Origin of the sequence: Streptomyces sp. NPDC047880, assembly GCF_040706515.1 — a bacterium.
GTDB lineage: Bacteria > Actinomycetota > Actinomycetes > Streptomycetales > Streptomycetaceae > Streptomyces.
This window is the reverse complement of sequence record NZ_JBEZOK010000017.1, coordinates 87,381-145,051: the sequence shown is the minus strand read 5'-3', so window position 1 is coordinate 145,051 and position 57,671 is coordinate 87,381. Positions and strand designations below refer to the sequence as shown.

Below are 57,671 nucleotides of genomic sequence, written 5' to 3'. Positions count from 1 at the left end.
CCCCAAGAAGGTCGTCCAGGAGCGCTACGAGCGGCTCGTCGCCCTCCAGGAGGAGATCTCCTGGGAGGAGAACAAGAAGCAGGTCGGCCGCACGCTGGAGCTGATGGTCGCCGAGGGCGAGGGCCGCAAGGACGAGACCACCCACCGCCTGTCCGGCCGCGCCCCCGACAACCGTCTCGTGCACTTCACCAAGCCGGACCAGGAGGTCCGCCCCGGCGACGTCGTCACGGTCGAGATCACCTACGCCGCCCCGCACCACCTCCTCGCCGAGGGGCCCGTGCTGGACGTGCGCCGCACGCGTGCGGGCGACGCCTGGGAGAAGCGGAACGCGGCCGAGAAGGCCAAGCCCGCCGGCGTGATGCTGGGCCTGCCGAAGGTCGGTGCACCGGAGCCCTTGCCGGCCGTGGCGAGCGGGTGCGGCTGCGACTGAGCCGTGCCCCCGCCGCCCCGCGCCGTGGCGCGGCGGGTGTGGCCGTGAGCGTGCCGGGCGGTCGCCGTCCCGTGCGGTTGTGATTGTTCGGGTACCGCCGCCCGTGCGGTTGTGACTGTTCGGGTCCCTGCCGCCCCGTGCGGCTGTGACCGTGCCGGGCGGCCGCCGCCCCGTGCGGTGACGCCGGCCGCTGAGCGTTACCCTGCCGATCATGCTTGTCGCCGCCGCTGTCTGCCCCTGCCCGCCCCTGCTGGTCCCCGACGTCGCCGCGGGCGCCGCGCCGGAACTGGATGCCGCGCGGGTCGCCTGCACGGACGCGCTGGGCGTGCTCGCCGCCGCCCGGCCGGGACGGCTCGTGGTCGTCGGACCGAAGGACGGTGCCGGGCTCGAGACCTACCCGGAGGGCACCGCGGGGTCCTTCCGGGGCTTCGGCGTCGACCTCGACGTGCGGCTGGGAGCGGCCGAGAACGCGGACACGGAACAGCGCCTGCCGTACTCGCTGGCTGTGGCCGCCTGGCTGCTGGAGCGGGCCGGCTGGTCCGACGCCCCGGTCGAGGGACTCGGGGTGGCGGAGTCCTCCCCGTCAGAGCTGTGCGCGCGGTACGGCAGGGACATCGCCGCCCGGGCCGAGCGGGTGGCCCTGCTGGTGATGGGGGACGCCAGCGCGTGCCGGACGCTCAAGGCGCCGGGCTACCTGGACGAACGCGCCGCGCCCTTCGACGCGGAGGTCGCGCGGGCGCTCGGCGCGGCCGACCTGGCCGCACTGACCGCGCTGGACACCGGTTTGGCCCAGGAGCTGAAGGTGTCCGGCCGGGCCCCCTGGCAGGTCCTGGCGGGCGCGGCCGAGGGCGCGAACCTCGGCGGTTCACTGCTGTACGAGGACGCGCCCTACGGAGTGGGCTACGTCGTCGCCGCCTGGTCGTAGCGCGGGGTGTGAGCAGGGTTCGGGCCCGGGCCGCAGGGGCGGGAACACGGCGGACGGCCGGGAGCCCTCGTGCTCCGCGGCCGTCCGCCGATGTGTCCTTCCGTGCCCGTCAACGTGCGGGTGCGCGCACGTGATCCTCGGCGCCGACGCGACCTCAGGAAGTGGGCGGCGGCGCCCCGGGAGGCGGAGTGCCGCCCGCGTCCGTCGGAGGAGCCGTCTTCGGTGGGGGAGCCGTGTCCCGCGGTGGTGCCGTCCGGCCGGTGCCGGGAGGCGTCGTCGTGCCGTCCGGGCCGGGCGTGGTCGTGCCCCCCGGTGCGTGGTCACCATGGTGCGTGAGTCGGACCATGGCACCCTTGGCCCGGCCCGTGCCCGACTGGATCCTGTCGCTGTACTTGCCCTTGGTCCTCTTGTCGACGGCCTGCGCGGCCTTGTCGAGACCGTGGTGGATCTTGCCCTCATGCCGCTGTGCGAGGTCGGAGACCTTGTCCTTGGCCGGGCCCAGCTTGGCTTTCACGTTGTCCATGAGACCCATGGCTCACCTTCCCTCACGCGGGGCGGTCACGTGCGGGCGCCCTCGCCGGCCTCGTTGTCGGCCGCCTTCTCGGTGGACTGCTGCTTGGGGATGTCGACGCCCTCGGACTCGGTGACCTCGGCGGCGGCCTCGGCGGCCGGCACCGCCGCTTCCGTGGCTCCGTCGGTGCCCTTCGCCTTCGCAGCCTCGGCCGCTTCGGCCGTCTGCGCCTGGGCGGTCTCCGTCTCCGTCTCGGTCCCTGCCTTAGCGGTGTCGGCCTGAGCCTCGGCTGCAGGCGTCTCCGCCGTGGCCTTCGACCGCCGGAGAAGTCGTGCAAAAACGCCCATATCTACTCCATACGTTACTCGTGCGGGCGAAATCCCGCGTTGCCCGGTGCGTCAATTTGCGCGGCCCGGGCCACCGCCTCTGCGGTCCGGCGGCAGGAACCTCGCAACGGGCAACGACCCCGCGTCCGCCGCGTCACGTAACTCGTTCGAGACCAGGTGGTGAGGTTTGCGAGACTGGTGCGGTGAGCAGCGCACCCCCCGCCCCCCGCGTCATCGCCGTCGTCGGGCCGACTGCGGCCGGAAAGTCCGATCTGGGCGTTTTCCTGGCCCAGCGGCTCGGCGGCGAGGTCGTCAACGCCGACTCCATGCAGCTCTACCGAGGGATGGACATCGGTACCGCCAAGCTGACGCCCGAAGAACGCGACGGAGTCCCCCACCACCTGCTGGACATCTGGGACGTGACCGTCACGGCGTCCGTCGCCGAGTACCAGCGTCTGGCCCGCGAGCGGATCGACGCGCTGCTCGCCGAGGGCCGCTGGCCGATCCTGGTCGGCGGCTCCGGCCTGTACGTGCGCGGGGCCGTCGACAACCTGGAGTTCCCCGGCACCGACCCCGAGGTCCGCGCCCGCCTGGAGGAGGAGCTCGCGCTGCACGGTTCCGGCGCCCTGCACACCCGCCTGGCCGCCGCCGACCCCGAGGCGGCCCGCGCGATCCTGCCGAGCAACGGCCGCCGGATCGTCCGCGCGCTCGAGGTGATCGAGATCACCGGCAGGCCGTTCACGGCCAACCTCCCCGGCCACGACTCGGTGTACGACACCCTCCAGATCGGCGTCGACGTGGCCCGCCCCGAGCTCGACGAGCGCATCGCGCGCCGGGTCGACCGGATGTGGGACGCCGGTCTCGTGGACGAGGTGCGCGCACTCGAGGCGCACGGGTTGCGCGAAGGGCGTACGGCCTCGCGCGCGCTCGGCTACCAGCAGGTGCTCGCGGCGCTCTCCGGGGAGTACACGCTCGGCGAAGCGCGGGCCGAGACCGTGCGTGCCACCAAGCGCTTCGCGCGCCGCCAGGATTCGTGGTTCAGGCGCGATCCGCGGGTGCACTGGTTGAGTGGGGCCGCGGCCGACCTCACGGAACTTCCGCAGCTCGCACTGTCCTTGGTCGAACGACCGGTTACAGCCTGATCACGTCATGGCATCGGGACGCCCAGGCCGTCATCCGGCCCCTCGGCGGCGTGCCATCATCGAGCTTCGATCGACCGAGTTGAGTCCTAGTTGGGAGGGCGCGTGGCGATGGAGGCCGGCCCTCGCGACACCGCACGAAGCACCGATCACATCACCGCCGAGCGGGATGAGCCGGGGCTCGGGGACGTCTCGGAGCAGGAGACGGACCACCTCAGCTCCGACGGGCCCGACGAGACGCCGGGCGTGACGGACGACGGTCCCGAGCCCGGCGAGATGTTCGCCGACGAGGTCGAGGTCGAGCTGCGCCCGCAGCGCCGGCTCGGCATCTGGCAACTGGCTCCCATCGTGGCCCTCGCGGCAGTCGGCTCCCTGATGTTCGCGTTCCCGCTCGCCTTCGACTTCGGCGACAGCGGGGCCGTCATCGCCATGCTGGGCCTGCTGATCTGCTCCTGCGCGGCCGGCTGGGGCATGATGGCCGCCCGCCGCGTCGGCTACACCTGGCCGGGCCTGCCGGCTCGTGGCTCCGGCCGCAGACCCGACTGGCGGGTCGTCGTCGCGTACGCCCTGGTCGTGGCCGTCGTGGTGGTCCTCGCCGTGTGGCGTGTGGCGCGACTGCGCTGATCGCCTTACGGCCGCGGGGGCGCCGTGCAGGCGCGCCGGGCGCTGTCGCAGGTACTCCGGGGTGCTGCCGTCAGTCACCCCAGGGCGCTGTCCCGGGCGCGGCGGGGCGATGTCGGAGGCACCCCTTACGATCGAGGCATGAGCACGCGGATCGCCTTCCTCAAGGGCCACGGCACCGAGAACGACTTCGTGATCGTCCCGGACCCGGAGAACGCCGTCGACCTGCCTCCTGCCGCCGTCGCCGCCTTGTGCGACCGGCGCGCGGGCATCGGCGGTGACGGGCTTCTGCACGTGGTGCGGTCCGCCGCGCACCCCGAGGCGAGGGACATGGCCGCCGAGGCGGAGTGGTTCATGGACTACCGCAACAGCGACGGCTCGATCGCGGAGATGTGCGGCAACGGCGTGCGGGTGTTCGCGCGCTACCTCCAGCGCGCCGGTCACGTGACCGAGGGGGACCTCGCGGTCGCCACGCGCGGGGGCGTGAAGACGGTGCACATCGCCAAGGACGGTGACGTGACCGTCGGCATGGGCCGGGCGGTGCTCCCCGAGGGTGACGTCACGGTGAGCGTCGGCGAACGCAGCTGGCCCGCCCGGAACGTCAACATGGGCAACCCGCACGCGGTCGCCTTCGTGGACGACCTGGCGCACGCCGGTGACCTGCTCTCCCCGCCGCCCTTCAGCCCGGCGGCCGCCTACCCGGACGGTGTGAACGTCGAGTTCGTGGTCGACCGGGGCCCCGGGCACGTCGCGCTGCGCGTGCACGAGCGCGGCTCCGGCGAGACCCGCTCGTGCGGCACGGGCGCGTGCGCGGTCGCCGTGGCCGCCGCCCGCCGCGACGGCGCCGACCCGACGGCAACGGGCACCCCGGCCACCTACACCGTGGACGTCCCCGGCGGCACTCTGGTGATCACCGAGCGGCCCGACGGCGAGATCGAGATGACCGGCCCGGCCGTGATCGTGGCCGAGGGCGAGATCGACGCGGACTGGCTGGAAACGGCGACCTCCGAGTGAGCCGGAGCCGGGTGTCCTGAAACACCCGCGCACCTTCGGCCGCAGACCCGAAACGGCAGTTGAATCCGGCCACTTGGCGGAATCCGCATCACCGGCCTCGCTCTGTCCAGGGGTACAAAACCTCACATTCATCCCTCGAATGGGTGATCAGTTTCACGCTGGGCGAGAGGCGGCCGGTCCGGCGTGGTGGGCTCGGTAGCATCAAGCACCGGCCCGGACGGGGGACCGAAGCCGCCCCCTGAGTCGTGTCCGCTCTGGGGCACCCGTCCGCCGGTTGACGCAGCCGGAGGTGCCCATGAGTGCGGAGGCCACGAATTCCGTGACCCCAGGCCAGATGCCGGGCGCGGTGTCAGCAGCGGTGACGCCGACAGCCCCCCGCAGAAAGGCCCGCCCCCGGATCGACCTGCGTCGCCTCGGCCGCGCGGCCCTGCTCGGCCCCGCCGCCCGAGGCCGGCTGCCCGACGCCATCAGCCACGTCGTCGACGCCCACCGCGCCCACCACCCCGACGCGGACCTCGAACCCCTGCGCCACGCCTACGTCCTGGCCGAGTCCTCGCACCGCGGCCAGATGCGCAAGAGCGGCGAGCCGTACATCACGCACCCCCTCGCCGTGACCCTGATCCTCGCCGAACTCGGCGCCGAGACCACGACGTTGACCGCGTCCCTGCTGCACGACACCGTCGAGGACACGGACGTGACGCTGGACCAGGTCCGTGACCAGTTCGGTGAGGAGGTCCGCTACCTCGTCGACGGCGTCACCAAACTGGAGAAGGTCGACTACGGCGCCGCCGCCGAACCCGAGACCTTCCGCAAGATGCTCGTCGCCACCGGCAACGACGTCCGCGTCATGTCGATCAAGCTCGCCGACCGGCTGCACAACATGCGCACCCTCGGCGTCATGCGCCCCGAGAAACAGGAGCGCATCGCCAAAGTGACACGTGACGTGCTCATCCCGCTCGCCGAACGGCTCGGCGTCCAAGCGCTCAAGACCGAACTGGAAGACCTCGTCTTCGCGATCCTGCACCCCGAGGAGTACGCGCACACCAGGGAGTTGATCGTCCGCAACGCGGCCCGCGCGGACGACCCGCTCGCCGAGGTCGCCGACGAGGTGCGCGGTGTGTTGCGCGAGGCGGACATCCCGGTGGAAGTCCTCATCCGCCCCCGCCACTTCGTCTCGGTGCACCGCGTCTCCCGCAAACGCGGCCGGCTCCGCGGCTCCGACTTCGGCCGCGTCCTGGTCCTGGTGAACGAGGACGCCGACTGCTATGCCGTCCTGGGTGAACTGCACACCTGTATGAAACCGGTGGTCTCGGAGTTCAAGGACTTCATCGCCGTACCGAAGTTCAACCTGTACCAGTCGCTGCACACGGCCGTGGCGCGTCAGGACGGCCAGGTCGTCGAGGTCCTCATCCGCACCCACCAGATGCACAAGGTCGCAGAGGCCGGCGTCGTCGCCCTCGGCAACCCGTACGCACCGGCCCCCGAGGACCCGGCCGACGGCGAGCGCGTCGACCCCACCCGCCCCGGCTGGCTCTCCCGGCTCCTCGACTGGCAGGAGGCGGCACCCGACCCCGACCACTTCTGGTCGACCCTGCGCGAGGACCTCGCCCAGGACCGTGAGATCACCGTCTTCCGCCCCGACGGCGGCACCCTCGGCCTGCCCGAGGGGGCGACCTGCGTGGACGCGGCCTACGCGCAGTACGGCGAGGACGCGCACGCCTGCATCGGCGCCCGGGTGAACGGCCGACTGGCGACGCTGAGCACCGTGCTGAGGGACGGCGACACCGTCCAGCTCCTCATGGGCCAGGACGCGGCGTCGGAGCCTTCCCGGGAGTGGCTGGAGCACGCGCACACTCCCGCCGCACGGATCGCCATCCAGCGGTGGCTGGCCGCCCATCCGGCACAGACGGAGTCCCAGCAGAGCGAGGGGGCGCGGATCGCGGAGAACCGGACAGGCGTCCGGCCCCCGGACGGCAGGACAGGTGTCCGGCCCGCGGACGGCGCAACAAGGGTTCGGCCCACCGGCGGCCGGTCAGGGGCCCGGCCCACCGGCGTACCCGAGCCGGACGCGGTGCCCGAACAGCCCGCCGACCGCTCCGCCACCGGCACCGTCCTCGCCGACCTGCCCGGCGCGTCCGTCCGGCTCGCCCGCTGCTGCACCCCCGTACCGCCCGACGAGATCACCGGCTTCGCCGTACGCGGGGGAGCGGTCACCGTGCACCGCGTGGAGTGCGCCGCGGTGGCGCGCATGAAGGCCGGGGGGCGTGCGGAGGTCGGCGTGCACTGGGGGGAGGCCGCCGAGTGCCGGGTCACGCTGGTCGCGGAATCGTTCGTCCGCCCCCATCTGCTGGCCGACCTCACCGAGGCCATGGCGTCGGAGGGTGCCGAGATCGTCTCTGCGACCGTCGAGCCGCCGACCCAGCAGCAGGTGCGGCACACCTACACCGTGCAGCTCCCCGACGCGGGCCACCTGCCGGGCCTGATGCGCGCGATGCGCGACGTGGCCGGGGTGTACGACGTCAGCAGGTCACAGCCGCAGCCACAGGGCAACTGACACGGCACGGCCGTCTCACGGATTCACCATCTGTGCGCTGAGCCGGCCCGGACCTGCCGGGCGGCGGGACTGCACGCGGAGCGGATGCCATCGGCCCACCGCACCTTCCGGGCGGTCTCGACCGGGGGCGGGAGCGGCACCCGGCGCAGGCCCCGGTCCCCGGTTCGGGTGGGGCGGAAGCGCGCCGCCCGCAGCGCTCAGTCGTGCGCTGATAGCCGTGGGACATGCTCCTGACCCCCCACAGACAGGCCACCGCCCCCACCCGGCGGCGCCGGACCGCAGCCGCTCTGCTCACATCGGCCGTCTCCGTCTGCCTCATCGCCGCGAGCACCCCCGCCGTGCCGCTCGGCGTCGGCGACCGGCTCTTCCCGTACCTCGGCAACCCCGGCTACGACGTGGCGTCGTACGACCTCTCCTTCACCTACCCGGGCGGCAACAGCAAGCCGCTGCGGGCCGTCACGACCATCGACGCCTGGACCACCGCCGACCTGGACCGGGTCAACCTGGACTTCGCCCACGGCAAGGTCGAGTCGGTCGAGGTCGACGGCCACCTCGCTCAGTTCCACACCGCCGGCGAGGACCTGGTGATCACGCCCGAGGACTCGGTGCCGGACGGCACCTGGATGCGGATCACCGTGCGGCACACCAGCGACCCCGTGCGCGCCGGGGGTGGCTGGGTGCGCACCGCGGACGGCCTCGCCATGGCCAACCAGGCCGACGCCGCCCACCTGGTGTTCCCCTGCAACGACCACCCCTCCGACAAGGCGATGTTCACCATCCGGGTGACCGCGCCCGACGGGAACACGGTCGTCGCCAACGGCCTGCCCGCCGGAGTCGAGAAGTCGGGCGGGGCGACGACGTGGACCTACCGCAACCAGCACCCCATGGCCACCGAGCTCGCCCAGGTCTCCATCGGCCGCTCCACGGTGCTGCACCGCACCGGCCCGCACGGGCTCCCCGTACGGGACGTCGTCCCGACCGAGCACCGCAAGGCGCTCGAACCCTGGCTGGGGAAGACCCCCGGACAGATCACCTGGATGGAGAGCAAGGTCGGCCGCTATCCCTTCGAGACGTACGGCCTGCTCGTGGCCGACGCCTCCATCGGCTTCCAACTGGAGACCCAGACGCTGTCGCTCTTCGAGCGCGAGCTCTTCACCGACCGGATCTACCCGTCGTGGTACGCCGAGTCGATCATGGTCCATGAGCTGGCCCACCAGTGGTTCGGCAACAGCGTCAGCCCCCGCACCTGGTCCGACCTGTGGCTCAACGAGGGACACGCCACCTGGTACGAGGCGCTGTACGCCGAGGAACAGGCGGACAAGCCGATGCGGGACCGGATGAAGGCCGCCTACGGCGCCTCCGACCGCTGGCGCGCCGCCGGAGGACCACCCGCAGCCCCCAAGGCTCCCGACGCCGGCCGCAAGACCAGCATCTTCCGGCCCAACGTGTACGACGGCGCGGCGCTCGTCCTGTACGCCCTGCGCCAGGAGATCGGCCGCCCGGCCTTCGAACGCCTGGAACGCGCCTGGGTCGAGCGGTACCGGGACGACACGGCCACGACGGCGGACTTCGTGCGGCTGGCCACCGAGATCTCCGGACGCGACCTGGACGGCTTCTTCCAGGGCTGGCTGTACGGCGAGAAGACCCCGCCGATGCCCGGGCACCCGGACTGGAAGCCGCAGGCACACGCGAAGGCGTCGCAGACCCCCGCGCAGCCGCGGGCTCTGGTCGGGCCGCAGGTGCCCGCGCAGCAGGTCCGGCCGGCGCATGCGGCGGCGCGATAACACGGTGACGAGACGCCCCGTGCCGTGCGACCATCTTCAGGTCGGCGCGGCACGAAGCGCCGGGAATCTCCCGGACCGCCCGTGCGTTGCAGGCATGGAACGGTTTCCCACCAACGTAAGGATCCAATGACCTCCTCTTCTTCCTTTTCCCAGGACTCCAAGCGCTTCGCGCACAGCCACCCCGAGGGTCTTCGGGCCGATGCCCTGATGGAAGAGGACGTCGCCTGGAGCCACGAGATCGACGGAGAGCGGGACGGCGACCAGTTCGACCGCTCCGACCGCGCGGCCCTGCGCCGTGTGGCGGGCCTCTCCACCGAGCTCGAGGACGTCACCGAGGTCGAGTACCGCCAGCTCCGCCTGGAGCGGGTCGTCCTCGTCGGCGTCTGGACCTCGGGAACCGTGCAGGACGCGGAGAACTCCCTCGCGGAGCTCGCCGCCCTCGCCGAGACGGCCGGTGCGCTGGTGCTCGACGGAGTCACCCAGCGCCGCGACAAGCCCGACGCGGCCACGTACATCGGCTCCGGCAAGGCCGAGGAACTGCGCGACATCGTCATCGAGACGGGCGCGGACACCGTCATCTGCGACGGTGAGCTCAGCCCGGGCCAGCTGATCCACCTCGAGGACGTCGTCAAGGTCAAGGTCATCGACCGGACGGCCCTGATCCTGGACATCTTCGCCCAGCACGCCAAGTCCCGAGAGGGCAAGGCGCAGGTCGCCCTCGCGCAGATGCAGTACATGCTGCCCCGACTGCGCGGCTGGGGTCAGTCGCTGTCCCGGCAGATGGGCGGCGGCAAGGGCGGCGGCCTCGCCACCCGTGGTCCCGGTGAGACCAAGATCGAGACGGACCGGCGCCGGATCCGCGAGAAGATGGCGAAGATGCGCCGGGAGATCGCGGAGATGAAGACCGGCCGCGAGATCAAGCGTCAGGAGCGCAAGCGTCACAAGGTGCCGTCCGTGGCCATCGCGGGTTACACCAACGCCGGCAAGTCCTCGCTGCTCAACCGCCTCACGGGCGCGGGCGTGCTGGTCGAGAACGCCCTGTTCGCGACCCTCGACCCGACCGTGCGCCGGGCCGAGACGCCGAGCGGACGGCTGTACACGCTGGCCGACACCGTCGGCTTCGTCCGCCACCTGCCCCACCACCTGGTCGAGGCGTTCCGCTCCACGATGGAGGAGGTCGGCGAGTCCGACCTGATCCTGCACGTGGTCGACGGTTCGCACCCGTTCCCGGAGGAGCAGCTGGCGGCCGTGCGCGAGGTGGTCCGGGACGTCGGCGCCACCGACGTGCCCGAGATCGTCGTGATCAACAAGGCCGACGCGGCCGACCCGCTGACGCTCCAGCGGCTGCTGCGCGTCGAGAAGCGGTCCATCGCCGTCTCGGCCCGCACCGGCCTGGGCATCGAGGAGCTGCTCGCGCTCATCGACAACGAGCTGCCGCGTCCGTCGGTCGAGATCGAGGCGCTCGTGCCGTACACGCACGGCAAGCTGGTCGCCCGCGCGCATGACGAGGGCGAAGTGATCTCCGAGGAGCACACCCCGGAGGGCACCCTGCTCAAGGTGCGGGTGCACGAGGAGCTGGCGGCGGAGCTTACGCCGTACGCTCCCGCGCCCGCTCTCTGAGTCCGGCTGCGCGCGCGTCTCGCCCGGGCGGGGCGGCGCGTCTCGCCTGAGCCTGCGTCTCGCTCGAACGCGAGAAGGCCCGCCCCCCGTCGCCGGGGGGCGGGCCTTCGGTATGTGCGCATTGTGCGGTCACTGACCGCCGTAGGTCTTGCTCATGTTCTGGTAGAGCGCTTCGGCGTCACGGCCGAGCTGCGGCCCCGCCAGCCAGGTGTTGTCGGCCGGGCCGATCGAGGTGTTGGAGACCAGCACGGACTTGCCGTTAAGGACCCGGAACCAGCCACCGCCGGAGGAACCGCCGGTCATGTCGCAGCCGATGCGGTACATCGTGGGCAGGGACGGGCTGAGCGAGAACCGGCCGGGGGCGTCGATGCACTTGAACATCTTCTCGCCGTTGTAGGGCGGCGCGGCCGGGTAGCCCCAGGCGCCCATCTTGGCGGCCTCGGCCGCGGACGGAGCGGAGAAGTCCACGTCCAGCGCGGCGCCGACCGTCTCCTCCAGGGACTTGGCGCCCTGCTCGGGCTTCACGTGCAGCACGGCGTAGTCGTACGCGGCGCCGTCACCGCCGCTCTCCGAACCGCCCTGGATCCACTGGTTGGAGGTGGAGGCCCAGTTCGCCCACCAGTTGCCGTACGGGGCGATCTCCGCCGGGTTCGCGTTGTTCAGCTCCGCCTCGGACTTGCCGAGGTCGTTGTACGCCGGGACGAACACGATGTTGCGGTACCAGCCGCCGTCGCCCCCGGCGTGCACACAGTGGCCCGCCGTCCACACCAGGTTGGACTTGCCCGGGTGGTTGACGTCCTTGACGACCGTGCCGGAGCAGACGGCCGGGCCGTCGGGGGAGTCGAAGAAGACCTTGCCGACCGGTGCCGCGTTGCGGTGGTACGGCGTCTTCTCGGCCTGTGCCCTGACGGGCGCGGGATCCGGGTCGCTGACGCCCTGGCCGGCCGACGCGTCCTTCGTCGTGATCCTCTTGTCCGCCTCTTCGGCGGACTGCATCCGCTCCGGCTTCCAGAGGCCCTCGATCACCGGATTGACGAAGTCCTTGGCGTCACTGAGCCACTTGTCCCTGTCCCAGTCCTTCCAGCCGCCGTTCTTCCACTGGTCGACGTCGATCCCGTGCTCCTTGAGCTTGCCCGCGAGATCGGCCGGGATCCGGACCTTGCCGCCGCCGTCCGCGGCGGCCTGGGAGCCGGTGGCGCCGGGCTTGTCGCTCGCCGCATCCCCGGAACCGCCACAGGCGGTCGCGGTGAGCGCCAGGGCGGCGACGAGCCCGGCGGCGGCGAGGACGGTGCCCCGTCCACGCCCTGGTGCGGGCGTACGTGTGGAACGCATGGTGCGATGACCCCCGTTGGTGCGTACGAATGCGGTGCTGGTGAGAGTGGTGATGGGTGCCGGTGCCGCGTGTGCAGGGCACGGGTGGGGAGCTGCTGGCTCCGCGCGACACCCCACTATGCCCGTGGAGTTGAGGGCGTACCGGGGTGGGGCGGTGAAGGTTTGCGAGAGCCCCCGGGGCGGATGTCATGAGCCCGGAGGCTCCGGCGCGCCGCCCCACCCGGGGCGCCCCTGAGGAGCGGGTGCGCCGCCGGGATCCTTCTTCCTCCGGCGGCGAGGTTCAGCCGGCCGTCACCGACCCGCGAACTTCTTGCTGACCGAGTCGTACACGCCCTTGGCCACCCCACCCAGGCGCGGTCCGGCCAGCCATCCGGATGTCACCGGCCCGATCGAGGTGTTGGAAACCAACGCCGGCTTGCCGTCCGAGCCGGTCGCGACCCAGCCACCGCCGGACGAACCGCCGGTCATGGTGCAACCGATGCGGTACATCGTCGGATCCGACGCCGTGACCGACAGCCGCCCGGGCCGGTCCTGGCACCGGTACAGCTTCTGCCCGTCATAGGGCTTCGCGGCCGGGTAGCCGATCGCTGTGACGCTCTTCACCTGCGGCACCGCGGGCGCCTTGAAGTCGACCGGCAGCGCCGAACCGACCACTTCCTCCAGCGACTTGCCGCCGCTGCCCTTCTCCGGCGTGACATGGATGACCGCGAAGTCGTACGGCGCGCCGTCACCGCCCGTCGAGCCGCCCTGCTCGATCCACTGGTCCGAGGTCTGCGCCCAGTCGCCCCACCAGACCCCGTAGGGAGCGACGTCCTCACGGGTGGCGTTCTCCAGCTCCGCCACCGGCTTTCCGTCGTCGTTGTACGACGGCACGAACGCGATGTTGCGGTACCAGCCGCCCTTCTTGCCCGCGTGCACGCAGTGGCCCGCTGTCCACACCAGGTTGGACTTGCCCGGGTGCGCCGGGTCCTTCACCACCGTCGCCGAGCAGACGGCCGACCCCTCGGGGGAGTCGAAGAACACCTTCCCTGCCGTGGGCACGTTCGCGTGGTACGACGGCGGCACGGCCTGCGCCTCCACCGGCTGGGGCGTCGGATCGGTCACGCCCTGGTCACCGGAGAGGTCGCTGTCGTCGACGCCCTGGTCGGGCTCCTCGGCCTCCCGCATCCGGTCCGGGTTCCAGAGCCCCTCGATGATCGGGTTGACGTACTCGTTCGCCTCGCGCAGCCAGTCGTCCCGGTCCCAGTTCTTCCAGGCGCCGTTCTTCCATTTGTCGATGTCGATCCCGTGCTCGCGGAGCCGGTCCCTGATGTCGTCCGGGATCCTGAACTTGCCGTCATCGGTGCCGGAGCCGGAGGCCGTGGCGGACGCGGAGGCCTCCCCGTCCGCCGTCGCATCGCCCGACTCACAGGCGGTGGCGGTCAGGGCGAGTGCCGAGACGAGGGCCAAGGCAGCCAGGGCGGGGGAGTTCCTGCGGCGCACCCTCCACCCTCGGGCGGCATCGGACGACGGACGTCGTGTGGGTCGCATGATCTGACTCTCCCCCTGGAACGGAACGAACATGGACGAACCGGCGGTTTCCGCCCCGACTCCCGTTGCTCAGTGGGAAGTTCAGGGTGGCTTCGCGGTGTCCGGGAACGGCATCACACACTATGCGGTGCCTGTGGGGGCGATCCGACGGATCCGCAACAGTTCCGTCACGGAAAGGATCTTGAGGCAACCCGTAACCCGGTGAGTGATCCGGGGTTGGTAGCGGTGGGGGGCCTGCTGTCCGTGCTCGGTCCTCTGTGCCCGTGCCCGGTGGGAGGTCAGGGAAGTCGTGGCGGAAACCACCCATGGGGGTTGTGCGTCGGAGGAGGCCGCTGTGGGGCGTACGCAGGCGACACCCCTCCCCGGCGGAGCTCTTGCAGACGCCACCCGCGCCCAGCGCCATGCGCACGAGGGAATCCTGCGCCGCCAGGCCGCACGCGAACCCGCAGCCCGGACCTACGCGCGTGCCCTGCCGATCGTTCCGGTGCGGGCCCGGGGACTCACCATCGAGGGCGCGGACGGCCGCCGCTACCTGGACTGCCTCTCCGGAGCCGGCACTCTGGCCCTCGGCCACAACCATCCGGTCGTCCTGGAGTCCATCCGCAAGGTCCTCGACTCCGGGGCACCGTTGAGCACCCTCGACCTGGCGACACCCGTCAAGGACGCCTTCCTCACCGAACTGCTCCGCACGCTGCCGCCGGGCCTCGCCGAACGGGCGCACGTGCGGTTCTGCGGGCCGGCCGGCAGCAACGCCGTCGAGACGGCCTGCGCCCTGGTCCGCGCGGCGACCGGCCGGAACGGTCTGCTGGCGTTCACCGGAGCCGGCTGGGTGAGAAGCGCCGGGGCACTCGACGACCCGCTCGAGGACGCCCATGGCGTGCGGATCCCCTGCTTGCCCTCTCCGCAGGACCACCGCTGTCACTTCGGTGCCGTGGGCGATGGCGGGTCCGATCTCGCCGCCCGCTGGACCGAGTCTCTCCCCGACCACCTGAGGGAGGGGGCGCCGGCCGGGATGATCGTCGAGCCTGTCCGGAGCGAGGGCGGGGTCCTCCCCGCTCCGGACAGCTGGCTGCGTCGCGTCCGACAGTTCACCGCCGACCGGTCCATCCCGCTGATCGCCGACGAGAGCAGGACCGGTGTGGGCCGGACCGGCGCCTTCTGGGCGGTCGAGCACAGCGGCGTGACCCCCGACGTGATGGTCCTCTCCAACGCCATCGGCGGCAGCCTGCCCCTGGCCGTCGTGGTCTACCGCGACGACCTCGACACCGGGCACCCCGGTACCCCAGCCGAAACCTTCCCCGGCAACCAGCTCGCCATGGCCGCCGGCATGGCAACCCTCGCCCACGTCCGGGAGAACGCCCTCGCCGAGCGTGCGGCGACCCTCGGGGCGCGGATGCTGGATCAACTCCGCCCACTCGCTGCCGAGTTCGCCTGCGTCGGGGATGTGCGGGGGAGAGGGCTGATGATCGGGGTCGAGCTGGTGGACCCGGGAGGGGCCGGCCCCCAAGGAGAAAGAGGCCCCATCCTTCCCGGCGCCCCAGGACCTGCGGAAGGCGGTGCAGGGGCGCCGGTTACGCCGGGCAGCGGGCCGCACAGAACCAGACCGCACCCCGCCGCCCCCGAACTCGCGGCCGTAGTCCAGCAGGAGTGCCTGCGACGCGGCCTCATCGTCGGACTCGCCGGCAGGACCGCGAGCGTCGTAGAGCTGCTGCCTCCCCTGACCATCACCGACGAACAAGCGGCCGCCGTACTGGACCGCTTGGCCGACGCGGTCCGGGTAGCGGCCCGGTGCCGTGGGGGTGGCACGGCAGCCGCACCGTGACCGCGGTGCACGCAGACGGCGGGCGTAGCGGTCCGCGACATACCTGCGCGTCACGGTGCCCCCTGGCCGACGGCCCTCGTCCGCCATGAGCCCCGCAACATGCCGCACACCATCGCCGTGAGCCCGAGCGTCAGGAGCCCCGCACGCCCTCAGGTCCGCACGCCCTCAGGCCCACACGCTCTCAGGGCCGTAGGCCCGCGGGCTGTGGGACCTCACGTCCCGCATGTCGCGCCGAGTGAAGCCGCTCGGCACGCCGCCCCACCCGCACGATCCCGGAACCACTCCACGAGGTACCTGCCGTGAACGCCACTCCGCACCACGACGACCACGCCCCGGCCCCGGCCCCGGGCCCGGCCCCGGCCCCGGCTTCGGCTCCGGTCCATGGACAGCATTCCGCCGAAGCCAGGCCGACGGCGACATCGCCGGACCGGAGGGTCCCTCACCAACGGCACGCGGCTGACTCCGACCAGGGGTTGAGCGAGAGCCATGCCACTGACCAACTGCCGCATCCCGACCCGCACACCGTCGCCCAGGCTTCCGCCGTGGAGACCTTGCTCCGCTGCTGGGCGCGCGAGACCAATCAACTCGCTCCGGCCGACGGCGTACTGCGCATCCCCCTCCCCGCGAGCGGCACGGCCCTCCTCGCCCCGGTGTGCTACTGGTCCCCGACGGGCTGGCATCGCTTCGCCCCTCCTCGTCTCGCCGACGCTCCTGCAACCAGCCCACCGGCCGACGCCGTCACGATCGCCGCCCTGCTGACCAGAGAGAAGTCCACAGAGGTATCTGGCAGCAACCGCGCCAACGACGCCGTCCCCACGCCCGCCGCCCACTCCGCCGGATCCGGCCCGATCAAGTGCGACCCCGACACCCCCGTTTCCGTCGACTCCGTTTCCATCGACGGCGTCGCGCTCGTCGCCGGGGTCGCCGATTCCCTCCGACGCGCCGCCACCTTCATCACCTATCGCCGGGAACACCCCGCCGACGGCCCCGACCGCTTCCTGTCCGCGGAACAGGCACTCGTCCTCGGACATCCCCTGCACCCCACCCCGAAGAGCCGCGAGGGTCTCACGGAGTCCGAAGCCCTCCTCTACTCTCCTGAGTTGCGCGGCGCCTTCCCCTTGCACTGGATGGCTGTCGCTCCCTCCGTCCTCGCCACCGACTCCTCCTGGACCGAACGCGGCCGCCCTGTCCCCGCAGCCAGGCTCACCGCACGGCTCGCCGGAACCGTGGCGGAGCCGCCGGAGGGGTACGCCCTCCTGCCCCTGCACCCCTGGCAGGCACACGAGGTGCGACACCGTCCCCAGACCGCCGCCCTACTGGACACCGGGCTGCTCCGAGACCTCGGCACCCACGGCCCTGACTGGCACCCCACCTCCTCCCTCCGAACCGTCTACCGAACCCATGCCCCCGCGATGCTCAAGCTCTCCCTGGGCCTGCGCATCACCAACTCCCGCCGGGAGAACCTGCGCAAGGAACTCCACCGCGGCGTCGAGGTCCACCGCCTGCTCCGCAAGGGCCTGGGACAGGAGTGGTGCTCCGTGCACCCGGGCTTCGACATCGTCCGGGACCCGGCCTGGCTCGCCGTCGACACCTCCGACGGCACTCCCGTGCCCGGACTGGACGTGGTGATCCGCCACAACCCGTTCAGCCCCACCGACGATGTTTCCTGCGTCGCCGGGCTCCTCTCGCCGCGCCCGTGCCCCCCGGCCCCGCTGGAGAGGGCTCCGGGGCATCCTGGCAAGCACGGACCTGCTCTGCGGTCCCGGCTGGCCGAACTGCTCACCGGTCTCGCCCGCCGCACCGGCCGGCCCCGCGGAGCCGTTGCCGCCGAGTGGTTCCTGCGCTACCTCGCGCATGTGGTGCGTCCCGTCCTCTGGCTGGACGGTGAGGCAGGCGTCGCGCTGGAAGCGCACCAGCAGAACACCCTTCTCCTGCTGGACCCCGACGGCTGGCCCAGCGGCGGTCGCTACCGGGACAACCAGGGCTACTACTTCCGCGCGTCCCGGCGCCAAGACCTCGACGCCCGGTTGCCCGGCATCGGAGAGCGGAGCGACACCTTCGTCTGCGACCAGGTGACCGATGAACGGCTCGTGTACTACCTGGTGATCAACAACGTGCTCGGACTGATCGGTGCGTTCGGCTCCCAAGGACTCGCCGACGAGCGGCTGCTGCTCGCCGCCTTCCGGCGCTTCCTGCAGACTCTCGCCTCCGGCCCGGCCCGGCTGCGTACCTCGCTGCCCTCCCTGTTGCTCGACTCACCCGTCCTGCGGTGCAAGGCCAACCTGCTGACCCGGCTGCACGGACTCGATGAACTCGTCGGCCCGGTCGACACCCAGTCCGTCTACGTCACCATCGCCAACCCCCTGCGTTCCTGACCGCTCCGACCAACCCCGACCACCGCTGACTACCTCCTTGGTCTCTGAGGACTCGCCACCCCCTTCGTGAGAGGAGCGTCTGGTGTCTTCCGCCGACCCGATCGCCGAGATGGGTATCACTGTCCCCGTCCCCACCATGACGGCCACGGCCTCCAGCTCCGGGCGCCGGGACGACTTCGGTCCCCACGCCGGTGGCTTTGCCTCTGGCGCGGCCGACGCCGGTCACTTCGCCGGCATCGACAGCTTCGGCTATGTCGGCTCACTCCTCGGAACGGACGCGGACCACGCCGCGGAGGCCGACGAGCGCCCCCGGGCGGGTGGCAGGGCCCCACGCCACGAAGACCTCCTCGACCGCCTCGCCGCATGGGGCTCGGCAGACACGCTCGTGGGCCGGTTCCACCTCGTCCCGGCGCGCATCGAACAAGACCTTCCGCTGATCAGCCGGTGGATGAACGACCCCGCCGCAGCCGCCTTCTGGGAGCTCTCAGGCGCGCAGAGCGTGACGGAAGACCACCTGAGGGCTCAGCTCGCCGGCGACGGGCGCAGCGTGCCCTGCATGGGCGTACTGGACGGAGCACCGATGAGCTACTGGGAGATCTACCGGGCCGATCTCGACCCGTTGGCCCGGTACTACCCCGTACGCCGTCATGACACGGGTATCCATCTCCTGGTCGGCGGAGCCGCCGACCGAGGACGCGGCCTCGGAGGTCTGCTGCTCCGGGCCGTCGCCGACCTCGTTCTGGCGCGGCGGCCCTCCTGCGCACGTGTCATCGCGGAACCCGACATCCGCAACACCCCCTCCATCGCCGCTTTCCTGACCGCAGGCTTCCGGTTCTCCGCCGAGGTCGACCTGCCCGCCAAGCGAGCCGCTCTCATGGTCCGAGAGCGGTCACTCCGGCACTTGTTGTAGCGCTGTGTCGTCGCGCCATCACTCATTGAACGCGGCTCGCGCCGCGACAGTTCCCGCCCGCCGCGCCGGTTCACGAGGACCGGCGCTGCGAGGGCACTCTCGCAGGCGTCCAACCCGCCCACCTGGCGGCCGGTGCCCGTCGCTCACCTCCCACCCCTGAGGAGCCCACACCCTTGATCCCGTCCCCGGCACCAGCCTTGATGGCCCGTTTGTCAGTGCAGGGTCGTAGGGTGGTCGCGCTATGACGAAGCCCTCACTCCCCGAACTCCTGCATGCTGCCGTCGCTGCCGTCGGTGGTACGGAGCGCCCCGGTCAGGTGGCCATGGCCGAAGCTGTCGAGGAAGCGATCGACGACGGCTCCCACCTGCTGGTCCAGGCCGGCACCGGTACCGGTAAGTCGCTGGGCTACCTGGTGCCCGCGCTTGCCCACGGGGAGCGTGTGGTCGTCGCAACCGCCACCCTCGCCCTCCAGCGCCAACTGGTGGAGCGCGACCTGCCGAGAACGGTCGAGTCGCTGCACCCGCTGCTGCGCCGCCGCCCGGAGTTCGCGATGCTCAAGGGCCGGTCGAACTACCTGTGTCTGCACCGACTGCACGAGGGCGTCCCGCAGGACGAGGAGGAGGGCCTCTTCGACCAGTTCGAGGCCGCCGCGCCCACCAGCAAGCTGGGCCAGGACCTGCTGAGGGTGCGCGACTGGGCCGACGAGACCGAAACGGGCGACCGTGACGACCTCACACCCGGCATCTCGGACCGGGCCTGGGCTCAGGTGTCGGTGTCGTCGAGGGAATGTCTTGGCGCCTCGAAGTGCGCGTACGGCGCCGAGTGCTTCGCCGAGATGGCTCGTGAACGGGCGAAGCTCGCCGAGGTCGTCGTCACCAACCACGCGCTGCTCGCGATCGACGCCATCGAGGGCGCTCCGGTCCTTCCGCAGCACGAGGTACTGATCGTCGACGAGGCGCACGAACTTGTCTCCCGGGTCACCGGGGTCGCCACCGGCGAGCTCACTCCCGGCCAGGTCAACCGGGCGGTCCGGCGTGCCGCGAAACTCGTGAACGAGAAGGCCGCCGACCAGCTCCAGACCGCCGCCGAGGGATTCGAACGACTGATGGAGCTGGCGCTGCCGGGCCGTCTGGAGGAGATCCCCGAGGATCTCGGGTACGCCCTCATGGCACTGCGCGACGCGTGCCGCACGGTCATCTCCGCGATCGGCACGACCCGCGACAAGTCCGTCCAGGACGAGGACGCCGTCCGCAAGCAGGCGCTGGCCTCCGTGGAGAACGTGCACGACGTGGCGGAGCGCATCACGAACGGCTCCGAGTGGGACGTGGTGTGGTACGAGCGCCACGATCGTTTCGGCGCCTCCCTGCGTGTCGCCCCCATGTCCGTCTCCGGGCTGCTGCGCGAGAAGCTCTTCGCGGACCGCTCCGTGGTCCTGACGTCCGCGACGCTGAAGCTGGGCGGCGACTTCAACGGTGTGGGCGCCTCCCTGGGCCTCGCCCCCGAGGGCACCGAGGGCGACGACCTCCCGCAGTGGAAGGGCATCGACGTCGGCTCGCCCTTCGACTACCGCAAGCAGGGCATCCTGTACGTCGCCAAGCACCTGGCGCGCCCCGCGCGGGACGGTGACCGGGCCGACATGCTCGACGAGCTCACGGAGCTGATCCAGGCGGCAGGCGGCCGCACCCTCGGTCTGTTCTCCTCGATGCGAGGTGCCCAGATGGCCGCCGAGGAACTGCGCTCCCGGATCCCCGAGTACCCGATCCTGCTCCAAGGGGAGGAGACGCTCGGAGAGCTCATCAAGAACTTCGCGGCCGACCCGAAGACCTGCCTCTTCGGCACGCTGTCGCTCTGGCAGGGCGTGGACGTCCCGGGCCCCAGCTGCCAACTGGTCGTCATGGACAAGATTCCGTTCCCGCGCCCGGACGATCCCCTGATGAGCGCCCGCCAGAAGGCCGTGGAGGAAGCCGGCGGGAATGGCTTCATGGCGGTCGCCGCCACGCACGCCGCTCTGCTCATGGCCCAGGGTGCCGGCCGGCTCGTACGGGCGTCGGGGGACCGCGGCGTGGTCGCCGTCCTCGACCAGCGTTTGGCGACGGCCCGCTACGGCAGCTACCTGAAGGCCTCGCTGCCCGATTTCTGGTTCACGACGGACCGGAACCAGGTGCGGAAGTCGCTCGCGGCGATCGACGCGGCGGCCCAGCGGACCGAAGAGGAGTGAGCCACGGGTCGGCCGACGACTGAGCTGCCGACCGACCCCCGCGGGCACGAGCCACCGGCCCCGCGGTTCGGCAACCGCCGCCGCTACCGGACAGCGCAGGGCCCCGGAACCGGCGCAGGGGTCCCGGGGCCCGGTCAGAGGGCGGGCCTGCCGGCCCTGCCCGACGCGGTGCGCGCTGTCAGACGCGCCGCAGCACGGCCACCACCTTGCCGAGGATGGTCGCGTCGTCGCCGGGGATCGGCTCGTAGGACGCGTTGTGGGGCAGGAGCCAGACGTGGCCGTCCTCGCGCTTGAAGCGCTTGACGGTGGCCTCGCCGTCGAGCATCGCGGCCACGATGTCGCCGTTCTCGGCGACCGGCTGGCGGCGCACCGTGACCCAGTCGCCGTCGCAGATCGCGGCCTCGATCATCGAGTCGCCCACGACCTTCAGGACGAACAGCTCACCGTCGCCGACGAGCTGGCGGGGGAGGGGAAAGACGTCCTCGACGGACTCCTCGGCGAGGATCGGGCCACCAGCGGCGATCCGGCCCACCAGCGGCACATAGGACGCGGCGGGCTTGCCCGCGGTGTCCGTGGGCTGCACCGAGGCGGCCTGGTCGGAGCCGCGCACCTCGTAGGCGCGCGGGCGGTGCGGGTCTCGGCGCAGGAAGCCCTTACGCTCCAGTGCCATCAGCTGGTGCGCCACGGAGGACGTGCTGGAAAGGCCCACGGCCTGGCCGATCTCCCGCATCGACGGCGGGTAGCCCCTTCGCTGCACGGAGTCCCGGATGACTTCGATCACCCGGCGCTGGCGGTCGGTGAGTCCGGAACTGTCCGCCCGGATGCCGGGAGGTCGGCCCGGCAGGGAGCGCTTGTGCCCCTCAGGGTTCGTGGCTTCGTTCATCGCATGCACCGGCTCCAGTCGGCCCTGGGAGCGGTCCTGGGCAGCGATGGCGGCACTGTCTGCGGTGGTGGTCACGTCGGCCCCTCTCGATGGTCTCCCTGCTGGACAACGGTAGTTGCTTTCGAAAGGTTGCGCCAAACACACGTTCGAGTGAAAAAACGCGAATCGCCGGACGCGGTCATGTGTCCGGGTGTATTGGCGGTCGTGCCACCTGGCGGGCAAAAGGGCCCATTGCTGTACTCTTCACCGCCGGGGTGATCACCTAGTGGACTGTGCCCCAGTCTGCCATCCGGCATTCCCGCGCCCCGGGGTCGGCCCTCATCTGTGCGGGAGTCCCACGTCCCCTCCTTGCGGCGCCCACGGTATCTCCGCACGTGCCGCGGCGATACGCCCGTGCGTCACCGGATGCGGACGCGTCCCGGCCGAAGGCGCCGGAAGGCGGCGCCTGCGAGGCGAACGGGCCAGTGTGGCAAGGGTCCTCACGCGTCACCTGCGCCTATGCGCGCGACACGCGGGATGGGTCTGGATGTATGAGCCAATCCCCACATCTAGTGGTTGGATTGCAACAGCAGCCCAGAAGTTGTGGTCCCCCCGGTCTCGAGGCCCATGGTCATCGCCTATGCTTGGGGCTGCTTCGTGGGGTGCAAGATGCCCGGCGAGGCTATTGAGTCTGCTGTGAGGAGGGTTGTTTTTTCATGCACTGCCCCTTCTGCAGGCACCCCGACAGCCGGGTCGTGGACAGTCGTACGACTGACGACGGCACGTCGATCCGCAGGCGCCGCCAGTGCCCTGACTGCTCCCGTCGTTTCACGACCGTGGAGACCTGCTCGCTCATGGTGGTGAAGCGGTCCGGAGTCACCGAGCCCTTCAGTCGTACGAAGATCATCAATGGTGTGCGCAAGGCGTGCCAGGGACGGCCCGTCACCGAGGATGCGCTCGCCCAGCTCGGCCAGCGGGTCGAGGAGGCGGTGCGAGCCACTGGAAGCGCCGAGCTGACCACCCACGACGTGGGGCTGGCCATACTCGGCCCGCTGCAGGAACTCGATCTCGTGGCCTACCTGCGGTTCGCCTCGGTCTACCGGGCGTTCGATTCGCTCGACGACTTCGAGGCGGCCATCACGGAACTGAGGGCGCAGACGGGACCCCCCGAGACGGACGACCCGGACCGCGAGGACGCGGCCGCGGGGAGCCGGGAAGACGACCGCGGGCCCGGAGGGACCAAGCAGGTCCCCGAGCCCGCAGGCGCCGCCGACTGACCGGCGGGCCGGACCCGGAAGGCAGCTCCGGGACCCGGCCGGGCGGCGGCGTGAGAAGACCTGTTGCGGGCGTGTGAGTGGGCGTCCGCAGCATCAGACAGAACAACGTGCACCGGGAACAACGGGGCACTTCAGGGCGTTTTCGCCCGTACAGGGAGGCGGCATGACAGAGACGGCGAGCGGTCCGGCACGGAGTTCCCGCGCCAAGAGCGCCAAGGCGAGCAAGGGCCTGCGTGTCGAGCGCGTCCACACCACCCCTGGGGTCCACCCCTATGACGAGGTGGCCTGGGAGAGCCGTGACGTCGTCATGACCAACTGGCGCGACGGCTCGGTCAACTTCGAGCAGCGCGGCGTGGAGTTCCCCGACTTCTGGTCGGTGAACGCGGTCAACATCGTCACCAGCAAGTACTTCCGCGGTGCCGTGGGCACCCCGCAGCGCGAGACCAGCCTCAAGCAGCTGATCGACCGCATCGTGAAGACGTACCGGAAGGCCGGTGAGGACTACAAGTACTTCGCCTCGCCCGCCGACGCCGAGATCTTCGAGCACGAACTCGCGTACGCCCTCCTGCACCAGATCTTCAGCTTCAACAGCCCGGTCTGGTTCAACGTCGGCACCAAGCAGCCCCAGCAGGTCTCCGCCTGTTTCATCCTGTCCGTCGACGACTCCATGGAGTCGATCCTCGACTGGTACAAGGAAGAGGGCATGATCTTCAAGGGCGGCTCCGGCGCCGGCCTGAACCTCTCCCGGATCCGCTCCTCCAAGGAGCTGCTGTCCTCCGGCGGCAACGCCTCCGGCCCGGTCTCCTTCATGCGCGGTGCCGACGCCTCCGCAGGAACGATCAAGTCCGGTGGCGCCACCCGCCGCGCCGCCAAGATGGTCGTCCTCGATGTGGACCACCCGGACATCGAGGACTTCATCGAGACCAAGGTCAAGGAAGAAGAGAAGATCCGCGTCCTGCGCGACGCGGGCTACGACATGGACCTGGGCGGCGACGACATCACGTCCGTCCAGTACCAGAACGCCAACAATTCGGTCCGTGTCAACGACGAGTTCATGAAGGCGGTCGAGCAGGGCGGCCAGTTCGGGCTGCGTGGCCGGATGACCGGTGAGGTCATCGAGGAGGTCGACGCCAAGTCGCTCTTCCGCAAGATCGCCGAGGCCGCCTGGGCCTGCGCCGACCCCGGCATCCAGTACGACGACACCATCAACACCTGGCACACCTGCCCCGAGTCCGGCCGGATCACCGCGTCGAACCCGTGCAGCGAGTACATGCACCTGGACAACACGTCCTGCAACCTGGCCTCGCTGAACCTGATGAAGTTCCTGAAGGACGACGGCAAGGGCAACCAGGCCTTCGAGGCCGAGCGCTTCCAGAAGGTCGTCGAGCTGGTCATCACCGCGATGGACATCTCGATCTGCTTCGCGGACTTCCCGACCCAGAAGATCGGCGAGAACACGCGCGCGTTCCGCCAGCTCGGCATCGGCTACGCCAACCTCGGCGCCCTGCTGATGGCCACCGGTCACGCCTACGACTCCGAGGGCGGCCGCGCTCTTGCCGGTGCCATCACCTCCCTGATGACCGGTACGGCGTACCGGCGCTCCGCCGAACTCGCCGCGGTCGTCGGCCCCTACGACGGCTATGCCCGTAACGCCGACGCCCACAAGCGCGTCATGAAGCAGCACTCCGAAGCCAACGACAAGGCCGTCCGCATGGACGACCTGGACACCCCGGTGTGGGCCGCCGCCAGCGAGGCCTGGGGCGACGTGCTCCGCATCGGTGAGAAGAACGGTTTCCGTAACTCCCAGGCGTCCGTGCTCGCCCCGACCGGAACCATCGGCCTGGCGATGTCCTGCGACACCACCGGTGTGGAGCCCGACCTCGCGCTGGTGAAGTTCAAGAAGCTGGTCGGCGGCGGCTCGATGCAGATCGTCAACGGCACCGTCCCGCAGGCCCTGCGCCGCCTGGGCTACCTGGAAGAGCAGATCGAGGCGATCGTCGCCCACATCGCCGACCACGGCAACGTGATCGACGCCCCCGGTCTCAAGCCGGAGCACTACGAGGTGTTCGACTGCGCCATGGGCGAGCGGGCCATCTCCCCGATGGGTCACGTCCGGATGATGGCCGCGATCCAGCCGTGGATCTCCGGCGCCATCTCCAAGACGGTCAACATGCCGGAGTCGGCGACCGTCGAGGAGGTCGAGGAGATCTACTTCGAGGCCTGGAAGCTTGGCGTCAAGGCGCTCGCGATCTACCGCGACAACTGCAAGGTCGGCCAGCCGCTCTCCGCCAAGACCAAGGAGAAGGAGAAGGCGGAGATCACCGAGAAGGCCGAGGAGACGATCCGTACGGCGGTCGAGAAGGTGGTCGAGTACCGCCCGGTCCGCAAGCGCCTGCCGAAGGGACGCCCCGGCATCACCACGTCCTTCACCGTCGGCGGTGCCGAGGGCTACATGACCGCCAACTCCTACCCGGACGACGGTCTCGGTGAGGTCTTCCTCAAGATGTCCAAGCAGGGCTCGACCCTCGCGGGCATGATGGACGCCTTCTCCATCGCGGTCTCCGTCGGCCTGCAGTACGGCGTGCCGCTGGAGACGTACGTCTCGAAGTTCACCAACATGCGCTTCGAGCCGGCCGGTATGACGGACGACCCGGACGTGCGGATGGCGCAGTCGATCGTCGACTACATCTTCCGCCGCCTGGCGCTGGACTTCCTGCCCTTCGAGACGCGCTCCGCGCTCGGGATCCACTCCGCCGAGGAGCGTCAGCGTCACCTTGAGACCGGTTCGTACGAACCGTCCGAGGACGAGGTCGACGTCGAGGGTCTCGCCCAGTCGGCGCCGCGCGCCCAGGAGCTGAAGGCCGTGTCCGCCCCGAAGGCCGAGGAGGCGGTCAAGCCCGCCCCGCAGCAGGCCCACACCAGTGCCGAACTGGTGGAGATGCAGCTGGGCATCCAGGCCGACGCCCCGCTGTGCTTCTCGTGCGGTACGAAGATGCAGCGCGCCGGTTCCTGCTACATCTGCGAGGGCTGCGGCTCGACCAGCGGCTGCAGCTGACGCCGAGCGCCTGAGCCGATGACGGAGGGGCACCGCCTGCGGGCGGTGCCCCTCTCGTCGTACGCGCCTGGTCCGGGGCGGGTCAGGAGCGGCGTACCGCGCCCATCGTCCTGGTGAAGTCCACCGGGTCACCCTCGAATCCACGGACCCCGGCGTGGAAGGCCCACGGCCCGGAGCCCTCCCGGGCGAACTCCGCCACCGTCGCCGCCCTCGCTCCCAGGGCACCGCCGAAGTCGTCCTCCACCAGGATGGTGTACCCCTCGCGGATACGCAGTCCGGGGTTGCGCACACTGACGAAGGTGCGCTCCGCCGGGTGCTGCTGGATGACGACACCGACGACCACGCGCGCGTAGCGCACGTCGAGCCGGTCGAGTTCCAGCGTCATGACTTCGTCGTAGCCGAAGCCCTGGCCGTCCTTGCTGTCCCTGTTGAGGGTGATGGTGCCGTCCGGAGAGCGGCTGTCGAAGTGCACCACGTACGCGGGGGCGCCGTGTGGATCGTCCGCCAGGTAGGTCGCGGCGATCAGGTCCAGGTCGGTGGACGGCTGCCCCGCCGGGCTGGGATCCCACCGCACCGCGACCTCGACCTTGCGAAGCCCCTTGTTGAGCCCGTCCACCAGAGTCCCCTTCCCCGTACCGACCGGTCCGCCGGCCCCAACTGCCGGGCGGGCATGACTGTTTGTCCATCCTGCCACGCGCGCGGGTACCTGCGGGGCGGAGCGGTCCAGTCGAGAGTGACTGACGCCACGCTCGGTGGCCTTACCATGGCGCGGTGCTGGTCAAGTGGATTCGCTGCACCGTGGTGGACCGTCGCGGTTTCGAGCGGGGGCAGCGGAAGTGGGCGGGGCTTCTGGGGGAGCCGGGGTTTCGCGGGCAGGGGGGTGGATGGAGCCGGGGGCGACCGGACGTGGCGCACATTTTCGCGTTCTGGGAGAGCCGCGCCTTCTACGACTCCTTCATGGCGCGGTCCCATGACCGGCTCGCATCGGCCCAGGCGGGCACGTTCAAGGACGTCCAGGTCAGGCTGTTCGACTACCGCTTCGACGTGAAGACCGGCTTCGAACCGCGATTCACGGACGCCGACCTGCTCAGGGTCGCGCTCTGCCGTATCCACGAGGAGCGGGCCGAGCACTTCGTGCTGATGCAGGAGAAGGTCTGGAACCCGGCGATGGCCGGCTCGCCCGGCATGGTCCGCGGGCTGTTCGGCGAGGCACCGGGGAACGAGTTCCTCGTGCTGTCGATGTGGCGCTCGGCCGCCGAGCACGGCAAGTACCGCACGGAGCGCGTGGAGCGACTCGCCCTGAGGGCCCAGACGGAGGCGGACGTGGCGGCGCTCACCGGGGACGTCGTGGACATGGAGCCGAGCTGGACGGTGTGATCTGTTCGGGGCGGTACGGGGAGTGGAAGCTGCACGGTGTGATCTGGCGGGTGCGATCGGCATGGTGCGATCTGGATGGTGCGAACCCGGGCAATGACGTCCGGTGGAGACCGCGAAGGCCGGACGGAGCCGTTCCGATCGGACAAACGTGCGATCAGAGTGATCTGTGGTGCAAGATTGGTGTGACCTACGCTCTATGGGGGCGGTGGGAGTGCTCCCCTGGCCCTCACCCGATCTAGGGTCTTGGCATGGCACGACCACGGCGCATCGTCCTTGTCCGGCACGGCGAGTCAACGGGCAATGTTGATGACTCCGTCTACGAGCGCGAACCCGACCACGCTCTGGCACTGACCCGGCGCGGCCGACGGCAGGCGGAGGCGACGGGGGAGGAGCTGCGCGAGCTGTTCGGCGACGAGCGCGTCAGCGTCTACGTCTCCCCGTACCGCCGAACGCACGAGACCCTGCGCGCGTTCCACCTGGACGCCGGTCGCATACGGGTGCGCGAGGAGCCCAGGCTGCGTGAGCAGGACTGGGGCAACTGGCAGGACCGCGACGAGGTCCGCCTCCAGAAGGCCTACCGGGATGCCTACGGCCACTTCTTCTACCGGTTCGCCCAGGGCGAGTCCGGTGCCGACGTCTACGACCGGGTCGGAGGCTTCCTGGAGAGCCTCTTCCGCAGCTTCGAGGACCCGGACCACCCGCCGAACGTCCTCATCGTCACCCATGGCCTGGCCATGCGGCTGTTCTGCATGCGGTGGTTCCACTGGACGGTCGCGGAGTTCGAGTCGCTGTCGAACCCGGGGAACGGCGAGGTGCGCATGCTCGTTCTGGGGGACGACGGCAAGTACACGCTCGACCGGCCCTTCGACCGCTGGCGAGATCCCGAGCCGTACGAGATCACCGGATAGAGTGGCAGGGCGATGACCGCTGATTCCTCCCCCGACGCGCGCCTGGAGCGCACCCTGGCCTGTCTGCGCGGACTGTCCGTCGGGGACGCTCTGGGCTCCCAGTACTTCGTGCCCGTCAACTATCCGTTGCTGAAGCGCCGCGAGGTGCCGTCCGGGCTCTGGCAGTGGACGGACGACACGGAGATGGCCGGCTCGGTCGTCGCCGTCCTGGCCGCCCACCACCGCATCGACCAGGACGCCCTGGCCCTCTCCTTCGCCGAGCACCACGACTTCGACCGGGGCTACGGTCCCGCTGTCAATCGCCTCTTGCGTCTCGTCCGGGAGGGTGGCGACTGGCGGGAGCTCGCCGCCGCGCTCTTCAACGGACAGGGGTCCTGGGGCAACGGCGCGGCGATGCGGATCGCTCCGCTGGGCGCCTGGTACGCCGGCGACCCGGAGCAGGCGACGCATCAGGCGGAGATCTCGGCCTACACCACTCATCAGCACCGTGAGGCGGTCGTCGGAGCCATGGCCGTCGCCGCGGCGGCCGCGTTCGCCGGAGCTCCCGACGGACCGCCCAGTGCCGAAGCACTCCTCGACGGGGTCATCGACCTGGTGCCGAAGAGCGCCGTGGGCGCGGGACTGCGCCGAGCCCGGGACATGCTCGACTACGGCGACCCGGGCACGGTCGCGGCGGTGCTGGGGTGCGGGCGGCGTACGACCGCTCACGACACCGTGCCCTTCGCCCTCTGGGCGGCCGCCAGGAGCCTCGGTGACTACGAGCAGGCGTTCTGGACGACAGCCCAGGTGGGCGGGGACGTCGACACCACATGCGCCATCGTCGGGGGCGTGATCGCCGCAGGGAAGGCGGGGACCCCGCCGGCGGACTGGGTCGAGCGGACGGAGCCCCTTCCCGGCTGGGTCCCCACATCTGCCTGAAGCCCTGGATCCCGCACATCTGTCTGAAGCCCCAGATTCGCCCGTCGAAACTCTCCGTACGCATGGGGAACTCTCCGTAACCATCCGCTCGTTGTCCTGGCATCCGTCGTGCGATCTCTCGAGGTGCGCACGCGCCGGACGTCCGTGTGAGCGTGGAGGGGGTGCCATGGAGGTTCTGTTCGCGGTTCTCATCCGCTGGTGGCTCGCTGGCGTGTCCCCTGTGGGAGACGCGAGGCCGGGGCCGTTGTTCACCACGCCCCTCGTTCTCCGCGTGAGACCTCTCGTTCCCCCCACGTGGCACGGCCGTCCGCAAGCGGTCGTGGACCGGCGCGACGGCCGCCGGCGGGCCTTTGCTGTGCCCGCCGACGTGCCGTCGAGGCCGGTTCGTGGCGCCCGGAGGTCAGCCGAGCCCCGGGCCGGCCGAGCCGGACAGTGCCTCCAGATCGCTCTTGCGAACCCGGATCACCAGCCAGGCCGTCGCCAGCGCGAGGAGGGCCATCGAGGCGGCAGGTATGAAGGCCGTCGAGATTCCCTGGGCCAGCACTTCGTGTCCCCACGGGGCGGGCAACTGCTGTGTCCTGGCGAACTCGGCCTTCTGCTCCGCGGATCCGTCGGCCATGAACTTCGGAAGCTGCTTCTCCGCCTCGTCCTTGGTCGCCGTGCCGAAGACCGTCGTCAGGATCGAGAGACCGAGCGACCCGCCCACCTGCTGCGTCGTGTTGAGCAGCCCGGATGCCGCGCCTGCCTCGTGCGGGGCGACCCCGGAGACGGCGGTGAGGGTGAGCGTCACGAAGTTCAGCCCCATGCCGAAGCCGAACACCAGCATCGGGCCGAGGATCCCGCCGACGTACGAGCTGTCGGAGCTGATGAGCGCCTGCCAGGCCAATCCGGTCATGGCGAGCGCGGAACCCACGAGCATGAAGGGCTTGGGGCCCAGAACGGGCAGAAACCGCTGCGACAGACCGGCGCCGAGTGCGATCACGACCGTCACGGGCAGGAAGGCGAGCCCTGCCTCGATGGGGCTGTAGCCGAGCACGTTCTGCACGAACAGCACGATGTAGAAGAACATGCCGAACATCGCCGCGGCCAGGCTCAGCATGATCACATAGGTGCCCGAGCGGTTGCGGTCGGCGAACATCCGCAGCGGGGTGATCGGCTCCTTGGCCCGGGACTCGATGATCCCGAAAGCCAGCAGCAGCACCACGGCGGCAGCGAAGGACCCGATGGTGAGGCTGTCCCGCCACCCCTCGTCCGCAGCGCGGATGAAGCCGTACACGAGCGATGCCATGCCCGCGGTCGAGGTCACCGCACCCGCGATGTCGAAGCGGCCGGTGTGCCGCTCGGACTCACTGATGTACAGCGGGGTGAGCACGGCTATCAGCACGCCGATCGGCACGTTCACGAAGAGCACCCAGCGCCAGTCGAGCCACTCGGTGAGCATGCCGCCCGCGAGCAGGCCGATGGCACCGCCGCCGGCGGAGACCGCGGCGAAGACCCCGAAGGCCCGGTTGCGCTCCGGCCCCTCGGGGAACGTGGTGGTGATGAGCGCCAGCGAGGTGGGCGAGGCGATCGCGCCTCCCACGCCCTGCAGGACCCGGGCGGCCAGCAACTGCCAGGGCTCCTGGGCCAGCCCGCCGAGCAGCGAGGCGAAGGTGAACAACAGGATGCCGGTCATGAAGACCCGGCGCCGTCCGAGGATGTCTCCTGCGCGGCCGCCGAGAAGCAGCAGGCCGCCGAAGGTGAGCGTGTAGGAGCTGACGACCCAGGTGAGGTCGGTGGTGCTGAACTTGAGCGCTTCTTGAATGTGCGGGAGTGCGATGTTCACAATCGTCGCGTCGAGTACCACCATGAGTTGGCAGGCCGCGATGACGGTGAGCGCGATGCCGGGGCGTCCCTCCCGGCGTGCTGCGCCTGGCTTGTGATCTTGAAGCAATGGAGAGGTGGTCACTATGGGTCCCCCACGAGTGCGTTAGTGAACGCTGGCGTTCACTGTCGCGTCTACGGTAGTGAGCCCCCGACAGTGAACGCAAGCGTTCACTTGTGACGTCGTCGTTCGGTACGTCCCCCTTGTGGCCGTCCGGCGCGTCTCCCATCCCCGAAATGCCCGCTTCCTCTGCTCGTTGGAGAGAGTCAGATGGTTACCCCCAGCTGGGCGGATGCTCCCGCTCGGACGGCCGCCCGTCGCCGAGGCGCGGTACTCGAACGCGCGATCCTCGAAGCCGCCCTCGACCAACTCAGCACCGTCGGCTGGAACGGTCTGACGATGGAGGGCGTAGCTGCCGGCGCCCAGACCGGCAAGGCCGCGGTCTACCGGCGTTGGCCGTCCAAGGAGGATCTCGTCGCCGACGCCTTGCGTGCCGGACTGCCGGAGTTCGACGCCGCCCCGGATGAAGGAAGCGTGCGGGACGACCTCTTGGCGCTCTGCCTCCGAGCCCGCGACGCGATGTTCTCCCGCCCGGGTTCCGCGCTTCGCTCGGTGATTCACGAGTGCGACACAGCGCAGGCCGAACGCTTCCATGCCGTGATCTTCGCGGGGGTTGTGGAACCCACGATGAAGATGTTGCGGGAGGTTGTCGACCGAGGTGTCAAGCGCGGTGAGGTGCGCCCGGAAGCTGCGAACGGTTATGTCTACGACGCCATACCGGCCATGATGATGTACCGCTCCAAGATGTGCGGCTGTGAATGGCAGGATCGCGAAGTCGAGGAGATGATCGACCAGTTGATGGTTCCGCTGCTGCGGCCACACGGTTCCTGACGCCGGGGACGTGAGGGCTGAGGCTCCCGCCGAACGGTCAGCGCGATCCCCTCGAACGGCGCGCCAGGCGCCCCTCGGGCGGCGCCCGGGGCTCCCGTCGAACGGCCCGCAGGTCTGCTGGTGGACTATGCGGCCCGCCCGTGTCGGCAGGTGCCCGGCGGGGGCTCGTCAGGGAGGTGTGCCCGCTGCGGCGGACCGGGGTGTCGCCGACGCTTCAGGGCGGCGTAATCTAGGTGCGCCATGCCGTACGAACCGCCTACTCACACCGTCGAGCGCTCCCTTCGAGCCACGACCGGAGCGAAGATCGTTGCAGGTGTCGACGAGGTGGGGCGCGGCGCGTGGGCCGGTCCCGTCACCGTCTGCGCGGCGATCACCGGGCTGCGCCGTCCGCCCGAGGGGCTCACGGATTCCAAGCTGCTCACCATCAAGCGACGCACGGCCCTCGCAGAGGAATTGCGGAGCTGGGTGACGTCGTACGCCCTGGGGCACGCCTCACCGGAGGAGATAGACGCCCTGGGTATGACGGCCGCACTGCGGCTCGCGGCGGTGCGTGCGCTGGACGCACTGCCGGTACGTCCCGACGCGGTCATCCTCGACGGCAAGCACGACTACCTCGGTACGCCCTGGCGGGTCCGTACGGTGATCAAGGGTGACCAGTCCTGCGTGGCGGTCGCGGCGGCCTCGGTGATCGCCAAAGTTCAGCGCGACAAAATGATGGCCGAACTGGGTATCGACCATGCAGACTTCGGTTTTGCGGACAACGCCGGGTATCCATCACCTGTGCACAAGGCCGCACTGGCGGAGCGGGGCCCCACCCCCTACCACCGGTTGTCGTGGGCGTATCTTGATGCGTTGCCCCAGTGGCGGCACCTCAAGAAGGTCCGCAGTTGGGCGGACGGAAGTGTTCCGGAGATCGAGGGGCAGCTCGGCTTCGATTTCTGACGGTTTCGTTCGCGCACACGCGCCACCCGCCGACGCGGGCCGTACTAGCGTTTGATAAATATCAACTCATGCCTCTCATTCCCGAGGAGCCTCAGATTCACGAGAGTGCCCAGGGTCCCCGCGCCACTCCGGCCAGTGGCCGTACCGCGCCGACCCCCCGTCCCGTACCCGGCCCCCGTCCCGCGGCCCCGTCGCGTCCCGGTCGCCCCGGCCCTCTCCGGCCGGCGCCGCCGGTGCAACGTACGCCGCGCGATGTGGCCGCCAAGCCCGCTCCGTCGGGCCCTGCCACCGGTGCCGCCGCTCCGGTCACCCCGCAGATCCAGCTGATCCCGGCTTCCGCCGAAGGGGCGCTCGACGCCGCCGAGGAGGCCGTGGACATGCTGCTGGACTCCGGTCGTGCTCCCGGCGACATCCTGGTGCTCACTACCGGGGAGCAGCACCCGTGGGCCGCCCACGAGCTGTCCTTCGGTGAAACTTCCTACTGGGCCCAGCACGACGCCGCCGACGACGTCTTCTACACGGACGCCACCATCGCGGCCCGTGCCGCGTCCCGTCCGGTTGTCGTGGTCGCCGTCAACGGTGGTCCCGAGACCGCGGCCGTGAGTGCCCTGTCCCTGGCCCACTCCCGGGCCGGCGCCCTGCTGATCGTGTGCGGCGACCCGCAGCGGATCAACTCGGTGCTGGGCGCGGGCGTCTGAGCCGATGCCGTGGCGCCCGCCAGAGCGCCGGGGGGGTGACTCCGAGCGCCGCTGCGGCGGTGCTGGACGGCGGGCGTCCCCCCATGCGCGGCGGGCGAGAGGCCGCGCATGGGTGACGGCCTCGCCCGGCCCGAGGGCGCTCTTTGCCGCTGCGGCGGACCGCTGTGCTTACGGCTCGGGCGGAGCAGCGCTTGGGGAGCTAGTTCCTTCCGGCCCCTGTGATGCCGTGCGTCAAGGAGACGGTCCCGGGGCCGTGCCGAGCGGCCTGTCCGGGACTCAGCGTGCCGCCGCCGCGCGGCGCAGGACCTCGGAGGCGCCGCCGGTGCGCGGCATCGGGGGCGGTGCCTCCGACGTGGCGAACGGCTCCGGCGCCGAGGCCGAGTGGGGGCGGCGTCCGCCGCGGCCCTCGCCGAGAACCTGCCAGCCGTCACGGGTCAGCGTGATGTACGCCCCGCAGCGCAGCCCGTGCAAGGTACACGCGTCGCGCAGCCCCCACATCCACGCGCCGTCCTCCTCCGTCCAACGCGCGTCGCCCTCACGGCAGTAGAGGAGTACGGCGGTGCGTACCGGCGTCCGGCGGCGCAGGTCGTGCGGGATCACCCGGCGCAGTTGCGCGAGCAGCGCGTTGCGGAACATCCAGCCGTCCGCCGGGGCCGAACGGCGCACGAACGACGCGCTCGCCCGCAGCCGCTCGTCCGGGTCGAGCACGGCGACCACAGCGGTCGCCGGCTGCGGGTGGTGGCGAGAGTGCAGTCCGCTGACGATCTCGCGGGGATTGCGCAGGAGTGGGATCCCGGCGGCGGCCCATTCCGCGGGTTCGAGCAGGCGGTTGGCGGCAGCGACGGACGTCGACGCCGCTGCCGAGGCCGGAGCGAATCCGAAGGTCACGGTCCTCCCTTCGGCTACGCGCCCACACTGCGGGCGGGGTCGGATTCTGGGAGCGCGCACCGCGGCAAAGCCCTACCGGAGCGGCGGACGAGCCGTGCGGGAGCGGGCCTCAATTCTTCCTGTCGAACTTGAATGCGGCAACGAGCAATTGAGGCAGCCGACCGTTATCAGATGATGCGCGGCTAATATCCCCACGGCGTGTGTCACCGGACCACCCACGGGGCGTTCGAGCACGGCACGTGCGTACGTCTCGGGCGGGTGCCGCGTCCAGGGTGTGCCGGGCAACCGCCCCGAGCCCGGTCCGCCGTCAGCCTTGCACGGCCAGCACCAGTGGCAACACCCCCTGCGCGCCGGAGCGTCGGAGCATGCGGGCCGCTACGGCCAGGGTCCAGCCGGTCTCCGTGTAGTCGTCCACCAGGAGGACCGGGCCCTGGGCGCCGGTGAGAGCGGACGCCAGGGCGGGCGGCACGGTCAGCGCTCCGTCGAGCGCCTTCAGCCGCTGCGCGCTGTTGCTCCGGGAACCCGGGTGGGCATCGCTGGTGTACTCGACGGCGCCCAGCAGCGGCAGCCGGCCGACCTCGGCGATGTGCGCCGCCAGGGAGTCGATCAGCTGAGGCCGCGTGCGGGAGGCGACGGTGACGATGCCGGCCGGGCGCAACCGGCCTTCAGGTGCGCCTGCTGCCCAGCCGTCGGGGCCCTTGGCCCAGTCGGCCAGTACGTCCACCACCGCCCTGGCCACGTCGTCCGGGACGGGGAGATCGGGCGCCTGGGGTGCGAACATGGGCCGTAGCCGGTTGCCCCACCCGATGTCCGACAGGCGTCCCAACGCGCGGCCTGACGCGGCCTGTTCGCCCACGGGAATGCGTCCCTTGAGATCCACTCCGATCGCCGGGAGCCCGGTGGGCCACATGCGCCTGGGCTCCACCTCGACGCCTGCCCGGCCCAGGTCCACGCGTGCGGCGTCGAGCGCCTCCTCGGACATGTCGGCCGTGAAGCGCGGGCCGGCGCAGTTGTCACAGCGGCCGCACGGCTTGGCCGCCTCGTCGTCCAGCTGGCGCTGCAGGAACTCCATGCGACAGTCCGTCGTCGACGCATAGGCGCGCATGGCCTGCTGCTCGGTCTCGCGCTGCCGCGCCACCCACGCGTACCGCTCGGCGTCGTACGCCCACGGCTGACCGGTTGCGATCCAGCCGCCCTTGACCCGCTTGACCGCCCCGTCCACATCGAGCACCTTGAGCATGGTCTCGAGGCGGGAGCGACGCAGCTCCACCAGCGGCTCCAGGGCGGGCAGCGACAACGGCTTCTCCGCGTGTGCGAGCAGGTCGAGCGTGCGGCGCACCAGCTCTTCCGGGGGAAAGGCGAGCGACGCGAAGTACTTCCAGATCGCCTCGTCCTCCTTGCCCGGGAGCAGGAGCACCTCGGCATGCTCCACACCGCGTCCGGCGCGGCCCACCTGCTGGTAGTAGGCGATGGGGGAGGAGGGCGATCCCAGGTGCACCACGAATCCCAGGTCGGGCTTGTCGAAGCCCATGCCGAGCGCCGAGGTGGCGACCAGCGCTTTCACCTTGTTGCCGAGCAGATCCTCTTCGGCCTGCTGGCGGTCGGCGTTCTCGGTCTTGCCCGTGTACGACGAGACCGTGTGGCCGCGCTGCCGGAGGAAGGCGGTGACCTCTTCGGCGGCGGCCACGGTGAGGGTGTAGATGATTCCGGACCCCGGCAGTTCGTCGAGGTGTTCGGCGAGCCAGGCCATCCGGTGGGCGGCGTCGGGCAGGCGCAGCACGCTCAGGCTCAGGCTGTCCCGGTCCAGCGGTCCCCGGAGCACGAGGGCGTCCGAGCTGCCGCCGGTGCCGAGCTGCTCCGCGACGTCGGCGGTCACGCGCGCGTTGGCCGTGGCGGTGGTGGCGAGCACCGGCACACCGGGTGGGAGATCGGCGAGCATGGTGCGCAGCCTGCGGTAGTCAGGTCGGAAGTCGTGGCCCCAGTCGGAGATGCAATGGGCCTCGTCCACGACCAGGAGCCCGGTGGCGGCCGCGAGCCGGGGGAGTACCTGATCCCGGAAGTCCGGGTTGTTGAGTCGTTCAGGACTGACCAGCAGGACGTCGACGTCGCCCGCGGCGATCTCGTCCTGGACGGCCTCCCACTCCTCGGTGTTGGAGGAGTTGATGGTGCGGGCATGGATGCCGGCCCGAGCCGCGGCCTCGACCTGGTTCCGCATGAGCGCGAGCAGCGGGGACACGATCACGGTGGGGCCGCTGCCACGCGCCCGCAGCAGCGAGGTCGCCACGAAGTACACCGCCGACTTGCCCCAGCCCGTGCGCTGGACGACAAGGGCACGGCGTCTGTCGGCGACCAGCGCCTCGATCGCCAGCCACTGGTCCTCGCGCAGCCGTGCCTCTCCCGAGATGTCCCCGACGAGTCGGGTGAGGACCGCGTCGGCGGCCGCCCGGAGTTCCGCGTTGCTCGTGTGCTCCATGCGTTCCATACAACAGGACGCCACTGACATCCGGAGCCGCCCGCCGGTATCTTTGGACGCACTGGCCGTGGGTGACGTGTTCCTGACCGAACTTATCCACAGGCTCAAGCGGACGTTCGCGTTCCGCGAGATCGTCTTCGCATGACGAACCACAGCGAAACGACCGGATCCTCTGAGAACGGCGACATCACAGGGTCCGAGGCGCAGAGCGGGCACAAGCCCGGTGAACAGGAGAACAAGGGGAGCGACGCCTCCGGGCTGCACACCTCCGGCCCGCCGTACGACAGCCACGGCGGCGCGCACCAGGTCACCCTGCGCACGCCGGCCGAGCTGGCCGACGCCCTGCCGTACCTGCTCGGATACCGCCCCGAGGACAGCATCGTCCTGGTCGCGCTCCACGAAAGCGACGGACGCGGGCGCTTCGGGGGCCGGGCCCGGCTCGGCATCCCGGCGAGCGCGGACGACTGGCCCTCAGCAGCCCGGCAACTGGCCCACGGCCTCGTGACGGGCAGCGAACGCCGAGGGGCCCGGCCGGAATCGATGGTCGCCTTCCTGTGCCAGGAACCGGAAAAGGGACAGACCGGCCGGCAGGTGATGGAGCGGCTGAGGCCCCTGGCCCAGAGGCTGCGCGTCGAGTGCGGTTCCCTGGACGTGGTGGTCGTCGAGGCCCTGTGCATCTCGGAGGGCCGCTACTGGTCGTACTGCTGCGACAACCAGGCCTGTTGCTCCCCCGAGGGAGCCCCTATGGGCCTGCCCGGAACCTCCGTGCTGGCGGCGGCGGCCACCTACGCCGGTATTCAGGTACGCGGCACGCTGCGGGAGCTCAGGGCCCGCCTGCTCCCCTGGGAGAACGCCGCTGCCCTCGAACAGGAGGCCGCCCTGGACACTGCCAGCATGGCGCTGGTGCCGAAGATCCTGGACGACACAGGCCGCGCCGCCGTGGCCGACGAGACGATGGAACTGGCCGGAAGGGTCCTGGACCGCTTCGCCGAGGCCCAGCCGGTCTGCGGCGCGCTCCTGGCGGATCTCCGCGACGACGAACTGCTCGGGTACGACGAGGCCGCCCGGTTGATCCTCGGACTGCAGGACCGCGCGACCCGCGACCGCGCGGCCGCATGGATGGAGGGTGAGGAAGCCGGACGAGCCCTTCGCCTCTGGCGGACCCTGGCCCGCCGCTGCGTCGGGCCCTACGGTGAACATGCCGCGGCGCCGCTCACCCTCGCCGGCTGGGTCGCCTGGTCCACCGGTGACGAACTGGAAGCCCGAGAAGCCCTCGCCATGGCCCTGGGAGCCGACCCCGACTATCTCTTCGCCCGCCTCCTGCACCAGGCCTGCAATGAGGGCCTCGACCCGGAGACGATCCGCAGGTGCCTTCGCACTGAGCAGCCGGGGGGCGGACATGCTTCCTCATCGGCAGCGCTGGTGCCTGAGGCAGAGACACACAGCAAAGCCTCGCCACCGGCGGCGGCCGCGTCGCCCCGTCGTCGCCGTCGCTCCCGTGGCCCTGCGGGCACCACCCGCCCTGCCGGCAGCACCCGCCCCGCGGGCCCCACAAGCCCTACGGGCGCTCCCGAAACCGGCCTGCGCCCGGACCGTGCGTCATCGGCCGGTACCGCGCGGCCGGGCAGCGGTCGAACCGGCGGCTCGCGTTCGCGGACGTCGAAGAAGACAGCCACCCCCTGCAGGGACAGGGGCGATGGCGGCGTGCAGCCCGGTCGGCGCGCAAGCCGTGAGGAGTGAGCCCGGCCGGGCGGCCCCGAGGTGCACAAGCCCGGGGCGCGGGCGTGACCCGGAGGCCGCTCGCAGCGTTCACCTGAGTGGCGGAACGGCCGGCCGGGCCGTGCGGCCGCACTGCCCCTGCCTCGTCGGAGCCCTCCGGCACCAGGGCAGAGTCCGATCTTGGCGCACCGAGCGCAGAGGAAGCCTTTTCATGCAACAGCCGACTCCGCCTGCCGCCGACGACCGCCGCCCACAGGGTGGGCCACCGGTACCCCTCGGGCCGGGGGTCGGCCCGCCCGGGGTAGGGGGCCAGGGTGTGCCTGCCCAGCCGGTGGCGCGTCTCGACGGCTTCGGGCCGAGGTTCCCCGGCAGCACACCGTACCCGTCTGCGTCCCCCACCGCTCCCATCGGCACCGGCTCGCGCCCGCCCTCGTCGTCGAGCTCAGGCCTGCCGTCTCCCCGAGGGCCGGCTCAGAGCCGCCGCTCCGGTACGGGTCCGGGGTGTGGCCCGCCCTCACCGTTCTTCGCTCAGAGTCGGGCACCGTCATCCAGGGGCCACTCGTCCGTACCCCCGCCCCGGGGCGCCACGATCCCCGGACTTCGCTGGTCCGCCGGCCTTCCATCCGTCCACACCGCGATGATCTGTGTTGCCCTCCCCGGCCTCGTCATCTCGACCGAGGAGGGGCAGCTGACCGGACGCGGGCTGGAGGGCTTCTACCGGGCCGGGCGTCGCGTGCTCTCCCGGTGCGAGATCCGCGTCGCCGGGCGAGAACCCCTCGCGGTTCAAGCCCGCATGGCCCAGGCCGACCGCGCCCGGTTCGTGGGCACACTCCGCACGTCACCGCAGACGGGCCCGGACCCTGACGTGATCGTGGAGCGCAACCGATTCGCCGACGGTACTGAGCGGATCACCCTGCACAGCGCGGCTCCCCGCCCCCTGAAGCTGCCGGTCGAGATCGTCTTGGGCACAGACCTGGCCGACCTCGGGGCGATCGCCTCCGGCAACGCGGGACCCGAACTCCCCGCAAGCGTTCACGGCTCCGGCCTGCGCTGGTCCTGCTCCACCGGCAACGCCTCAGTCACGGCCGAACCGCCCCCCTCGGACTCCCTGGCCTCAGCCGGGCTGCTGCGATGGGAGCTCGATCTGCCGCCCGGTGGCAGCAGAACCGTCGAACTGCGGGTGCGGCCGGCGGGGGCGGGCCCGCTCCGAGCCGTGGGACACACGGCGACCAGTCCGCTGGCCGCCGCGCGTGCGGAGGGCGACGACCCGAGAGTCTCTGCCCTGCTGCGGACGAGCATCGAGGACCTCCAGGCCCTCCTCCTGCGTGACTCCGCGAACCCCGCCGACACCCACCTCGCGGCCGGGGCGCCCTGGCGCTGCGGCCTGGCTCCCGCCGACGCGCTCGTCGCCGCCCGGATGGCGCTGCCGCTGGGCACCGGCCTTGCCGCGGGAACGCTGCGGACCCTCGCCCGGACCCAACTCCCCGGTCCGGGAAGGCAGTTCGGAATGATTCCCGGCCCCAGACGAGACGCCGGGCCGCACCTGCCGCCACAGTGCACCGGCACGGAGGCCACGCTGCTCTTCCCCGTCCTGCTCGCCGAGGCACGCCGTTGGGGGCTCCCCGACCAGGAGACGGAAGAGCTGCTGCCCACCGCCGAGCGCTGCCTGGCCTGGTTGCGCACCACCGTGGACGACGGGACCTACCTGCATGACCCGGACCCGGGCGGACCCGTCCGCTGCGAGACGCAGGCCCACGCCCACCGTGCCGCGCTGCTGGGAGCCGACCTGCTCGAAGCCTGTGGCAGGGAAGGGGGAGCGGCCCTTCGGGAGTGGGCGCAGACCTTACGGACCGCATTCCGCACGCACTTCTGGGTCGAGGACCGTGGGGGCGGCTGGCCCGCGGCAGCATATGCGCCGGACGGCAGTCCGGTGCCGCACCTCGGAGCGGCTGCCGTGCACCTCCTCGACACGGGCCTGCTGGGTGGGGGCGAGTCGGCGCCCGGCCTGCTCGACAAGGTGCGGACCGAGCACCTCGCCCGGCTGCTCGGCAGCCCGGCCATGGACTCGGGGTGGGGCCTGCGCGGACTGAGTGCGAAGGAGACGGGATTCAACCCGTTCGGCCACCGCGCGGGAGCCGTACGGACCCAGGAGACGGCCCTGGCCGTCGCCGGACTGGCCGCCGCGGGTCATGAGAAGGAAGCCGGCTCTCTGCTGCACGGGGTGCTCGCGGCGGCCGAGACCTTCGCCCACCGGCTGCCCGAGATGTACGCGGGGGAGCAGCGCACGGAAGGAAGTGCTCCGCTCCCGCATCCGGCAGCCTGTCGTCCCGCGGCCACAGCGGCGGCTGCGGGAGTCCTGTTGCTGACCACCCTCGCCGGCATCCGTCCCGATGTGCCGGCCGGGACGGTCACCCTGCGCCCCGTCCGCAGCGCGCCCCTCGGGGAGATCGGCCTCATGGGACTGCGTGTGGCGGGTGCCCCGTTCTCCGTACGGGTCGGCCGACTGGGCCTCGCCATGGTCGAGGAGGCGGCCGAAGGATTGCAACTGGGCGTGTGACGTGCAGCGACATGCCGTTTCGGGACCGTTTGGCAGGCAGCGGAGTCCGTAACCGGACCGAAGTGGATCACTAGGCGGACGGACCGGTGAAGGGAGTGTTTATCGTCAGGCAGACGACTATGATCGCCGCATGCCCTACGACCCGTCAGCGTTTCCGCCCTTCGCCGTCACCGTGGACCTGGTCGTGCTGACCGTGCGCCGCCATGCCCTGTGTGCGCTGGCGGTACGCAGGGGCGAACCGCCGTTCCAGGGGCGCTGGGCGCTGCCCGGCGGTTTCGTACGGGCGGACGAAGACCTGGCACAGGCTGCGGCACGCGAGTTGGCCGAGGAGACAGGGCTGCGGGTCCACGATCCGTCCGCCCCGGCCCAGGACAACGGCGCACACCTGGAGCAGCTCGCCACCTACGGGGATCCCAAGCGGGACCCCAGGATGCGGGTCGTGAGCGTCGCCCACCTTGCGCTCGCCCCCGACCTGCCCGCGCCCAGGGCAGGAGGAGACGCCAGCAACGCGCGCTGGGCCCCGGTCGAGGAGCTGCTGCAGCAGGGCGGTTACGGGCGTGATGCCGAGCCGGTCGCGCCGCTCGCCTTCGATCACGCCCAGATCCTGGCGGACGGAGTGGAGCGCGCCCGTTCCAAGATCGAGTACTCGTCCCTGGCCACCGCCTTCTGCCCGCCCGAGTTCACCGTCGGGGAGCTGCGCCGTGTCTATGAGGCGGTGTGGGGCGTAGCGCTCGACCCGCGCAACTTCCACCGCAAGGTCACGGGCACGCCGGGTTTCCTCGTGCCCACCGGTGGGACGACAACCCGCCAGGGGGGACGTCCCGCCCAGCTCTTCCGTGCCGGTGGCGCGACCCTGCTCAACCCCCCGATGCTGCGCCCCGAAGTGTGAGTGACCGGCCGGGGTGCGGCCGGCGCCGTAGGGAGGAACTCGACCCGCCCGCAGTCCGGTCACGGGCGCCGGGCCATTCCCGAGGTGCACCTCGGTAACGACCTGGGATGCCTAGTAAATCGGACATAGCGCGCTATCTTGCTGTGGGTGATCCAGGCCTTCGGATTGACCAGCAAGCCCCGCAAAGAGCTTCCGCCCGCAGCCGACGACGTCTCGTTCGAGGCACGGGCGGGGCGCATCACCGCGCTGCTCGGAGCGCAGGGCGCGGGCAAGACCACGGTTCTCAGACTGATGCTCGAACTTCAACAGGGCCGCGGCATCACTCACTTCCGGGGGCGTCCGCTGCACCGCATCGCTCATCCCTCGCGTGAGGTCGGCGCGCTGCTGGGCGATGTGCCCGGGCATCCCGCACGCACGGTCAGAGGTCATCTGCGCATGCTGTGCGCAGCCGCGGGGGTCCCGATTCGTCGTGCCGACGAAGTCCTCGAGGCGGTCGGGCTCGTGAGCCTGCGCGAGGAACGTCTCGGCACCCTCTCCCGCGGCATGGACCGGCGCCTGGGTGTCGCCTGTGTCCTCTTGGCCGACCCGCACACCCTCGTCCTCGACGACCCGGACGACGGGCTCTCCACTCGCGAGAGCACCTGGCTGCACGGCATGTTGCGCGCCCACGCCGACCAGGGCGGCACGGTCCTGTTCACCACGTCCGACCCCAAGGGGGCCGCCCGCACCGCCGACCACGTCGTCACACTGGAGCAGGGCAGGCTCGTGGCCGACCAGGATGCCGCGGAGTTCGCACGCACCCGCCTGCGCCCCCGGGTCGCGGTACGCAGTCCGCACGCGGCCCGTCTGGCGGTTCTCCTGGCCAAGCAGGCCCGTACCTCCCAGCGCTCCGTCGAAGTCGTCCGAGAGGGCGGCAACCGCCTTTCGGTGTACGGCGGTACCTGCGCGGACATCGGTGAGATCGCCTTTCGCAACGGCATCGTCGTTCATCAACTCGCGGACGAGATCGGTGACATGGGGCCGGGTGCGGAGGGTCACGCTCATCGCATGGACTCCACGGCCCCCGCGGCCGCGCCCCGTCCCGGGTCTGAACCGGCGTCCTCTGCGGACGCGGACGTACCGGCGCAGTCACCTGAGCCTTCGCCCTGCTCCGAGGTGCGTGCGGTCATCTCGCCCGAGCCGCACACCGCGTCCGAGCCTAGATCCGTCTCGGACGCAGAAGAGCCAGTCACGATCGGGCCTTCACTTTCCTTCGGGCAACCGCAACTGCCCGACCTCGAGCCGCGCGAGTGCCCAAACGCCTCTCCGGCCAATGGAACAAGCGGTGGTTCGTCGGCAGGAACGGGAACACTTTTGCCGACGGCGCCGCACCCGACCGGGGCCGGTACGGCTCACACGCTCGACGAGCTGCCTGCTCTGCCGCCCCCCATCTCCGTCCGCTCCGCCCCCAGCCCGCTCCGCCCCCTCCGTTACGAGATCCGCCGTGCCACCGGAATCGGCACCGGATTCCTCACCGGCGCAGTCGTGCTCGCCGTGTCCGCCGTGACCGCCGTCGTGCTCGCCCGGATCGGGCACACTCCGCAACCGCGTCTGCTGGCCGCCTGGCCGCAGGAGCTGCCGCTGCCTCCCGCGGCACTCGGCGCGGGTCTGCTCGGCGCGCTCGCCTTCGGCGACGAGTTCCGCCACCCCGCCCTGGCCGCGGACCGCGGCACCGTGCCCCGCCGGCTGGGACTGCTGGCCGCCAAGCTGCTCGTCTCCTCGACCACCGCGCTCTTGCTGGCCCTCCTCACCGTCGGCTGCGACGCCGAGGTGCTCTATCTCGTCTACGGACGGGAGCTCGCTCAGGTTCCCGTCGACTGGCTCCCTTTGAGTGCGAGTTGGATCGGGCTCGTGGTCGGCTGCGCCTGGGCCGGCGTGCTCGCCGCAGGTGTCTTCCGGTCCACCTCGGCCGGGCTCGCCGCAGTGGCCGCCGTCCCCATCCTCGTCGTACCGGTCGTGCACAAGCTCGTGAACGGCCCGTCCGTGCGAACCGCTGCCGGCCTCCCCGTGCGGCTGCGCGAGACTCTCCTGCCGCGGTGGCCCTTCGGAGGAGAGCGCTACCTGGAGGCCGCTCTCAAGCTGATTTCCCAACCTGTGGGCGGCGCGCTGACGTTGTCGCTGGCCGCGCTGCTGTGCGCGTATCTGCTCACCGCCCTGCGCAGCAGACTCCGGTGACGACTGTCCGTAACCCTTGGTCCGGCCGTGCCCACAACTCCCCGCAGAACGCACATTTCTTTCCGATAAGGCGTCAATTGCGACGGGGTGAGCGATCACCCTTTCGTGTGCTTTTCACCAAAGACCTCAAGGGAGTTGGAGACGGCGCCGACAAAGGATGCGTGAGTACCCTTGCGCACACCATGATGACCGCCGCCCGCTCCGCTGACTCCGGCCTCGCGAACCCGGGCGAACTCGACCGCTACCCGTACGCCGAGGCGCCCGCCGTCGACCGTGTCGGGATTCCTGCCTGGGACGGCGGGGAGTCCGAGCTGGGCCGCGTGGGCCGCCGCGCCGCGGGAAGCCGCGGGCGCGGGCTGCACGGCCAGCTCGTTCAACAGCTGGGGCAGATGATCGTCTCCGGCGACCTGGGGGCCGACCGCCCGCTGGTGCCCGAGGAGATCGGTCAGCGATTCGAGGTCTCCCGCACCGTCGTCCGCGAGTCGCTCCGCGTCCTGGAGGCCAAGGGCCTGGTGAGCGCCCGCCCGAACGTCGGCACGCGTGTGCGCCCCGTCAGCGACTGGAACCTCCTCGACCCGGACATCATCGAGTGGCGGGCCTTCGGGCCTCAGCGCGACGACCAGCGCCGTGAGCTGAGCGAGCTGCGATGGACGATCGAGCCACTGGCGGCCCGCCTCGCCGCCGGGCACGGGCGCGAGGACGTGCAGCAGCGCCTGACGGACATGGTCGAGATCATGGGGCACGCGATGGCTCAGGGTGACGCGCTCACGTTCTCCCGTGCCGACTCCGAGTTCCACTCGCTGCTCATCCAGGTCGCGGGCAACCGCATGCTGGAGCACCTGTCCGGGATCGTTTCCGCGGCACTCCAGGTGTCGGGCGGTCCGGTGACGGGCTGTGACCGGCCGAACGAGACGGCCCTGGCGCACCACGGCCGCATCTGCGACGCCCTCGCTGCCGGCGACGGGGCGGCGGCCGAGGCGGCCATGCGGCAACTCCTCACGGTCCACCCCGAGGTGGAACGGGTCGTGCCCGCCCCGCGCGAGCACTGACCGCGTTCCGCGGGCGGCGCGGCCGGGCGTGCCACCCCCCTCCTGTGGCAGCGCCTGACCGGTGATCCGCCTCCCGTCGGACCCCGTGGGATCCTGGTGATCCTGCGGGGTCCGACGGCGCGAAGGGGCCGATGTCCCATCGGGCGGACGGCCGCGCTGAATATGACCACCTACGTCCGCGTCTGACCGTTTTTGTTCGCTTACGGGGTGTGACTCGGGCCACGCAGATTGGGCGTAACGCTCGCGGGAAGAACGCGATGACCTAAGAGGTGACAGCCGCGGAGGGAATACGGACGCCGTTCACGGCGCTGTGCATCTTCCCGGCCCCCGCCCGTGCCGTCGGCCCATCCCCAAGCCGGTGGTCGGCTCCTGTCCACGTTGGACGGGGCCGGAAGCCGTTTTCCAACGTTCCGAGAGGTTGTTCGTGTCGGCCAGCACATCCCGTACGCTCCCGCCGGAGATCGCCGAGTCCGTCTCTGTCATGGCGCTCATTGAGCGGGGAAAGGCTGAGGGGCAGATCGCCGGCGATGACGTGCGTCGGGCCTTCGAAGCTGACCAGATTCCGGCCACTCAGTGGAAGAACGTACTGCGCAGCCTCAACCAGATCCTCGAGGAAGAGGGTGTGACGCTGATGGTCAGTGCCGCAGAGCCCAAGCGCACCCGAAAGAGCGTCGCAGCGAAGAGTCCCGCCAAGCGCACCGCCACCAAGACGGTCGCGGCCAAGGCGGTGACCACCCGGAAGGCCACCGCCACCGCCACGCCGGCGGCGCCCGCCGCCGAGCCGTCCGTCGAGGAGGAGGCGCCCGCCAAGAAGGCGGCTGCCAAGAAGACGACCGCCAAGAAGGCGGCCGCGAAGAAGACCGTCGCCAAGAAGACGGCGGCCAAGAAGACCAGCGCGAAGAAGGACGACGCCGAGATCCTCGAGGAGGAAGTACTCGAGGAGGCAGCCCCCGGCAAGCCCGGTGAGGAGCCCGAGGGCACCACCGAGAACGCCGGCTTCGTACTCTCCGACGAGGACGAGGACGACGCGCCCGCCCAGCAGGTCGCCGCAGCCGGCGCCACCGCCGACCCGGTCAAGGACTACCTCAAGCAGATCGGCAAGGTCCCCCTGCTCAACGCCGAGCAGGAGGTCGAACTCGCCAAGCGCATCGAGGCCGGTCTGTTCGCCGAGGACAAGCTGGCCAACGCCGACAAGCTCGCCCCCAAGCTCAAGCGCGAGCTGGAGATCATCGCCGAGGACGGCCGCCGCGCCAAGAACCACCTGCTGGAGGCCAACCTCCGTCTGGTGGTCTCCCTGGCCAAGCGCTACACCGGCCGCGGCATGCTCTTCCTGGACCTCATCCAGGAAGGCAACCTCGGTCTGATCCGCGCGGTCGAGAAGTTCGACTACACCAAGGGCTACAAGTTTTCCACGTACGCCACCTGGTGGATCCGTCAGGCGATCACCCGCGCCATGGCCGACCAGGCTCGCACCATCCGTATCCCGGTGCACATGGTCGAGGTCATCAACAAGCTCGCGCGTGTGCAGCGCCAGATGCTCCAGGACCTGGGCCGCGAGCCCACCCCTGAGGAGCTGGCCAAGGAGCTCGACATGACCCCGGAGAAGGTCATCGAGGTCCAGAAGTACGGCCGCGAGCCGATCTCGCTGCACACCCCGCTGGGCGAGGACGGCGACAGCGAGTTCGGTGACCTCATCGAGGACTCCGAGGCGGTCGTCCCGGCCGACGCCGTCAGCTTCACGCTCCTCCAGGAGCAGCTGCACTCCGTTCTCGACACCCTGTCCGAGCGCGAGGCGGGCGTGGTCTCCATGCGCTTCGGCCTCACCGACGGTCAGCCGAAGACCCTCGACGAGATCGGCAAGGTCTACGGCGTCACGCGTGAGCGGATCCGCCAGATCGAGTCCAAGACCATGTCGAAGCTGCGCCACCCGTCCCGTTCGCAGGTGCTGCGCGACTACCTCGACTGAGTCAGGTCGTACGGCGCGCAAGGCCCGGTTCCCGAGGGGGACCGGGCCTTCGCGGTGCTGCGCCGCCGCGGGTGCGGGGTCACGCGCGGTGGATCACTCTGGGTTTCCCATGGACACCACGGAGTGAGGAGTGCGTATGCGTCGCCGTCTGGCACGAGCTCTGTTTCTGCCTTTGGCCCTGGTAGCCGCGGTACCCGCCCTGGCCATAGGCTCCAGCGCTCCTGTGGCCGCCGACAGCGTGGTCATAGGTGGCTTTCCCGTCGAGGTGTCCCAGAGCCCGTGGACAGTCGCCCTGTCCAGCCGTGACCGGTTCGGGGGTACGCGCGCGGGTCAGTTCTGCGGGGGTGTGGCGGTCGGCCGCACGACCGTGCTCACCGCGGCCCATTGTCTGGACGAGAACGTCCTGGGCAGGCCGCCGGAGCGAGTGCGGGACCTCAAGGTCATAGTCGGACGCACGGACCTGCTTGCGGACCGCGACGGCCAGGAGATCGACGTGCGCCGCACGTGGGTGAATCCGGCCTACGACGGGATCAGCAATGCCGGGGACTTCGCTGTGCTCACGCTCGCCGAACCGATCCAGGGTGAGTCGATCATCACCATGGCGGCCGGCGGCGATCCGGCGTACACGGCGGGTGAGACCGCGACCGTGTACGGGTGGGGCGACATCTCGGGGGCCGGGGAGTACCCGGACAGCCTGCGGGCGGCGCGGGTGCGTGTGCTTCCCGATGCGCTGTGCGAGGAGGCGTATCCAGGCGGGTCGGAGGGCACCTACGATGCCACGGGCATGCTCTGCGCCGGTGAGGTCGAGGGAGGCCGGGACGCCTGCCAGGGCGACAGTGGAGGCCCGCTCGTGGCCCAGGGGCGCCTGATCGGACTCGTGTCCTGGGGGATCGGCTGTGGCCAGGCCGGCAACCCCGGCGTGTACATGAGGGTGTCCGACATCATGCGGACGCTCGGCTGGAGACAGGCGTCGTCCGAAGGCGTGTGAGGCGTCCGGGCGGAGCCTGGGCCGGGCCGGCTGACGCGGACGGGCGGTTGCCTCTGGTGATCAGAGGCAACCGCCCGTCCACCGGCCTGTGCCGGGCTGGCTCGTCGTCGGACGCGAGGTGTCAGCGCTCTTCTTCGGCGGCGTTCGCGGGAGCGGACGTGAGCCGCTCCGTCTCGTCCTGTATCTCAGCGGCGATCTTCTTGAGTTCCGGCTCGAACTTGCGCCCGTGGTGGGCGCAGAAGAGCAGCTCTCCGCCGCTGAGCAGGACGACGCGCAGGTACGCCTGGGCGCCGCAGCGGTCGCAGCGATCAGCGGCCGTCAGCGGGCTCGCGGGGGTCAGAACAGTAGTCACGTCGCCTCTTCTCTAGCTCGACGAGCTGTCGTACCAGGGTCAACATCCAACCAGCCCCAAAACGTTCCCGCTCGTGGCTTTTCCTCGAAAGAATCTTTGCGAGGCGGCTGTCTGCTGCCGGTTGGCGGCGAATGTGCCGTATTGCGTGTCTATGTGTCTTACGGGGCTTCGCGTTGTATCGGTGGTCGGTCCTCCCGGCTGGGTTGCCGGTTGTTCATGAGGACGTGCCCGGAGCCTAAATGGTTCATGCCTCGAAGGGAACGTGATGTGTACTTCACTCCATCGAGGGATCGAACACTCATACGAGTGTGGACTAGTGTGAGTTTTCGACGAGGGTGGCGTTACAACGGCTCTACCAGGCCTCGGTACCCTCTCACCGGTGACTGAAGCCGCGCCCTTACCCACAAGGGCGCCATCCGAAATTCAGCGAGGAGCGAACCGCGTGACCGCCGAGACGTCCGTGCCGTCCACAGCTCTGCTGGCAGGAGCAGACCGGGACGGATCCAACTACACCGCGCGGCACCTGCTCGTCCTCGAGGGGCTCGAGGCCGTGCGCAAGCGCCCGGGCATGTACATCGGGTCGACCGACAGCCGTGGTCTGATGCACTGCGTCTGGGAGATCATCGACAACTCCGTCGACGAGGCCCTGGGCGGGTACTGCGACCACATCGAGGTGATCCTCCAGGACGACGGATCGGTCGAGGTCCGGGACAACGGCCGGGGCATCCCGATCGACGTCGAGCCCAAGACCGGCCTCTCCGGTGTCGAGGTCGTCATGACCAAGCTGCACGCCGGCGGCAAGTTCGGAGGCGGCTCCTACGCCGCCTCCGGCGGTCTGCACGGCGTCGGCGCCTCCGTGGTGAACGCCCTGTCCGCGCGGCTGGACGTCGAGGTGGACCGCGCTGGGCACACCCATGCGATCAGCTTCCGGCGCGGTGTTCCCGGCGCCTTCGCGGGGAACGGCCCGGACGCCAAGTTCGAGGCCAAGGGCGGCCTGCGCAAAGCCAAGAAGATCCCGAAGACCCGCACCGGCACGCGCGTGCGGTACTGGGCCGACCGGCAGATCTTCCTCAAGGACGCCAAGCTCAACCTGGAGACGCTGCACCAGCGCGCCCGCCAGACGGCCTTCCTGGTGCCCGGCCTCACCATCGTCGTGCGCGACGAGTACGGGCTCGGCGAGGGCGGCAGCAAGGGCGAGGAATCCTTCCGCTTCGACGGCGGCATCAGCGAGTTCTGCGAGTACCTGGCGAACGACAAGCCGGTCTGCGACGTGCTCCGCTTCTCCGGGCAGGGCACCTTCAAGGAGACCGTCCCCGTCCTCGACGACCACGGCCAGATGACGCCCACCGAGGTCACCCGCGAGCTCGGCGTGGACATCGCGCTGCGATGGGGGACGGGCTACGACACGACCCTCCGCTCGTTCGTGAACATCATCGCCACCCCCAAGGGTGGCACCCACGTCGCGGGCTTCGAGCAGGCCGTCGCCAAGACGATGAACGAGGTGCTGCGCACCAAGAAGCTGCTGCGTGTGGCCGAGGACGACATCGTCAAGGACGACGCCCTGGAAGGCCTGACCGCGGTCGTCACCGTGCGCCTCGCCGAGCCGCAGTTCGAGGGCCAGACCAAGGAGGTCCTCGGTACCTCGGCGGCCCGCCGCATCGTGAACAACGTGGTCACCAAGGAACTCAAGGCGTTCCTCACGTCCACCAAGCGGGACGCCGCACAGCAGGCCCGTGTCGTGCTGGAGAAGGCCGTCGCCGCCGCTCGCACGCGCATCGCCGCCCGGCAGCACAAGGACGCGCAGCGCCGCAAGACGGCCCTGGAGTCCTCCTCGCTGCCGGCGAAGCTGGCCGACTGCCGCAGCGACGACGTGGACCGCAGCGAGCTGTTCATCGTCGAGGGAGACTCCGCGCTCGGTACGGCGAAGCTCGCCCGGAACTCCGAGTTCCAGGCGCTGCTGCCGATCCGCGGCAAGATTCTCAACGTCCAGAAGTCGTCCGTGACGGACATGCTGAAGAACGCCGAGTGCGGCGCGATCATCCAGGTCATAGGAGCCGGCTCGGGCCGGACCTTCGACATCGACACCGCCCGCTACGGCAAGATCATCATGATGACCGACGCCGACGTCGACGGCTCGCACATCCGCACCCTGCTGCTGACGCTGTTCCACCGCTACATGCGGCCCATGGTCGAGGCCGGCCGGGTCTTCGCGGCGGTGCCGCCGCTGCACCGCATCGAGATCGTCCAGCCGAAGAAGGGCCAGGACAAGTACGTCTACACGTACTCCGACCGCGAACTGCGCGACAAGCTCATGGAGTTCCAGAGCAAGGGCATCCGCTACAAGGACTCGATCCAGCGTTACAAGGGCCTCGGCGAGATGGATGCCGACCAGCTGGCCGAGACGACGATGGACCCGCGCCACCGCACGCTGCGCCGGATCAACCTCTCCGATCTGGAGGCCGCCGAGCAGGTCTTCGACCTGTTGATGGGCAACGACGTGGCGCCGCGCAAGGAGTTCATCTCCAACTCGGCGGCGACGCTCGACCGTTCGCGGATCGACGCGTAGCTGCTTCGCCTGTCCCCAGCCGGGTACCGCCGCCGGGTCGGCACGATGGCCGGTCGCTCCCCGCGGTGATCCCGCATGCCGGACGCCCGGTTTCGGGCCTGTAGCGCCGCAGCTCCGCCGGCGCGGGCGCCGGGACAAGGGCGTCCAGGTCCCGGGTGCACGCCCGCCGTCTGGCCGCGAACGGTGTCTCTCCACCCCCGGGTGGAGAGACACCGTGCCGGGAATCAACCCGTGATCCACCCGGGCTCCGATTCCTTGGCATTGCGACTTCCGTAGCGTCGTAGGCATCGGCGGCACTCGCTGCCGACACCCCTCTCCCGCTCACGGAGGCTGTGATGTCCGGGCTCGTCGACGCGTTGGTGATCGTGCTCGTCGCCGCCGTGGTGATAGGCAGGCAGTTCCGTGCGCGCCGGATCGACAGCGAGCACCGCTGGTGGCTCCTGCCCGCGATCCTGGTCCTGCTCGCGCTGCGCGAGCCCGGCCTTCTCGACGCGCGTCACCCCACGGCCTCGGCGCTCCTGCTCGGCGCCGAGCTGCTCGTCGGCCTGGCGACCGGAGCCGGCTGGGCCTGGACCACCCGGATATGGGCGGACCCGGACGGCACGGTCTGGAGCAGGAGCAGCACGGCGAGCCTCGCCGTCTGGGGTGTCGGCATCGCGCTGCGCGTCGGTCTCTTCGCGCTCGGCACGGCAGCGGGCGTTCACCAGGACAGCCCCGCCCTGCTGCTGGGGCTCGCCGGCACCCTTCTCGTCCAGGCCGGGATCCTGGCCCGGCGTGCGCGATCCTCGCGCCCTGGCGCGAGGCTTGGCGAGGCGTACGGTGTCGCCGCGACACAGCTCGTGGGGAGAGAGGGCGTGTGAGGAAGAACGCCTGGACGCATTGGCCTTCCCGGGAGGCACTGAGCCGAGAGGGTCTCTCACGCTCCCGGTGCCTGCTGGCCTGGACGGTGCGGACGCTGGTCATCGGCCTGCTGCTGTGGGGTGCCTTCTCCGACAGCCACGCGAGCGGTCGGAAAGCGGCGGCCGGCGCCGTAGGTGTCCTGCTCGCGGCCGTGCTGGCCTGGACCTTCTTCCGGACCACGCTCCGGCACCGGCTGTGGCCGTCGCTGGTCTCGCTCGCCCTGTTGATCGTCATCGCCATCGCAGCTCAGCTGTCCGGTTTCAGCGTCGCCGCACCTGTCCTGCTCTGCGGCTGCGCCGTCTCGGCGCTGGAGCGCCTGCCGTCGGCCGTCGCCCTGAGCGCCGCGGTAGTGGCACTGAGCGCATACGGTGTGGTCAGCAACGACGACGTACTGACGACCGTGGTCACCGGCATGGGCATCGTCCTGGCCGGCTCCACCTTGCGCCTGGACGCCGAGGCCCGTGCCGGTGCCCTGCGGCTTCTCGCCCAGGAGCGGGCAGCGCGGGCGGCCGAGGCGGAGACGGCGGCGCTCGCGGAGCGGGCCCGCATGGCGCGGGAGATCCACGACGTACTGGCCCACAGTCTCTCGGCCCAGCTCGTACACCTGGAGGCGGCAAGGCTGTTGATCGAGCGAGGAGGGAAACCGGAGCAGGTCCGTGAACGCGTGGTCGCGGCGCGGGAGATGGCGCGGGGCGGCCTCGAGGAGACCCGGCAGGCGCTCTCCGCTCTGCGTGGCGAGCTGACGCCGCTGGAGGACTATCTGCGCCGGCTGGTGGGCGCGGCCGACGGCGCCGGGATCACCATCACGGGTGAACGGAGACCCTTGCCGGGCGAGGCTTCCCAGGCCGTGCGCCGAGCGGCCCAGGAGGCTCTGACGAACGTCCGCAAGCATGCCCCGGGCGCCAAGGTCCACCTCAGGCTCGACTACCGTCCGCACGAAGTGACGCTCGACGTGCGGGACTCGGGGGCTTCGCCGGGCGAGCTGACCGGGACGGGCGCCGGGTACGGTCTGCTGGGCATGCGGGAGCGCGCCGAGCTGCTGGGTGGTTCCCTCGAGGCGGGGCCCGGCGAGGAGGGGTTCGTGGTGACGTTGAAGGTGCCGGTATGACGCAGGAGGCCGGGCCGAAGCCCGCCCGGGTGGTGGTCGCGGACGACCAGACCGTGGTGCGGGAAGGCATTGTGATGCTGCTCGGTCTGCTGCCTGGGATCGAGGTCGTCGGCGCTGCGGGAGACGGGGAGGAGGCGGTGTCGCTTGTCGCCGGGCTCGCTCCGGACGTGGTGCTCATGGACCTGCGCATGCCCCGCTGCGACGGAGTGGAGGCGACCCGCAGGATCCGCGCGGAGCACCCCGGGACGCAGGTCGTGGTGCTCACGACGTTCGCGGACGACGAGTCGCTGTTCCCGGCGTTGGCTGCGGGGGCGCGCGGCTACCTCACCAAGGATGCGGGCGGGGACGAGATCGTGCGGGCCGTGCACAACGTGTTGTCGGGAGACGCGGGCCTCTCACCGGGCATCCAGAGACGTCTGCTGGAGCGCCTCACCGAGTCGGACACCGGACCGGCCGGGCCCCCTGAGCCGCCGGACGGGCTCACCGCCCGGGAGACGGAGGTGCTGCTCCTCATCGCTGAGGGGCTCAGCAACCCGGAGATCGCCCGCAGGCTGCACGTGTCCACGGCGACCGTGAAGACCCACATCAACAACCTCTTCACCAAGACCGGGCTCAAGGACCGCGCGCAGGCGGTGCGTTACGCCTACGCGAAGGGACTTGTGCGGCCACCAGCGGTTTAGTCACCTGATGGGGTGAAGTGGGAGGGGAAGAAGAGTCGGGGATCTTCCCGTTCTGTCCATGCTTGGGTATGCAGCAGAGCAAGGGCCGTCCCCGCGGCGGCGGAACGGACCAGGAGAGTCCGGCCGACACCCTCGACGGTCAGGCCCCGGTCCTGGCCGAGGAGGCCGAACATTTCAGGTACGACGATCCCTGGTACGACGCCCTCGCCTCCGGTTGGGGCGAGTCGGCCGATGACAGGGCGCACGCCCATGCGCTGGTTCCGCCTGCGCGCGGGGAGGACGGGACGGGGCCCGCGGCGGCCGATGTGTATCTGGAAGTACAGCGCAGTGCGGCCTTTCAGGAGGTGCGACGGCGCTACCGGAAGTTCGTGGTGCCGGCGTTCGTGGCCTTCTTTGCCTGGTACGTGGGCTACGTCGTCGCTGCCACGACCGTGCCGGAGTTGATGGCGCGGCCCGTCGCGGGGGCGGTGAACGTGGCGATGGTGGCGGGGCTGGGGCAGTTCCTGTCGACGTTCCTGCTCACCTGGGCGTACGCACGGCACGCGCGGCTGCGCAGGGACCGGGCGGCGCTCGAACTGCGGTGGGACACGCAGGAACTGGCGCGTGGTGTGAGCGGTGGTAGGCCGTGACCGGGGAACACCAGACACTGGCGTTGCTGCTCTTCAGCGCGTTCGTCGCGGTCACGCTGGGAATCACCACATGGGGCAGCCACAACAGGCGTGGTTCGGCTGAGGAGTTCTACGCCGGAGGGCGGCTCTTCTCACCGATGGAGAATGGTTTTGCCCTCGCGGGTGACTACATGTCGGCCGCGTCCTTCCTGGGAGTCACCGGACTCATCGCGCTGTTCGGCTACGACGGGCTGCTGTATGTCGTGGGGTTCCTCGTGGCATGGCTCGTGGTGCTGTTCCTGGTCGCCGAACTGGTCCGCAACTGCGGCCGGTTCACCCTCGCCGACGTGGTGGCGTCACGGATGAGGGAGCGGCCGGTCCGGATCGCGGTGGGAACCTCCTCGGTCACGGTCTCCGTTCTGTACCTGGTGGCGCAGATGGTCGGCGCGGGCAGCCTGGTGGCGCTGCTGCTCGGCGGTACGAGTGACGCGGCGCGGTCCTGGACGGTCATCGGCGTGGGCGCGCTTATGGTGATCTACGTGTCACTGGGCGGGATGCGGGCGACCACATGGATCCAGATCGTCAAGGCAGTCCTGCTGCTCGGGGGCACCGTCGCGCTCACGGTGCTCGTCCTGATGCGGTTCCACGGCGACGTGGACCGGCTGCTGCTCACGGCGGCCGAGCGCAGCGGGCACGGGGAGGCGTTCCTGGCACCGGGGCTGAAGTACGGCGGGGACTGGACCGCCCGCTTCGACTTCGTCAGTCTGGGCCTGGCACTGGTGCTGGGTACGGCGGGGCTGCCGCACATCCTGTCCCGCTTCTACACCGTGCCCACCGCGCGCGCCGCCCGCCGCTCGGTCGTCTGGGCCGTCGGACTCATCGGCGGTTTCTATCTCATGACGATCGTGCTCGGGTTCGGTGCGGCCGCCATCCTGGGGCCGGACGCGGTGCGCGGGTCGAACGCGGCCGGAAACACGGCGGTTCCGCTGCTGGCGCTGGATCTGGGCGGTGGTGCGGGATCCACCGGGGGGACGGTTCTCTTCGCGGTCGTCGCCGCGATCGCCTTCGCGACGATCCTCGCCGTGGTGGCCGGCATCACGCTCGCGTCCTCGGCATCCGTGGCCCACGACCTGCACGCCTCCCTGCGGCGCCGCGGCGGGAAGCCGCGCAGCGAGGTGGCGGTGGCCCGCGTCGCGGCCGTCGGCGTCGGTGTGGTGGCGATCGGGCTCGGTCTGCTGGCGCGGGACCTCAATGTGGCGTTCCTGGTGGGCCTGGCCTTCGCCGTCGCCGCGTCGGCGAACCTGCCGGTGCTGCTGTACTCCCTGTTCTGGCGCGGCTTCACCACACGGGGCGCAGTGTGGGCCGTTTACGGCGGTCTCGTCCCGGCCGTGGTGCTCGTCGTGTTGTCCCCGGTGGTCTCCGGCAGCCCCGACTCGCTCTTCCCGGCCCTCGACTTCCAGTACTTCCCGTTGCAGAACCCGGGCCTGGTCTCGATCCCCCTCGGTTTCCTCGCGGGCTGGCTGGGGACGGTCACCTCGGCGGAGGTCCCGGACGAGGCCAAGCACGCGGAGACCGAGGTGCGGTCGCTGACGGGAGCGGGGGCGGCGTAGGGACGGTGCGCTCAGGGAGGACGCCGGCCACCAGGACTGCCGTCCTACCCGCGGGTCGCCCACACGTAACGGTGTTCCGGGCGGCCCGCGTCGCCGTACTTGAGGGTGAGCCTGGCCCGTCCTGTGCGCTCCAGGAGCTTCAGATAACGCTGGGCGGTCTGACGGCTCACCCCGGTCCGCTCGGCGATCTCCAGGGCGGACAGGGGTCCCTCCGCATGCATCAAGGACTGGCGGACCAGCTCCGCGGTGGTGGGGGAGTGACCCTTGGGCAGGTCCGGCTCCGACGGTGCCGACAGCGCGCCGAAGATGCGGTCGACCTCGGCCTGTTCCGCCTCCCCGCCCCCGTCCAGGGTGCGGCGCAGCTCCGCGTAGGCCTCCAGCTTGCCGCGCAGGCCGGCGAAGGCGAACGGCTTGACCAGGTACTGCAGAGCGCCGTGCCGCATCGCCGCCTGCACGGTGGAGACGTCCCGGGCCGCCGTCACCATGATCACGTCGGTCTGGTCGCCGCGCCGTCGCATCTCCTGGACGACCTCGAGCCCCGTGGCGTCCGGCAGGTAGTGGTCCAGGAGCACCAGGTCCAGCCGCGGCAGCGTCTCCAGCCGGTGCAGCGCTTCCGCGGCGCTGTGGGCCTCACCGGCGACATGGAAGCCCGGCACCTTCTCCACGTAGGCGGCGTTGACCCGCGCGACTCTCACGTCGTCGTCCACGACCAGGACCTCGATCATCACGACTCCTTCTCGGCGGTCTGCGTAGCTGCAGGCACGGTCAGCACGGCCGGTTCCGGGCCGGACTCGGACAGCGCCTCGGGCAGGACGACGGTGAACTCCGCACCTCCGCCGTGTGCTTCGCCGACGGTGGCGCTGCCACCCTGTCGTTCGGCCAGCCTGCGTACCAGGGAGAGTCCGATGCCCCGCTCGCGGTGGGCCGGGGGCTTCTTCGTGGACCATCCCGTGGTGAAGATCAACTCCCGGTGCTCCGGCGGGATCCCCGGCCCCGTGTCCCGCACCCTGAGGACCACCGTGCGCCCCTCGGCGCGCAGTTCGACCTCCACGCGCGCGTGTGGCTCTCCGGCGACGGCGTCGAGGGCGTTGTCCACCAGGTTGCCCACGACCGTGACGAGACCCTGGGGGTCGACCAGCCGGTCGGGCAGCCGGGTCCGGTCCGACACCCACAGGGCGACGCCCCGCTCGGCCGCGACGGT

Annotated in this window: 45 protein-coding genes (2 of these 45 cut by a window edge); 33 read left to right on the top strand and 12 right to left on the bottom strand. The window is 70.7% G+C overall.

Annotated elements, in window-relative coordinates; translation table 11 throughout:
* Positions 1-430, top strand: the 3' end of a protein-coding gene (gene miaB / locus AB0937_RS24695; RefSeq protein ID WP_366714351.1) for a tRNA (N6-isopentenyl adenosine(37)-C2)-methylthiotransferase MiaB. It extends 1,094 nt beyond the left edge of the window; only the last 430 of its 1,524 coding nucleotides appear in the window; the start codon falls outside the window, past its left edge; it ends in the stop codon at positions 428-430.
* A gap of 211 nt (positions 431-641) precedes the next feature.
* Positions 642-1,355 (top strand): class III extradiol dioxygenase subunit B-like domain-containing protein, encoded by a 714-nt coding sequence (locus AB0937_RS24690; RefSeq protein WP_366714350.1) that lies wholly within the window; start codon positions 642-644, stop codon positions 1,353-1,355.
* Between the two features lie 154 nt (positions 1,356-1,509).
* Here AB0937_RS24690 and AB0937_RS24685 read toward each other — a convergent pair whose 3' ends face one another.
* Complete coding sequence (locus AB0937_RS24685; RefSeq protein ID WP_366714349.1) at positions 1,510-1,887, bottom strand: antitoxin; 378 nt, start codon at positions 1,885-1,887, stop codon at positions 1,510-1,512.
* A 26-nt stretch (positions 1,888-1,913) separates the two neighbouring features.
* A complete protein-coding gene (locus tag AB0937_RS24680; RefSeq protein ID WP_366714348.1) occupies positions 1,914-2,213 on the bottom strand; it encodes a hypothetical protein in 300 nt (99 codons plus the stop codon).
* Between the two features lie 182 nt (positions 2,214-2,395).
* Between AB0937_RS24680 and miaA the strand changes: the two genes are divergently transcribed.
* The 6 genes from miaA to hflX all read left to right on the top strand — a co-directional run bounded on the left by miaA (position 2,396) and on the right by hflX (position 10,924).
* Positions 2,396-3,334 carry a tRNA (adenosine(37)-N6)-dimethylallyltransferase MiaA gene (gene miaA / locus AB0937_RS24675; RefSeq protein ID WP_366714347.1) on the top strand — a complete coding sequence of 313 codons (939 nt, stop codon included), beginning with the start codon at positions 2,396-2,398 and terminating at the stop codon, positions 3,332-3,334.
* 108 nt (positions 3,335-3,442) lie between these two features.
* Complete coding sequence (locus AB0937_RS24670) at positions 3,443-3,955, top strand: hypothetical protein (protein ID WP_366714390.1); 513 nt, start codon at positions 3,443-3,445, stop codon at positions 3,953-3,955.
* Positions 3,956-4,093: 138 nt separating this feature from the next.
* Positions 4,094-4,966, top strand: coding sequence for a diaminopimelate epimerase (gene dapF / locus AB0937_RS24665; protein ID WP_366714346.1), 873 nt, complete (start codon positions 4,094-4,096; stop codon positions 4,964-4,966).
* A 295-nt stretch (positions 4,967-5,261) separates the two neighbouring features.
* Positions 5,262-7,520 (top strand): HD domain-containing protein, encoded by a 2,259-nt coding sequence (locus AB0937_RS24660; RefSeq protein WP_366714345.1) that lies wholly within the window; start codon positions 5,262-5,264, stop codon positions 7,518-7,520.
* A 224-nt stretch (positions 7,521-7,744) separates the two neighbouring features.
* Positions 7,745-9,304, top strand: coding sequence for a M1 family metallopeptidase (locus AB0937_RS24655; protein WP_366714344.1), 1,560 nt, complete (start codon positions 7,745-7,747; stop codon positions 9,302-9,304).
* 126 nt (positions 9,305-9,430) lie between these two features.
* Complete coding sequence (gene hflX, locus AB0937_RS24650; protein ID WP_366714343.1) at positions 9,431-10,924, top strand: GTPase HflX; 1,494 nt, start codon at positions 9,431-9,433, stop codon at positions 10,922-10,924.
* A 129-nt stretch (positions 10,925-11,053) separates the two neighbouring features.
* Here hflX and AB0937_RS24645 read toward each other — a convergent pair whose 3' ends face one another.
* Positions 11,054-12,256, bottom strand: a complete 1,203-nt coding sequence (locus AB0937_RS24645) for a hypothetical protein (RefSeq protein ID WP_366714342.1) — start codon at positions 12,254-12,256, stop codon at positions 11,054-11,056.
* A 291-nt stretch (positions 12,257-12,547) separates the two neighbouring features.
* Positions 12,548-13,786 (bottom strand): hypothetical protein, encoded by a 1,239-nt coding sequence (locus tag AB0937_RS24640; protein ID WP_366714341.1) that lies wholly within the window; start codon positions 13,784-13,786, stop codon positions 12,548-12,550.
* 415 nt (positions 13,787-14,201) lie between these two features.
* On the opposite strand from AB0937_RS24640, the gene AB0937_RS24635 reads away from it, so the two are divergent.
* The 4 genes from AB0937_RS24635 (at position 14,202) to AB0937_RS24620 (ending at position 21,111) form a co-directional block, all read left to right on the top strand.
* Positions 14,202-15,608 carry an aminotransferase class III-fold pyridoxal phosphate-dependent enzyme gene (locus AB0937_RS24635; RefSeq protein ID WP_366714389.1) on the top strand — a complete coding sequence of 469 codons (1,407 nt, stop codon included), beginning with the start codon at positions 14,202-14,204 and terminating at the stop codon, positions 15,606-15,608.
* A gap of 473 nt (positions 15,609-16,081) precedes the next feature.
* Positions 16,082-17,983, top strand: a complete 1,902-nt coding sequence (locus tag AB0937_RS24630) for an IucA/IucC family protein (RefSeq protein ID WP_366714340.1) — start codon at positions 16,082-16,084, stop codon at positions 17,981-17,983.
* Between the two features lie 82 nt (positions 17,984-18,065).
* A complete protein-coding gene (locus AB0937_RS24625) occupies positions 18,066-18,893 on the top strand; it encodes a GNAT family N-acetyltransferase (protein WP_366714339.1) in 828 nt (275 codons plus the stop codon).
* A 241-nt stretch (positions 18,894-19,134) separates the two neighbouring features.
* The gene (locus tag AB0937_RS24620) at positions 19,135-21,111 is read left to right on the top strand and encodes an ATP-dependent DNA helicase (RefSeq protein WP_366714338.1); all 1,977 of its coding nucleotides are present in this window, start codon (positions 19,135-19,137) and stop codon (positions 21,109-21,111) included.
* Between the two features lie 178 nt (positions 21,112-21,289).
* On the opposite strand, the gene lexA is transcribed toward AB0937_RS24620, so the two are convergent.
* Positions 21,290-22,069 (bottom strand): transcriptional repressor LexA, encoded by a 780-nt coding sequence (gene lexA, locus AB0937_RS24615; protein ID WP_053671024.1) that lies wholly within the window; start codon positions 22,067-22,069, stop codon positions 21,290-21,292.
* A 620-nt stretch (positions 22,070-22,689) separates the two neighbouring features.
* Here lexA and nrdR point away from each other — a divergent pair.
* A complete protein-coding gene (nrdR, locus tag AB0937_RS24610) occupies positions 22,690-23,250 on the top strand; it encodes a transcriptional regulator NrdR (RefSeq protein WP_366714337.1) in 561 nt (186 codons plus the stop codon).
* A 163-nt stretch (positions 23,251-23,413) separates the two neighbouring features.
* Positions 23,414-26,305, top strand: coding sequence for a vitamin B12-dependent ribonucleotide reductase (locus AB0937_RS24605; protein WP_366714336.1), 2,892 nt, complete (start codon positions 23,414-23,416; stop codon positions 26,303-26,305).
* A gap of 82 nt (positions 26,306-26,387) precedes the next feature.
* Here the strand turns inward: AB0937_RS24605 and AB0937_RS24600 are convergent, their stop codons facing one another.
* Entirely contained in the window at positions 26,388-26,921 is a 534-nt protein-coding gene (locus AB0937_RS24600) for a TerD family protein (protein WP_366714335.1), read from the bottom strand.
* Between the two features lie 155 nt (positions 26,922-27,076).
* Here AB0937_RS24600 and AB0937_RS24595 point away from each other — a divergent pair, with 155 nt between their 5' ends.
* From AB0937_RS24595 to AB0937_RS24585, 3 genes are all read left to right on the top strand, one after another.
* Complete coding sequence (locus tag AB0937_RS24595) at positions 27,077-27,682, top strand: YdbC family protein (protein ID WP_366714334.1); 606 nt, start codon at positions 27,077-27,079, stop codon at positions 27,680-27,682.
* Positions 27,683-27,930: 248 nt separating this feature from the next.
* A complete protein-coding gene (locus AB0937_RS24590; protein ID WP_366714333.1) occupies positions 27,931-28,590 on the top strand; it encodes a histidine phosphatase family protein in 660 nt (219 codons plus the stop codon).
* A 12-nt stretch (positions 28,591-28,602) separates the two neighbouring features.
* Positions 28,603-29,508, top strand: coding sequence for an ADP-ribosylglycohydrolase family protein (locus AB0937_RS24585; protein WP_366714332.1), 906 nt, complete (start codon positions 28,603-28,605; stop codon positions 29,506-29,508).
* A 400-nt stretch (positions 29,509-29,908) separates the two neighbouring features.
* Here the strand turns inward: AB0937_RS24585 and AB0937_RS24580 are convergent, their stop codons facing one another.
* Positions 29,909-31,456 carry an MFS transporter gene (locus AB0937_RS24580; RefSeq protein ID WP_366714331.1) on the bottom strand — a complete coding sequence of 516 codons (1,548 nt, stop codon included), beginning with the start codon at positions 31,454-31,456 and terminating at the stop codon, positions 29,909-29,911.
* A 186-nt stretch (positions 31,457-31,642) separates the two neighbouring features.
* On the opposite strand from AB0937_RS24580, the gene AB0937_RS24575 reads away from it, so the two are divergent.
* The 3 genes from AB0937_RS24575 (at position 31,643) to AB0937_RS24565 (ending at position 33,903) form a co-directional block, all read left to right on the top strand.
* A complete protein-coding gene (locus tag AB0937_RS24575; RefSeq protein ID WP_366714330.1) occupies positions 31,643-32,263 on the top strand; it encodes a TetR/AcrR family transcriptional regulator in 621 nt (206 codons plus the stop codon).
* A gap of 240 nt (positions 32,264-32,503) precedes the next feature.
* Positions 32,504-33,205 carry a ribonuclease HII gene (locus AB0937_RS24570; RefSeq protein ID WP_366714329.1) on the top strand — a complete coding sequence of 234 codons (702 nt, stop codon included), beginning with the start codon at positions 32,504-32,506 and terminating at the stop codon, positions 33,203-33,205.
* 68 nt (positions 33,206-33,273) lie between these two features.
* Entirely contained in the window at positions 33,274-33,903 is a 630-nt protein-coding gene (locus AB0937_RS24565) for a hypothetical protein (protein ID WP_366714328.1), read from the top strand.
* A 276-nt stretch (positions 33,904-34,179) separates the two neighbouring features.
* On the opposite strand, the gene AB0937_RS24560 is transcribed toward AB0937_RS24565, so the two are convergent.
* Together AB0937_RS24560 and AB0937_RS24555 are read right to left on the bottom strand one after the other, a co-directional pair.
* Positions 34,180-34,791 carry a hypothetical protein gene (locus tag AB0937_RS24560; protein WP_366714327.1) on the bottom strand — a complete coding sequence of 204 codons (612 nt, stop codon included), beginning with the start codon at positions 34,789-34,791 and terminating at the stop codon, positions 34,180-34,182.
* Positions 34,792-35,098: 307 nt separating this feature from the next.
* Positions 35,099-37,264, bottom strand: coding sequence for a RecQ family ATP-dependent DNA helicase (locus AB0937_RS24555; RefSeq protein WP_366714326.1), 2,166 nt, complete (start codon positions 37,262-37,264; stop codon positions 35,099-35,101).
* A gap of 141 nt (positions 37,265-37,405) precedes the next feature.
* Here AB0937_RS24555 and AB0937_RS24550 point away from each other — a divergent pair, with 141 nt between their 5' ends.
* From AB0937_RS24550 to AB0937_RS24520, 7 genes are all read left to right on the top strand, one after another.
* Positions 37,406-39,004, top strand: a complete 1,599-nt coding sequence (locus tag AB0937_RS24550; protein WP_366714325.1) for a DUF4192 domain-containing protein — start codon at positions 37,406-37,408, stop codon at positions 39,002-39,004.
* Positions 39,005-39,620: 616 nt separating this feature from the next.
* Positions 39,621-41,540 (top strand): glycogen debranching N-terminal domain-containing protein, encoded by a 1,920-nt coding sequence (locus AB0937_RS24545; protein WP_366714324.1) that lies wholly within the window; start codon positions 39,621-39,623, stop codon positions 41,538-41,540.
* Between the two features lie 130 nt (positions 41,541-41,670).
* On the top strand, positions 41,671-42,429 hold the full coding sequence (locus tag AB0937_RS24540) for an NUDIX hydrolase (RefSeq protein ID WP_366714323.1): 759 nt from the start codon (positions 41,671-41,673) through the stop codon (positions 42,427-42,429).
* A 147-nt stretch (positions 42,430-42,576) separates the two neighbouring features.
* A complete protein-coding gene (locus AB0937_RS24535; protein ID WP_366714322.1) occupies positions 42,577-44,643 on the top strand; it encodes an ATP-binding cassette domain-containing protein in 2,067 nt (688 codons plus the stop codon).
* Positions 44,644-44,804: 161 nt separating this feature from the next.
* Positions 44,805-45,692: an FCD domain-containing protein gene (locus tag AB0937_RS24530; protein ID WP_366714321.1), complete on the top strand. Its 888-nt coding sequence runs from the start codon at positions 44,805-44,807 to the stop codon at positions 45,690-45,692.
* A gap of 424 nt (positions 45,693-46,116) precedes the next feature.
* Positions 46,117-47,658, top strand: coding sequence for an RNA polymerase sigma factor (locus tag AB0937_RS24525; RefSeq protein ID WP_366714320.1), 1,542 nt, complete (start codon positions 46,117-46,119; stop codon positions 47,656-47,658).
* Between the two features lie 136 nt (positions 47,659-47,794).
* Complete coding sequence (locus AB0937_RS24520) at positions 47,795-48,646, top strand: serine protease (RefSeq protein WP_366714319.1); 852 nt, start codon at positions 47,795-47,797, stop codon at positions 48,644-48,646.
* Positions 48,647-48,767: 121 nt separating this feature from the next.
* Here the strand turns inward: AB0937_RS24520 and AB0937_RS24515 are convergent, their stop codons facing one another.
* Positions 48,768-48,998 (bottom strand): hypothetical protein, encoded by a 231-nt coding sequence (locus tag AB0937_RS24515; protein ID WP_234846548.1) that lies wholly within the window; start codon positions 48,996-48,998, stop codon positions 48,768-48,770.
* Between the two features lie 442 nt (positions 48,999-49,440).
* On the opposite strand from AB0937_RS24515, the gene AB0937_RS24510 reads away from it, so the two are divergent.
* The 6 genes from AB0937_RS24510 (at position 49,441) to AB0937_RS24485 (ending at position 56,470) form a co-directional block, all read left to right on the top strand.
* Entirely contained in the window at positions 49,441-51,564 is a 2,124-nt protein-coding gene (locus tag AB0937_RS24510; RefSeq protein WP_366714318.1) for a DNA topoisomerase IV subunit B, read from the top strand.
* A gap of 335 nt (positions 51,565-51,899) precedes the next feature.
* Positions 51,900-52,424 carry a DUF1453 domain-containing protein gene (locus tag AB0937_RS24505; protein ID WP_366714317.1) on the top strand — a complete coding sequence of 175 codons (525 nt, stop codon included), beginning with the start codon at positions 51,900-51,902 and terminating at the stop codon, positions 52,422-52,424.
* Positions 52,421-53,572 carry a histidine kinase gene (locus AB0937_RS24500; RefSeq protein ID WP_366714316.1) on the top strand — a complete coding sequence of 384 codons (1,152 nt, stop codon included), beginning with the start codon at positions 52,421-52,423 and terminating at the stop codon, positions 53,570-53,572. Before AB0937_RS24505 ends, AB0937_RS24500 begins: the two co-directional genes overlap by 4 nt.
* The gene (locus AB0937_RS24495) at positions 53,569-54,252 is read left to right on the top strand and encodes a response regulator transcription factor (protein WP_366714315.1); all 684 of its coding nucleotides are present in this window, start codon (positions 53,569-53,571) and stop codon (positions 54,250-54,252) included. The genes AB0937_RS24500 and AB0937_RS24495 overlap by 4 nt, the downstream gene beginning before the upstream one ends.
* A 68-nt stretch (positions 54,253-54,320) precedes the next feature.
* Positions 54,321-54,881 carry a DUF485 domain-containing protein gene (locus AB0937_RS24490; RefSeq protein WP_366714314.1) on the top strand — a complete coding sequence of 187 codons (561 nt, stop codon included), beginning with the start codon at positions 54,321-54,323 and terminating at the stop codon, positions 54,879-54,881.
* A complete protein-coding gene (locus AB0937_RS24485) occupies positions 54,878-56,470 on the top strand; it encodes a cation acetate symporter (RefSeq protein ID WP_366714313.1) in 1,593 nt (530 codons plus the stop codon). Before AB0937_RS24490 ends, AB0937_RS24485 begins: the two co-directional genes overlap by 4 nt.
* A 44-nt stretch (positions 56,471-56,514) precedes the next feature.
* Here the strand turns inward: AB0937_RS24485 and AB0937_RS24480 are convergent, their stop codons facing one another.
* Both AB0937_RS24480 and AB0937_RS24475 read right to left on the bottom strand, forming a co-directional pair.
* On the bottom strand, positions 56,515-57,195 hold the full coding sequence (locus AB0937_RS24480) for a response regulator (protein WP_234846544.1): 681 nt from the start codon (positions 57,193-57,195) through the stop codon (positions 56,515-56,517).
* A protein-coding gene (locus AB0937_RS24475; protein WP_366714312.1) for a sensor histidine kinase crosses the window boundary here: on the bottom strand, positions 57,195-57,671 show its final stretch. The gene runs 1,197 nt beyond the window's last position; only the last 477 of its 1,674 coding nucleotides appear in the window; its start codon lies beyond the right edge, outside the window; the stop codon is at positions 57,195-57,197. The genes AB0937_RS24480 and AB0937_RS24475 overlap by 1 nt, the downstream gene beginning before the upstream one ends.

Coding starts and splice junctions, on each gene's coding strand:
- AB0937_RS24590 (WP_366714333.1), top strand. CDS start 27,931: ATGGCACGACCACGGCGCATCGTCCTTGTCCGGCACGGCGAGTCAACG.
- AB0937_RS24545 (WP_366714324.1), top strand. CDS start 39,621: ATGATCTGTGTTGCCCTCCCCGGCCTCGTCATCTCGACCGAGGAGGGG.
- AB0937_RS24520 (WP_366714319.1), top strand. CDS start 47,795: ATGCGTCGCCGTCTGGCACGAGCTCTGTTTCTGCCTTTGGCCCTGGTA.
- hflX (WP_366714343.1), top strand. CDS start 9,431: ATGACCTCCTCTTCTTCCTTTTCCCAGGACTCCAAGCGCTTCGCGCAC.
- AB0937_RS24480 (WP_234846544.1), bottom strand. CDS start 57,195: ATGATCGAGGTCCTGGTCGTGGACGACGACGTGAGAGTCGCGCGGGTC.
- AB0937_RS24550 (WP_366714325.1), top strand. CDS start 37,406: ATGACGAACCACAGCGAAACGACCGGATCCTCTGAGAACGGCGACATC.
- AB0937_RS24670 (WP_366714390.1), top strand. CDS start 3,443: ATGGAGGCCGGCCCTCGCGACACCGCACGAAGCACCGATCACATCACC.
- AB0937_RS24570 (WP_366714329.1), top strand. CDS start 32,504: ATGCCGTACGAACCGCCTACTCACACCGTCGAGCGCTCCCTTCGAGCC.
- AB0937_RS24690 (WP_366714350.1), top strand. CDS start 642: ATGCTTGTCGCCGCCGCTGTCTGCCCCTGCCCGCCCCTGCTGGTCCCC.
- AB0937_RS24605 (WP_366714336.1), top strand. CDS start 23,414: ATGACAGAGACGGCGAGCGGTCCGGCACGGAGTTCCCGCGCCAAGAGC.
- AB0937_RS24490 (WP_366714314.1), top strand. CDS start 54,321: ATGCAGCAGAGCAAGGGCCGTCCCCGCGGCGGCGGAACGGACCAGGAG.
- nrdR (WP_366714337.1), top strand. CDS start 22,690: ATGCACTGCCCCTTCTGCAGGCACCCCGACAGCCGGGTCGTGGACAGT.
- AB0937_RS24640 (WP_366714341.1), bottom strand. CDS start 13,786: ATGCGACCCACACGACGTCCGTCGTCCGATGCCGCCCGAGGGTGGAGG.
- AB0937_RS24660 (WP_366714345.1), top strand. CDS start 5,262: ATGAGTGCGGAGGCCACGAATTCCGTGACCCCAGGCCAGATGCCGGGC.
- AB0937_RS24555 (WP_366714326.1), bottom strand. CDS start 37,264: ATGGAGCACACGAGCAACGCGGAACTCCGGGCGGCCGCCGACGCGGTC.
- AB0937_RS24685 (WP_366714349.1), bottom strand. CDS start 1,887: ATGGGTCTCATGGACAACGTGAAAGCCAAGCTGGGCCCGGCCAAGGAC.
- AB0937_RS24645 (WP_366714342.1), bottom strand. CDS start 12,256: ATGCGTTCCACACGTACGCCCGCACCAGGGCGTGGACGGGGCACCGTC.
- AB0937_RS24505 (WP_366714317.1), top strand. CDS start 51,900: ATGTCCGGGCTCGTCGACGCGTTGGTGATCGTGCTCGTCGCCGCCGTG.
- AB0937_RS24495 (WP_366714315.1), top strand. CDS start 53,569: ATGACGCAGGAGGCCGGGCCGAAGCCCGCCCGGGTGGTGGTCGCGGAC.
- AB0937_RS24620 (WP_366714338.1), top strand. CDS start 19,135: ATGACGAAGCCCTCACTCCCCGAACTCCTGCATGCTGCCGTCGCTGCC.
- AB0937_RS24655 (WP_366714344.1), top strand. CDS start 7,745: ATGCTCCTGACCCCCCACAGACAGGCCACCGCCCCCACCCGGCGGCGC.
- dapF (WP_366714346.1), top strand. CDS start 4,094: ATGAGCACGCGGATCGCCTTCCTCAAGGGCCACGGCACCGAGAACGAC.
- AB0937_RS24540 (WP_366714323.1), top strand. CDS start 41,671: ATGCCCTACGACCCGTCAGCGTTTCCGCCCTTCGCCGTCACCGTGGAC.
- AB0937_RS24585 (WP_366714332.1), top strand. CDS start 28,603: ATGACCGCTGATTCCTCCCCCGACGCGCGCCTGGAGCGCACCCTGGCC.
- AB0937_RS24680 (WP_366714348.1), bottom strand. CDS start 2,213: ATGGGCGTTTTTGCACGACTTCTCCGGCGGTCGAAGGCCACGGCGGAG.
- AB0937_RS24575 (WP_366714330.1), top strand. CDS start 31,643: ATGGTTACCCCCAGCTGGGCGGATGCTCCCGCTCGGACGGCCGCCCGT.
- AB0937_RS24565 (WP_366714328.1), top strand. CDS start 33,274: ATGCCTCTCATTCCCGAGGAGCCTCAGATTCACGAGAGTGCCCAGGGT.